General features: G+C 67.6%; 47 protein-coding genes and 2 tRNA genes. 21 read left to right on the top strand and 28 right to left on the bottom strand.

Annotated elements, in window-relative coordinates:
* Positions 1-296: 296 nt before the first annotated feature.
* From NV1_RS18140 to NV1_RS18115, 6 genes are all read left to right on the top strand, one after another.
* Positions 297-367 (top strand) — tRNA-Gln (locus tag NV1_RS18140).
* A gap of 110 nt (positions 368-477) precedes the next feature.
* Positions 478-1,968, top strand: a complete 1,491-nt coding sequence (gene glmU, locus NV1_RS18135) for a bifunctional UDP-N-acetylglucosamine diphosphorylase/glucosamine-1-phosphate N-acetyltransferase GlmU (RefSeq protein WP_067892780.1) — start codon at positions 478-480, stop codon at positions 1,966-1,968.
* The gene (locus tag NV1_RS18130) at positions 1,965-2,945 is read left to right on the top strand and encodes a ribose-phosphate diphosphokinase (RefSeq protein WP_067892778.1); all 981 of its coding nucleotides are present in this window, start codon (positions 1,965-1,967) and stop codon (positions 2,943-2,945) included. The genes glmU and NV1_RS18130 overlap by 4 nt, the downstream gene beginning before the upstream one ends.
* 395 nt (positions 2,946-3,340) lie before the next feature.
* Complete coding sequence (locus NV1_RS18125; protein WP_245713785.1) at positions 3,341-3,661, top strand: hypothetical protein; 321 nt, start codon at positions 3,341-3,343, stop codon at positions 3,659-3,661.
* A gap of 77 nt (positions 3,662-3,738) precedes the next feature.
* Positions 3,739-4,128, top strand: a complete 390-nt coding sequence (locus NV1_RS18120) for a hypothetical protein (protein WP_067892776.1) — start codon at positions 3,739-3,741, stop codon at positions 4,126-4,128.
* 9 nt (positions 4,129-4,137) lie between these two features.
* The gene (locus NV1_RS18115) at positions 4,138-4,770 is read left to right on the top strand and encodes a DUF2461 domain-containing protein (protein ID WP_067892774.1); all 633 of its coding nucleotides are present in this window, start codon (positions 4,138-4,140) and stop codon (positions 4,768-4,770) included.
* A gap of 10 nt (positions 4,771-4,780) precedes the next feature.
* On the opposite strand, the gene NV1_RS18110 is transcribed toward NV1_RS18115, so the two are convergent.
* Both NV1_RS18110 and NV1_RS18105 read right to left on the bottom strand, forming a co-directional pair.
* Positions 4,781-5,650: an ABC transporter permease gene (locus NV1_RS18110; protein WP_067892772.1), complete on the bottom strand. Its 870-nt coding sequence runs from the start codon at positions 5,648-5,650 to the stop codon at positions 4,781-4,783.
* Positions 5,651-5,679: 29 nt separating this feature from the next.
* Entirely contained in the window at positions 5,680-6,702 is a 1,023-nt protein-coding gene (locus NV1_RS18105) for an ABC transporter substrate-binding protein (RefSeq protein ID WP_067892771.1), read from the bottom strand.
* Between the two features lie 54 nt (positions 6,703-6,756).
* Between NV1_RS18105 and NV1_RS43610 the strand changes: the two genes are divergently transcribed.
* Positions 6,757-6,894, top strand: coding sequence for a hypothetical protein (locus NV1_RS43610; protein ID WP_157117090.1), 138 nt, complete (start codon positions 6,757-6,759; stop codon positions 6,892-6,894).
* Positions 6,895-6,901: 7 nt separating this feature from the next.
* On the opposite strand, the gene NV1_RS18100 is transcribed toward NV1_RS43610, so the two are convergent.
* From NV1_RS18100 to NV1_RS18075, 6 genes are all read right to left on the bottom strand, one after another.
* Positions 6,902-7,696, bottom strand: a complete 795-nt coding sequence (locus NV1_RS18100; RefSeq protein WP_245713784.1) for a GntR family transcriptional regulator — start codon at positions 7,694-7,696, stop codon at positions 6,902-6,904.
* 167 nt (positions 7,697-7,863) lie between these two features.
* Positions 7,864-8,895 carry an ABC transporter substrate-binding protein gene (locus NV1_RS18095; protein WP_084525494.1) on the bottom strand — a complete coding sequence of 344 codons (1,032 nt, stop codon included), beginning with the start codon at positions 8,893-8,895 and terminating at the stop codon, positions 7,864-7,866.
* Between the two features lie 36 nt (positions 8,896-8,931).
* Positions 8,932-9,789, bottom strand: coding sequence for an amidohydrolase family protein (locus NV1_RS18090; RefSeq protein WP_067892766.1), 858 nt, complete (start codon positions 9,787-9,789; stop codon positions 8,932-8,934).
* An 8-nt stretch (positions 9,790-9,797) separates the two neighbouring features.
* On the bottom strand, positions 9,798-10,667 hold the full coding sequence (locus tag NV1_RS18085; protein WP_067892764.1) for an ABC transporter permease: 870 nt from the start codon (positions 10,665-10,667) through the stop codon (positions 9,798-9,800).
* A 1-nt stretch (position 10,668) separates the two neighbouring features.
* Positions 10,669-11,487 (bottom strand): ABC transporter ATP-binding protein, encoded by an 819-nt coding sequence (locus NV1_RS18080; RefSeq protein WP_067892762.1) that lies wholly within the window; start codon positions 11,485-11,487, stop codon positions 10,669-10,671.
* Positions 11,484-12,371, bottom strand: a complete 888-nt coding sequence (locus NV1_RS18075) for an ABC transporter substrate-binding protein (protein WP_157117088.1) — start codon at positions 12,369-12,371, stop codon at positions 11,484-11,486. The genes NV1_RS18080 and NV1_RS18075 overlap by 4 nt, the downstream gene beginning before the upstream one ends.
* Positions 12,372-12,731: 360 nt before the next feature.
* On the opposite strand from NV1_RS18075, the gene NV1_RS18070 reads away from it, so the two are divergent.
* The 6 genes from NV1_RS18070 to NV1_RS18045 are packed head-to-tail and all read left to right on the top strand — an operon-like array spanning position 12,732 to position 18,802.
* Positions 12,732-13,292, top strand: coding sequence for an SRPBCC domain-containing protein (locus NV1_RS18070; RefSeq protein ID WP_067892760.1), 561 nt, complete (start codon positions 12,732-12,734; stop codon positions 13,290-13,292).
* Positions 13,289-14,143: an HpcH/HpaI aldolase family protein gene (locus NV1_RS18065; protein WP_067892758.1), complete on the top strand. Its 855-nt coding sequence runs from the start codon at positions 13,289-13,291 to the stop codon at positions 14,141-14,143. The genes NV1_RS18070 and NV1_RS18065 overlap by 4 nt, the downstream gene beginning before the upstream one ends.
* Positions 14,144-14,164: 21 nt before the next feature.
* The gene (locus NV1_RS18060) at positions 14,165-15,220 is read left to right on the top strand and encodes an amidohydrolase family protein (RefSeq protein WP_067892788.1); all 1,056 of its coding nucleotides are present in this window, start codon (positions 14,165-14,167) and stop codon (positions 15,218-15,220) included.
* A complete protein-coding gene (locus NV1_RS18055) occupies positions 15,217-16,866 on the top strand; it encodes a thiamine pyrophosphate-binding protein (protein WP_067892756.1) in 1,650 nt (549 codons plus the stop codon). Before NV1_RS18060 ends, NV1_RS18055 begins: the two co-directional genes overlap by 4 nt.
* A 49-nt stretch (positions 16,867-16,915) precedes the next feature.
* Complete coding sequence (locus tag NV1_RS18050) at positions 16,916-17,899, top strand: substrate-binding domain-containing protein (RefSeq protein ID WP_067892754.1); 984 nt, start codon at positions 16,916-16,918, stop codon at positions 17,897-17,899.
* Positions 17,900-17,944: 45 nt separating this feature from the next.
* On the top strand, positions 17,945-18,802 hold the full coding sequence (locus NV1_RS18045; protein ID WP_067892752.1) for an amidohydrolase family protein: 858 nt from the start codon (positions 17,945-17,947) through the stop codon (positions 18,800-18,802).
* 283 nt (positions 18,803-19,085) lie between these two features.
* Here the strand turns inward: NV1_RS18045 and NV1_RS18040 are convergent, their stop codons facing one another.
* Genes NV1_RS18040 through NV1_RS18025 form a run of 4 tightly spaced genes read right to left on the bottom strand, consistent with a single transcriptional unit; the run spans position 19,086 to position 21,908 of the window.
* A complete protein-coding gene (locus tag NV1_RS18040) occupies positions 19,086-20,312 on the bottom strand; it encodes an NAD(P)/FAD-dependent oxidoreductase (RefSeq protein WP_067892750.1) in 1,227 nt (408 codons plus the stop codon).
* Complete coding sequence (locus tag NV1_RS18035; RefSeq protein WP_067892748.1) at positions 20,309-20,494, bottom strand: rubredoxin; 186 nt, start codon at positions 20,492-20,494, stop codon at positions 20,309-20,311. The genes NV1_RS18040 and NV1_RS18035 overlap by 4 nt, the downstream gene beginning before the upstream one ends.
* Positions 20,491-20,679, bottom strand: coding sequence for a rubredoxin (locus NV1_RS18030; RefSeq protein WP_067892747.1), 189 nt, complete (start codon positions 20,677-20,679; stop codon positions 20,491-20,493). The genes NV1_RS18035 and NV1_RS18030 overlap by 4 nt, the downstream gene beginning before the upstream one ends.
* Positions 20,679-21,908: an alkane 1-monooxygenase gene (locus NV1_RS18025; RefSeq protein ID WP_067892745.1), complete on the bottom strand. Its 1,230-nt coding sequence runs from the start codon at positions 21,906-21,908 to the stop codon at positions 20,679-20,681. Before NV1_RS18025 ends, NV1_RS18030 begins: the two co-directional genes overlap by 1 nt.
* Positions 21,909-22,013: 105 nt before the next feature.
* Here NV1_RS18025 and NV1_RS18020 point away from each other — a divergent pair, with 105 nt between their 5' ends.
* Positions 22,014-22,622, top strand: a complete 609-nt coding sequence (locus tag NV1_RS18020; protein ID WP_067892786.1) for a TetR/AcrR family transcriptional regulator — start codon at positions 22,014-22,016, stop codon at positions 22,620-22,622.
* A 72-nt stretch (positions 22,623-22,694) separates the two neighbouring features.
* Here the strand turns inward: NV1_RS18020 and egtD are convergent, their stop codons facing one another.
* From egtD to egtA, 4 genes are read right to left on the bottom strand one after another with little or no spacing between them, the layout of a single operon-like run.
* Positions 22,695-23,666 (bottom strand): L-histidine N(alpha)-methyltransferase, encoded by a 972-nt coding sequence (gene egtD, locus NV1_RS18015; protein WP_067892744.1) that lies wholly within the window; start codon positions 23,664-23,666, stop codon positions 22,695-22,697.
* Positions 23,663-24,460: an ergothioneine biosynthesis protein EgtC gene (egtC, locus tag NV1_RS18010; protein WP_067892742.1), complete on the bottom strand. Its 798-nt coding sequence runs from the start codon at positions 24,458-24,460 to the stop codon at positions 23,663-23,665. The genes egtD and egtC overlap by 4 nt, the downstream gene beginning before the upstream one ends.
* Positions 24,460-25,800: an ergothioneine biosynthesis protein EgtB gene (gene egtB / locus NV1_RS18005; protein WP_067892740.1), complete on the bottom strand. Its 1,341-nt coding sequence runs from the start codon at positions 25,798-25,800 to the stop codon at positions 24,460-24,462. Before egtB ends, egtC begins: the two co-directional genes overlap by 1 nt.
* Before the next feature lie 55 nt (positions 25,801-25,855).
* Positions 25,856-27,106, bottom strand: coding sequence for an ergothioneine biosynthesis glutamate--cysteine ligase EgtA (gene egtA / locus NV1_RS18000; protein WP_067892737.1), 1,251 nt, complete (start codon positions 27,104-27,106; stop codon positions 25,856-25,858).
* A 340-nt stretch (positions 27,107-27,446) separates the two neighbouring features.
* Here egtA and NV1_RS17995 point away from each other — a divergent pair, with 340 nt between their 5' ends.
* Positions 27,447-28,643 (top strand): aminotransferase class V-fold PLP-dependent enzyme, encoded by a 1,197-nt coding sequence (locus NV1_RS17995; protein WP_067892735.1) that lies wholly within the window; start codon positions 27,447-27,449, stop codon positions 28,641-28,643.
* A gap of 16 nt (positions 28,644-28,659) precedes the next feature.
* Here NV1_RS17995 and NV1_RS17990 read toward each other — a convergent pair whose 3' ends face one another.
* From NV1_RS17990 to NV1_RS17980, 3 genes are all read right to left on the bottom strand, one after another.
* Positions 28,660-29,748: an ADP-ribosylglycohydrolase family protein gene (locus tag NV1_RS17990; RefSeq protein ID WP_218027077.1), complete on the bottom strand. Its 1,089-nt coding sequence runs from the start codon at positions 29,746-29,748 to the stop codon at positions 28,660-28,662.
* 218 nt (positions 29,749-29,966) lie between these two features.
* The gene (gene pth, locus NV1_RS17985) at positions 29,967-30,569 is read right to left on the bottom strand and encodes an aminoacyl-tRNA hydrolase (protein WP_067892731.1); all 603 of its coding nucleotides are present in this window, start codon (positions 30,567-30,569) and stop codon (positions 29,967-29,969) included.
* Between the two features lie 44 nt (positions 30,570-30,613).
* On the bottom strand, positions 30,614-31,210 hold the full coding sequence (locus NV1_RS17980) for a 50S ribosomal protein L25/general stress protein Ctc (RefSeq protein WP_067892728.1): 597 nt from the start codon (positions 31,208-31,210) through the stop codon (positions 30,614-30,616).
* Positions 31,211-31,671: 461 nt separating this feature from the next.
* On the opposite strand from NV1_RS17980, the gene NV1_RS17975 reads away from it, so the two are divergent.
* Positions 31,672-33,291, top strand: coding sequence for a peptide chain release factor 3 (locus NV1_RS17975; RefSeq protein ID WP_067892784.1), 1,620 nt, complete (start codon positions 31,672-31,674; stop codon positions 33,289-33,291).
* A 3-nt stretch (positions 33,292-33,294) separates the two neighbouring features.
* On the opposite strand, the gene NV1_RS17970 is transcribed toward NV1_RS17975, so the two are convergent.
* Positions 33,295-33,828: a nuclear transport factor 2 family protein gene (locus tag NV1_RS17970; RefSeq protein ID WP_067892726.1), complete on the bottom strand. Its 534-nt coding sequence runs from the start codon at positions 33,826-33,828 to the stop codon at positions 33,295-33,297.
* A gap of 85 nt (positions 33,829-33,913) precedes the next feature.
* On the bottom strand, positions 33,914-34,816 hold the full coding sequence (locus NV1_RS45735; protein WP_084525492.1) for an Abi-alpha family protein: 903 nt from the start codon (positions 34,814-34,816) through the stop codon (positions 33,914-33,916).
* A gap of 274 nt (positions 34,817-35,090) precedes the next feature.
* Between NV1_RS45735 and NV1_RS17960 the strand changes: the two genes are divergently transcribed.
* Entirely contained in the window at positions 35,091-36,413 is a 1,323-nt protein-coding gene (locus NV1_RS17960) for a DUF445 domain-containing protein (RefSeq protein WP_067892721.1), read from the top strand.
* A complete protein-coding gene (locus NV1_RS17955) occupies positions 36,404-37,144 on the top strand; it encodes an Abi-alpha family protein (protein ID WP_067892719.1) in 741 nt (246 codons plus the stop codon). Before NV1_RS17960 ends, NV1_RS17955 begins: the two co-directional genes overlap by 10 nt.
* A 50-nt stretch (positions 37,145-37,194) precedes the next feature.
* Here the strand turns inward: NV1_RS17955 and NV1_RS17950 are convergent, their stop codons facing one another.
* The 3 genes from NV1_RS17950 to NV1_RS17940 form a co-directional block, all read right to left on the bottom strand.
* A complete protein-coding gene (locus NV1_RS17950; protein ID WP_067892717.1) occupies positions 37,195-39,015 on the bottom strand; it encodes an ABC-F family ATP-binding cassette domain-containing protein in 1,821 nt (606 codons plus the stop codon).
* Positions 39,016-39,251: 236 nt separating this feature from the next.
* A tRNA-Met gene (locus tag NV1_RS17945) sits at positions 39,252-39,325 on the bottom strand.
* Positions 39,326-39,508: 183 nt separating this feature from the next.
* Positions 39,509-40,429, bottom strand: coding sequence for a 4-(cytidine 5'-diphospho)-2-C-methyl-D-erythritol kinase (locus NV1_RS17940; RefSeq protein WP_067892715.1), 921 nt, complete (start codon positions 40,427-40,429; stop codon positions 39,509-39,511).
* Between the two features lie 171 nt (positions 40,430-40,600).
* Here NV1_RS17940 and NV1_RS17935 point away from each other — a divergent pair, with 171 nt between their 5' ends.
* The gene (locus tag NV1_RS17935; RefSeq protein WP_067892713.1) at positions 40,601-40,807 is read left to right on the top strand and encodes a heavy-metal-associated domain-containing protein; all 207 of its coding nucleotides are present in this window, start codon (positions 40,601-40,603) and stop codon (positions 40,805-40,807) included.
* Between the two features lie 85 nt (positions 40,808-40,892).
* Complete coding sequence (locus tag NV1_RS17930; protein WP_067892711.1) at positions 40,893-43,148, top strand: heavy metal translocating P-type ATPase; 2,256 nt, start codon at positions 40,893-40,895, stop codon at positions 43,146-43,148.
* Between the two features lie 188 nt (positions 43,149-43,336).
* On the opposite strand, the gene rsmA is transcribed toward NV1_RS17930, so the two are convergent.
* The gene (gene rsmA / locus NV1_RS17925) at positions 43,337-44,218 is read right to left on the bottom strand and encodes a 16S rRNA (adenine(1518)-N(6)/adenine(1519)-N(6))-dimethyltransferase RsmA (protein WP_067892708.1); all 882 of its coding nucleotides are present in this window, start codon (positions 44,216-44,218) and stop codon (positions 43,337-43,339) included.
* 161 nt (positions 44,219-44,379) lie between these two features.
* Entirely contained in the window at positions 44,380-45,537 is a 1,158-nt protein-coding gene (locus tag NV1_RS17920; RefSeq protein WP_067892706.1) for an alpha/beta fold hydrolase, read from the bottom strand.
* Positions 45,538-45,721: 184 nt separating this feature from the next.
* Between NV1_RS17920 and NV1_RS17915 the strand changes: the two genes are divergently transcribed.
* Positions 45,722-46,489 carry an SDR family NAD(P)-dependent oxidoreductase gene (locus NV1_RS17915; protein WP_067892704.1) on the top strand — a complete coding sequence of 256 codons (768 nt, stop codon included), beginning with the start codon at positions 45,722-45,724 and terminating at the stop codon, positions 46,487-46,489.
* Here the strand turns inward: NV1_RS17915 and NV1_RS17910 are convergent, their stop codons facing one another.
* Both NV1_RS17910 and NV1_RS17905 read right to left on the bottom strand, forming a co-directional pair.
* Complete coding sequence (locus tag NV1_RS17910) at positions 46,490-47,617, bottom strand: resuscitation-promoting factor (protein WP_067892702.1); 1,128 nt, start codon at positions 47,615-47,617, stop codon at positions 46,490-46,492.
* 204 nt (positions 47,618-47,821) lie between these two features.
* Positions 47,822-48,655 (bottom strand): TatD family hydrolase, encoded by an 834-nt coding sequence (locus tag NV1_RS17905; RefSeq protein ID WP_067892782.1) that lies wholly within the window; start codon positions 48,653-48,655, stop codon positions 47,822-47,824.
* Positions 48,656-48,659 lie beyond the last annotated feature (4 nt).

Raw genomic sequence — 48,659 nt, 5'->3', positions numbered from 1 at the left:
CCCCGCAACACAAATCTCGCCGCACCGACCGATCCGCTCGGCGCAACGACTGATTTCGCACGCACATGGGTAACTCCCCGGGCACCCCCGAAACCCGACCCGCTCCCAACCGCCGGCCCGACGCCCGAGCCGCCGACCACCCAACGACACGCTGAAATCGCGGGGAGACGGGGGTGCAATCGCGGGGAGACGGGGGTGCGAGGCGGTACAGAGTGGCGGATTGCGGGCCTTGCATGCGAGGATCTACGCGCATGCCGTGGCGCAGCGGCGGGTTCGTGGATCCGCCGGTGTGGCAATCCGCCGTAGTGTAATGGCAGCACCACTGATTTTGGTTCAGTTAGTCCAGGTTCGAGTCCTGGCGGCGGAGCTCGGGAGCGCGGTGACTATGGTGATCCGCGCCCGACACATCACGGTGCGCTACCGATGAGACATCCGATACTGACGACGACACCCGACGACGCCAGCCGAGGGAGATCCATGCCACAGCAGACCGCCGTCGTCGTTCTCGCTGCCGGAGCCGGAACTCGAATGCGGTCCAAGACACCCAAGGTGCTGCACTCGATGGCCGGACGCAGCATGCTCGCACACGCGCTGCATGCCGCCGACGAGATCGACCCGACCTACCTCGTCGCCGTCATCGGCCACGACCGTGAGCAGGTCGGCGCCGCGGTGAATGCCGTTGCGGCGGAACTGAATCGGAAAATCGTCCCGGCAATCCAGGAACAGCAGCTCGGCACCGGGCACGCCGTGCAGTGCGCACTGGAGACGCTGCCGGAGGACTTCACCGGTGATCTGCTCGTCACCTCCGCCGACGTGCCGCTGCTGGACGGGCACACCCTCTCGGCCCTGCTCGACGAACATCGCAGCTACACCGAACGCTCCGCGGTCACCGTGCTGACGTTCGAGCCCGAGGATCCGAACGGATACGGCCGCATCGTCCGCGACGAGAAGGGCCGGGTGCTCGGGATCGTCGAGCATGCCGACGCTACTCCGGAACAGGCCGCGATCAGCGAGGTCAACTCGGGCGTGTACGTCTTCGACGCCAGCGTGCTCCGGGTCATGATCGGTCGGCTCACCACCGCCAACGCCCAGCACGAGCTGTACCTGACCGATGTGCTCGAGCTCGCCCGCGAGGCCGGACATCCGGTGCACGGCGCGCGGTTGATCGATGCGCACAAGGTGACCGGCGTCAACGACCGGGTGCAGATGGCCGCGGCGGCCCGGACTCTGAACCGCTACATCCTCGAACGGCATATGCGCGCCGGCGTCACCATCATCGATCCGGCCACCACCTGGGTCGACGCCGGCGTGCGGATCGGCCGCGACGCGGTGCTACGGCCCGGGGTGCAGTTGATGGGCAACACCGTCGTCGGCGAGGACGCCGAGGTCGGCCCGGACAGCACGCTCACCGATGTGATCGTCGGCGACGGCGCGCGCGTGGTGCGCACGCACGGCGAGGGGGCGACCATCGGCCCCTCGGCCACCATCGGCCCCTTCGCCTATCTGCGGCCCGGCACCATCGTCGGGATTTCCGGCAAGCTCGGCGCATTCGTGGAGACCAAGAACGCCTCGATCGGCGCCTACAGCAAGGTGCCGCATCTGACCTACGTCGGCGACGCGACGATCGGCGAGTACAGCAACATCGGCGCGTCCAGCGTGTTCGTCAACTACGACGGCGTCGACAAACATCACACCACCATCGGCTCACACGTCCGGACCGGCAGCGACACCATGTTCATCGCCCCGGTCACGGTGGGTGACGGAGCCTATTCGGCGGCGGGTACTGTGCTGCGTAGAAACGTTCCGCCCGGCGCTCTGGCCGTGTCTGGCGGTGCGCAGCGCAATATCGAGGGCTGGGTGCAGCGGAAACGTCCAGGGACCGCATCAGCACAGGCCGCGGCCGAGGCGATCGAGGCCGCAGACACAGCGAGTCAAGCAACCGAGCAAAAGGATGGCAACAGAGAGTGACCGCGTTCTCGACCGATAACCAGAAGAACCTGATGCTGTTCTCGGGGCGCGCTCACCCCGAGCTGGCCGAGCAGGTCGCGAAGGAGCTGGACGTCTCCATCACCCCGCAAACGGCTCGCGACTTCGCCAACGGCGAGATCTTCGTCCGGTTCGAGGAATCCGTGCGCGGCTCGGACGCCTTTGTGCTGCAAAGCTTTCCGGCCCCTCTGAACGAGTGGCTGATGGAGCACCTGATCATGATCGACGCGCTCAAGCGCGGGTCGGCCAAGCGGATCACCTCGGTGCTGCCGTTCTACCCGTACGCGCGGCAGGACAAGAAGCACCGCGGCCGCGAGCCCATCTCCGCGCGCCTGGTCGCGGATATGCTCAAGACCGCCGGTGCGGACCGCATCATCACCGTCGATCTGCACACCGATCAGATCCAGGGCTTCTTCGACGGCCCGGTGGACCACATGCACGCGCTGGTGCAGCTGTCGGAGTACGTGCGCACCCACTACTCCACCGAGAACGTCACCGTCGTCTCCCCCGACGCGGGCCGGGTCAAGGTCGCCGAGAAGTGGGCCGACTCGCTCAGCGGCGCGCCGGTCGCATTCATCCACAAGACCCGCGACCCGCTGGTTCCCAACCAGGTCAAGTCGCACCGGCCGGTGGGTGAGGTCGAGGGCCGCACCTGCATCCTGATCGACGACATGATCGACACGGGTGGCACCATCGCCGAGGCCGTACGCGTCCTGCGCGAGGCCGGTGCGGGCGATGTCGTCATCGCCGCCACCCACGGGGTGCTGTCCCACCCGGCTGCCGAGCGGTTGTCCTCCTGCGGCGCGAAGGAAGTGATCGTCACCAATACGCTGCCGATCACCGAGGACAAGAAGTTCCCGTCATTGACGGTGTTGTCGATTGCTCCATTGCTGGCGCGGACCATTCGCGAGGTTTTCGAGAATGGGTCGGTAACCGGGCTGTTCAACGGGAACGCTTGAGCTGTGTTTTTGGCCTCCGCTTCGCTACGGCTGTTTTCGGCGCGCTTCATGGCTCGTCGTTCACCCCTCGAGACTCGGCCTTCGGCCATGCGCTTCGAGAGCTGAACGACGAGCCCGCGCCGAAAACCTCGGAGCTGGCGTGCTGAACCTTTCGCTTCGCGGGCGGCTCCCAGCGAAACGGAGATGCTTCGCCGCTGGGCACGTTACGAAGTGGCCCGGCTGAGGAGTGGCCTCACCTCTTCGGCGGGGTCGCCTGCGGCATCGTGGGTCATACTCCGCGGGCCGGGCCTGCTTGTTGTTGGTAAGGGATGCTGTCTCGGCGTTCTATCCGAGGGCGATCGGCGGTAGCGTTGGGCTATCAGCCATGGTGGCTTGCGGTGGAGAGGCGGTGTGCCATGACCACGGCATCGGGACCGGATCAGGAGCGGGATGCGCTGGTCGAGGAGGTGCTGGACATGAACGAGGACGAAGTGGACCTCGACTACGACCTCGGGGACGACGAGCAGGCCGACGAGGTGCGCGATTACCAGCGGTACATCGCCGATCCGCCGGCCAATCTGATCATCGACTATCACGAGGACGGCGGACGGCAAGGGATCTCCCGCGATCTCGATCAGTCCTGGACCCGGCGGCGGCACCGGGACGAGGAACGCGCCGAGGACGATCGACCGGCCGAACTCGCGGCGATGGAAGTGGTCGAAGAACCAGGTGACTGAGCCGGTCACCGCGCGCGGATGGTCCTGTCGTGGTAACCACTACGTACAGACGATCACCGATAGCGAGGGGATGCGGCGTGGGAACGGAATCCGACAATCCCGACGCCAGCTGGCAGTACCCGGGCGGCCACCGGCCCGAGCGCCCCGGCTCCCCCGAGGACGAAGCGGTCGGAACCTGGAAACGCCTCGGCCCTGATCCCGTTCCGCCACACCGTGTTCCGACCTCATCGCCGATGCACCCGGTCGCCGGGCTGTTCTCCGCGATCGCCTTCGTCTGCGCCGGGCTCACCCTGCTGTCCTGCCTCTGGCTGCTCGGTCCGATCGGTGCGATCCTGGGCGCGGTGGGGCATGTGCGCGGCGAACGTCTCGGAAAATGGGCCGGTATGGCCTCGATCCTGGCCACGGTGGTGAGCCTGGCCGTGTACCACTTCGCCCCGCGAGATCTGACCCTCGACGGGTCGCGCTAAGTTGACACCATGAGCCGATTCATCGGGTTCCCGCTGGCCGGACTCGACTTCTACGAGGATCTGGAAGCCGACAATTCGAAGGCGTTCTGGACCGCGCACAAGCACATCTACGATTCAGCGGTCCGCGAGCCGATGGCCGCGCTGGTGGCCGAATTGGAGAAAGACTTCGGCCCGGCCAAGATCTTCCGGCCCTACCGCGACGTGCGCTTCGCCAAGGACAAGACGCCCTACAAGAACCACCAGGGCGCGGTGGCGCACGTCGCCCCGGGCGCGGGGTGGTACGTACAGATCGGCGCCCCGGGACTTTTCGTCGCGGGCGGTTTGTATTCCGCGTCCCCGGAACAACTTTCGCGGCTGCGCGGCACCATCGACGACGAGGTTCGCGGGCCCGAACTCGAAGGCATCCTCGCCGCGCTGACCGCCGCCGGGTACACCGTCGGCGGCGACCGCCTCAAAACCCGTCCCAAGGGCTATCCGGCCGACCACCCCCGCATCGACCTGCTGCGACACAGATCCCTCGTCGTCAGCCGCGAGTTCGGCGCACCCTCCTGGCTGGAGACGCCACGCGCCGCCAAACATATCCGCGGTTCCTGGGAGGCGATGCGCCCGGTCGTGGAATGGCTTGCGGCCGTGGTCGGTTGAGCGTGCGAGGTCACGCCCGGGTGCGTTGCGCGGGACGACGGACGCCCAGGCCCAGACGTTTCAGGGCGTAGGAATCCAGTTCGCTCAGCATCCCGTTCAGGATCAGGGTCATCACCACCAGGATGATCAGCCCGGCGAACTCCCCGGCGGCATCCAGTGCCATCGCGGAATTGAACAATTCGTGGCCCACACCCTTGGACGAGGCGATGAACTCCCCGCCGATGACGCCGAGAATGGCCAGCGGGCCACCCGCCTTCAGCGCGGCGAAGAACGGCGAGGCGAGCGTCGGAATCGTCACATGGAAGAGCACATGGTATTTGCGCCCGCCCATCATCTGAATTCCCTGTACGAGTTCGTGATCGGTCTGCCGCAGCCCCAGATAGAGGTTGTAGAACATCACGAAAGCCACACCCATGGCGGCGATGGTGATCTTCGACCAGGCGCCGATTCCGAAGAACAGCATGAACAGCGGGGCAAGCGCGATCTTGGGAATGCCGTTGATCGCCGCCATCAGCGGTTCGAGCACCCGGCCGGCCGTCTTGAAAGAGCCGAGCACCAAACCCAGCACGGTGCCGAGTGCGATTCCGAGACCGAAACCCACCACCACCTCGACGGTGGTCGCCCAGATATCGGTCCATCCCTTCGAGGAGATCAGGAGATTCCACAGCGATACCGCCACCTGGGTCGGCCGGCTGATCGCGTAATCCGGAATCAGCCGCCCACTCACCAACTGCCACACCGCCAGGAATGCGGCGATCACCACGATGCGCGTGGCCACGACCGTGCCATTGCTCCATCCCGCGCCTTTCGTCCGCTTTCGCGCCGGTACGACGGTTTCGGCTTTTCTCGTCTTCTGTTCGATATTCTCCGCGGTTACCATTTCGGTTCCTTCCGGGTCCACCCTGAACGTCATTGCGGCAGATACTCGTTCGTCCAGTTGGAGTGGGTGATCTTCGTTCCCTCGGGAAGCGCACTCTCGGCATCGAGGAATGCCATGGTGGTTTTCCATCCGGAATCGTTCATGGTGTTGCTCTCGGGCCAATCGACCTGCCGCAGACTGCGTAGCAGCACCGCGTCGGGGATGCCGGTCAGAACTTTCTTCGCGACACCCAGCGACTCGTTCTCGTGCGCATGCATGTACTGCGTGGCCTGCTGGATGGCGCCGACGAACTTCCGCACGATGTCGGTGTGCGACTGGACGTAGCTCTGCCGGGCCACCACGATCTGGCCGTATCCGGTCTTCGGAATCGACCACGCCGGAACGGTTTCCGGACTCGCCACGACGACGCCGTCACCGGCTGCCTGGACCGCCAGCGGAATCGGCTCGGAGGTGACGAACCAGTCGATCTGGTTGTTGTTCAGCGCCGCCTTGTCCGCGGCCGGACTGGGCAACATCACATAGCGAGCGCTGGACGGCTGAACACCATAGGCGCGCATGAAGATTCCGGCCTGCCCCTTGGTCGTGGCCGAACTCGCCCCGCCGGTCGAACCGATCAGCGCCTTGGCCACCGTCGCGGGCGGAGTCCGCTCGGTCAACCCGTGCGCCTGGGCGAACTTCTTGCTCACGATGAGACCGATCGGGTTGCCCACCGCGTTCATCGACACCCCGACCTCGGGGATCTTGCGGCCGACGGCGGTCAGGAAGTCGGTCGGGCTGTCGTTGTAGAACTGCACCGAATCCGATTCCAGCGCCGCCGCGCCGATCGAGGCCGTCAACGTCACGAATTCGACGTCGAGACCGGCGGCGCGGAAGTAGCCGTTGGCATCGGCCACATGCAGCTGCGTGTCGAAGATGCTTCCCCCGACACCGACGGATACCGTTGTGCGCCCGTCGGAATCGTCGCCGCACGCGGTCACCAGCGCCGCGCCGAGGACCAGAACCGCCGCGAGCACACCGAGCCGAATGCACCGCGCCACTGTCGAATTGCGCATCACACTCAGCCACCGAGGCGCGAGGGCGGCGACTTCTGGGGCTGGATCGGCGGGGTGGACATGAACCTGCTGGGCTACAGCATCGCCGGACTGTTCGTCCTGACCTGGGTTGCCTCCGCGCTGATCTGGCGCTTCGCCGGTATCGAGCAGAAGTGTTCCGCCCCAACCGATTACGCCGCAACGTCGGACTGATGCCGAACTAGCAGCTGTCGGCGTGCGAGGAATCGCCCGGCACCGCGAAATTCAGCTGCAGCGCCCGCCGGACCGCGGACAGATGGTGCCGCATGGCCGCCGCGGCCGCCTCGGGGTTGTGCGTGACGATCGAGGCGAGGATCGCCTCGTGCTCCTTGACGGACTCGAGCCGCGGATTCGTGCGGTCGGCATTGCTGTACTGGCGCAGTACGAGCGGATACAGCAGGCTGTCCACGAATCTGGTGAGAGTGGACTGCCGCGCCGCCTGCCGGATCTGTTCGTGGAACCTGTGATTGAGTCGCACGTATTCGTCACGCCCGCCGGGCTTCTGGTGATCCCACATGCGTCGGCAGGTTTCGGTCATCGCGGCGATGTCGGCGTCGGTCGCACGTTCTGCGGCCTTGGCCGCCAGGGCCGCTTCGAGCACCGCACGCGTCTCCAGGATCTCGACGGCCTCGTCCACCGTGAACGAGCGGGTCCGGGCACCGCGGTTCACCTCGGTGGTGACGTACCCCTCCTGCGCGAGCCGCGCGATCACCGACCGGACCGTACCGCGCGAAACCCCGAGCTGCGTGGTGAGTTCCGATTCGGTGAGGCGGGAGTCCGGCGCGTAGTGTCCGGACAGGATCAGCGTGCGCAGATCCTGATACGCCTGCGCGGTCCGGTTGGCGACCGAATCCGCGCCGACCTCGTTACCCACGGTCACCACCATGGCGTAATACCTCCCCGGGTTCGGGGACAACGCCCACAGCATCATGTTGTTCAACAACACCGGAACGTTGCCCTGCGATTGCTCGATCATCATCCAGCACGATTCGAACTGGCCGGATACTTGTGTTCAGTATTGTTGCACAATATGTCGGACTTTCGCGATCGCGGACATGCCTCGACGCCCGGCGTCCGATCGAGCGGGCCGAAACGCGCACGCCACCGGGGGTTCCGGCCGCCCCGATCGCGTGCGCGCCGCGGTTATTTCCGAGCCAGAGCCAGAGCCAGCGCCTCGGCACGCAGTGACAGATCGGTGTAACTGTTGTACGCCATCACCTTTTTCTGGCTGCCACTGGCGACGTTCTGCCGCTGGATGAATTCCGCCTTGTTCGCCGGGAACTCGAGCGTCGGCGAGTAGGCCGCGTTCCGGCTGACGAACTGCCACTCCAGCTCGCCCTCGGCCTGGGACCCCCCGGCGCCCACATATGCCCGCACATACGGGTCCTCGGACTCGGGAGTGCACAGGTAGCTGAACAACTGCGCGTAGGCGGCCAGCACCTTCACCATCGCGGGGCGCTTCGCGGAGATCGCCTGGGTCGAGGCCACCGCCGCGTTGTTCATCCACAGTGGAAGTTCCTCGTTCACCGTGGCGATCATCCGGGTGTTCCGCTTCTTCGCGAGCACCTGATTGCCGACCTGCCCGTACCCGCAGTCGACCTGTCCGGCCAGGGCCGCCTTCAGCGAATCCGCGCTACTGCCGACATTGCGGAAGGTGGCGCTCTCCTTGGGTATCCCGTATTTGGCCAGCAGCGCGGCGAATACGGCGTACAGCTCCGATCCGACCGCCCCCACGCCGAGCGTCTTGCCGCCGAGGTCGCGGGCGGAGGTGATCCGCGGGTCACTGCTGAACAGGGCGCTGGTCGACACGACCTGCGTGCCGCCCACGACCTTGAGCCGCATCCCCTTCTCGATGCCGGGGAGGATGCCGATCAGTCCGCTGGTCATGGTGAGGTCGGACGACCCCGACGCGACCGCGGCCAGAACCTGATTGCCGGAGCTGACGTTGGAGATCTTCGCCTGCACCCCGAATTTCTCGAAATACTTTCCGTCACTGAGCAATTGGTTGAGCGCGACAGCCGCGGTGGCGGAGGTGTTGATGATCCGGACGGTGTTGGGGTCGCTGCCGCAGGCCGCCAGTAGCCCCGCCGCGCCCACTCCGGCGGTCAGACCGAGAAAGCCGCGACGAGACAAGCGTCCGGGTGAACGCTGGACATGCGTCGTTGCATGGTTCATTACTGTCTCCGAGTCCAGGATGAGAAGGGGCCGGGGCTAGCCGGCGTGCCCGGGATAGAGCCGGGTCGCCGTGCCGCCGAGAATGTCGGCGCGCTGCTCGGGGGCGAGTTCGGCGAGGGCGTTCTCGACGAAGGCGCGCAGTTCGGCGAGCGAACCCGCGGACGCGGGGAAGTTGGAACCCCAGGCGATCCGCTCCGCGCCGAATCCCTCGACCAGCCGGGCGATCAGCTTCGCCGGATCGCCGTCCGGTTCGGCCGCGGCCCGGCGGATCGTGATCGGGGTGATCTTCAGGAATACGTTCGGGAAGGCGGTCAGCTCGAACAACTCGCTCAGCCCCGAATACGGCGGTCCGCCGGCAAGATTCGGCCGGGCGCCGTGATCGAGCGCGACGACCAGTCCGGGATGCCGGCGCAGCACCGAGGCCAGCACCGGCGCGTGGTGGGAGTGCATCTGGATGCAGACCGGAATCCGGTCCGCCGCCAGGCGGGACCACGCCGGCTCCAGTCGCGGATCGTCCAGGCTCGCCGCATTGGCGACCGGCGTGGTGCCGTCGGCCGCCCGGACTCGCACCCCGGAGAACCCCCGGTCGCCGATCCACTCGTCGATCCGCTCCAGGGCGTCGTCGGCGACCAGGTCGACCGAACAGACGCCGATCAGCCGATCCCGATGCGCGCCAAGGGAATCGGCGACATAGCTGTTGTCGAATCCGTACATCGTCGCCGCCTGCACGACCGCCGCCCGTTCGATCCCGGCCTCGTCGAGCGACCGCAGCAACTGATCGAGCGAGGCGGGCCGCTCCGAGGACCAGGTCGACCGATTGCCGCCCAGCGGACGGGCCGGATATCGCCCGGTGTCCGGGGAAATGATGTGCGTATGCAAATCGAAGAGTGCCATTCTCGTCCTCACCTCGTTTGTTCGCGCCACGGCGCGGCGATCTTCTCCAGCCGGCGGGCCACACCGGTGAGCGCGACACCGATCAGCATCAGGGTCAGCACCGGGACCAGCATGGAGTCGGTCTGATAGGCCGCGCCGTAGGTCTGGATCCGCCCGCCGAGTCCGGAGATACCGGTGAAGAATTCGGCGGCGACCGTACCGATCAGGGCCCGGCCGATCGAGATGCGCAGACCGGTCATGATGAAAGGCACCGCGCTCGGCAGGATGATCTTGCGGAAGACCTGTCCCTCCGAGGCCATGTACGCCCGGCTGACGTCGAGCACGTGCTGATCGACCTCGTGCACGCCGGCGGCGGTGTTGAACAGCATCGAGAACACGGTCAGCATGAACACCGTGATCACCTTGGACTCGATGCCCAGGCCGAACCACACGATCACCAGCGGGATGATCGCCAGCAGCGGTGTCGCGTTCAGCGCGCTCATGATCCACTCCACCGACGACGCGACCAGCGCGTAGCGCCCGATGATCAGCCCGACCACGACGCCGGCCACCACACCGAGCACCAGTCCCATGGCCAGGATCTGGAAACTCTGCCCGATGGCGACGAACAGCGTTCCGGAGGTGATCTGCTCCCAGGCCGCCTCGGCCACGGCCGTCGGATAGGAGGTGAACAGCGGGTTGCTCTGCCCGACGATCTGCCAGGTGATGAGCAGCACCGCGGCCACGGCCAGCCGCAGCGACCACACCAGCCCCAGGCGGCGCAGGCGCGCCCGGCGCTGCTGTAGGGCCCACTCGCGTTCCTCCGCGGTGGGTTGATCCGAGGGCTGGGATCCCCGCGCTGTCGCGGATCCGCGAACCAGGTTCTGGATCGTCGTCATATCAATCGCCTCCCGCTCGGATTTCGTGGGCTACGGTGTCGCGTGCGACGAGGAATGCGGGATCGGACTTCACTTCGTCGACCGAGCCGCGCGGACCGGGCAGGTTCACGTCGATGATCTTGTGCACGCGTCCGGGATGCGGGAGCAGGACCAGAATCCGGTTGCTGAGGTAGACCGCCTCGTCCAGGTCGTGCGTGACGAACATGATCGTCTTGCGGGTGGTCGCCTGCAGTTGCAGCAGTTCGGCCTGCAACCCTTCGCGAGTCTGGGCGTCCAGGGCCGAGAAGGGCTCGTCCATCAACAGGATCTGCGGATCCACGGCCAGCGCCCGCGCGAGTCCGACGCGCTGCTGCATACCGCCGGAGAGCTGTTTTGGGTAGTACCGCTCGTAATCCCTCAGGCCGACCAGTTCCAGCGCCTCGCGCGATCGCGCCAGGCTCACATCCTTGGCGGTCCGCTTGAGTTCCAGGCCGAACTGCACGTTGCGCAGCGCGGTGCGCCAGGGCAGCAGCGAGGCCTGCTGGAAGACGATGGCCCGGTCGAGGCCGGGGCCGCTGACCTCCCGGCCGTCGACTCGGACCGTCCCGGCGTCGGGGTCGAGCAGTCCGCCGATGATGCGCAGCAATGTCGTCTTACCGCATCCGCTCAGGCCGACGACCGAGACGATCTCACCCTCGTACATCTCGAAGGAGATGTTCTTCAGGACCTGGACGAATTTCGCGCGCTTGCGGTCGGCCATCGAGCGGAAGCTGCGCGATACGCCGTCGACCGCCAGCTTGGCCGGTTGGACCGCCGTCCGCGGTGTCGCCGCGGCCGTCATCGCTCACCCAGGTAACGGTCGTAGTCGGAGAACAGGTCGTCCACACTCGGCTTGCCGCTGATCAGATGTTGTTGTGCCGCATAGTCGATGGCCAGTCGCAGCGATTCGCGGATGCTCTCGGTGCGGCCGTGGCCGAATCCGCGTGGGCCCGCCTCGGACTTCGCGGTCCACGCGTCGATCTCGGCGGCGAAGGCCTCGCAAACGCCGCGCACGGCTTCGGGGTCCTCGCGCAACACGTCGGTGCGCACGGTCAGCAGATGGTTGATCGGCACCGTCGCGTGCCGCTCGTACCAGGCGTTCTCGACCTCGCGGAAGTTCTGGATCAGCGGTTCGAGCGGGGCGCCGGCGGGCACGGCCTTCGGGCCCATCACGACCGCGGCGATATCACCCGATCGGGCCAGATCGACCAGTGCGCCGGAGGTTCGTTCGACATTGGCCGGTTCGACATATTCGGCCACATGCGGTCCCTCGGTGGTGACCCAGGTGATGTCGTCGGGGTCGACCCCGTAGTCCTCGGCCAGCGCTCCGCGCACCCACATCCCGGTGGTCTGGGTATAGGCCCGGACGCCGACGCGCTTGCCCGCCAAGTCTTTCGGATTCTCGACCGAACCGCCGGCCAACCGGCAGATCGACCGGTGATGGAAGTTGCCGTGCAGGGACAGGGGCAGCAGGCTGAGTTCCTTACCGGCCTCACGGGCCTGTAGATAGGTGGCCAGCGCCAGTTCGGAGAAGTCGAACTCCAGCTCTCGCACCATCGGGGCGAACGCCCGGTGGATCGGTTCGATCTCCGCGAATTCGACCCGGCAGTTCCGCGGTGCGCGCTCGCCGGATTTCACCGGTGTCGTGTACAGGTAGTCGCGAACCGCCGCTGTGTAGGTCTTCACTGTCCACCAGCCTCCCAATGCATTTCGCGCGTGGCCCGGCCGTCGTCCGCGATCGCGCCGCACGGGGTGACCGCTCGGGGCGTGACATTTTTTCGATGCGATTCGAGGGGCGGGCGAGGTCGAACCATCGCTCTCAACGCAGATTGTCTAACAAGATGTGGGATCAAGCTAACACCGTTGCGGTATCACGGCAAGTATCTTGCCCGATCTGACGACCCGCTGCTAACGTGCCTTGGAAAGTTGTTAAACAATCTAGGCGATTGAAGACAGCTTTCCCGCAGTCACAGCACCAACTCCGGCGTCCGCCCGCAGCCGAGCTCGGCCCGTCCGACGCCACCGAGCCAAGCGAGGTCCCTTGCCTTGATCACGATCACAGAAGACATCGACGTCCCCTGCCCGCCCGGCCGGGTCTGGGAGGTGGTCTCGGACCCCTCGCAGGTCGTGGGCTGCATCCGCGGCGCGGAACTCGGAGCATCCCATGACGACGGCTCGTTCGACGGCGCCCTGGTGGTGAAATTCGGTGCGGTGCGGGTGAAATTCGGCGCCCGCATCGCCCTGGATCTCGACCCGGAGAGCCAGGAAGGACACCTGACCGCCCGCGGTAACGACGGACAGGGCGCGACGCGGTATCGGGCCAACGCCACCTTCGGCGTCTCCCATGGCCCGGCGGCCGGGACGTCGCGAGTGGGCGTCCGGGGCGATATCACCCTCACCGGCAAGCTCGTACCGCTGATCGAAGCCGGCGCCGGAGCGGTCATCTCCCGCATGACCAAGGACTTCGCCGACGAACTCGTCCGCCGCTGCGCGGGCGATGAGGAGGTCACCGTGGTCCCGGCGCGGCGGTCCTGGTGGGTTCGCCTGGGCGAGTTGTGGCGACGCCTCACGCAGAAGTCGCAGAGCCGACGGGAGGCCCTTCGATGACGAGGCTGAACAGTGTGATCGGCGCTCTCGAATCGGGTGGGCACGCCTTCGCGGCGTTCGCCGCACCCGAACCCGCCGTCGCCCTGGACTTCGCCACCAGCGATTACGACGGCCTGGTCTTCGAGTCCGAGCACAAGCCTTGGGACGCAACGACTTTGCGGGACAGCCTGCAATATCTGCTGAACCGGCGGCAGATCTTCGAGGCCGAGACGCTCGCACCCTCCCCGACCCCGCTGGTCCGGGTTCCGGTCAACGGCGCGGAATTCGGTCAGTGGCATGCGAAGCAGGCTCTCGACCTCGGCGCCTACGGCATCGTCTGGCCGCACATCTCCCGCGTCGAGGAGGCGCGCAACGCCGTCGCCGCATGCCGGTATCCGCGACTGCCCGGTGTGGACAGCTTCGAACCGGCCGGTCTGCGCGGCGACGCGCCGGCGGCCGCCGCCCGCTATTGGGGAATCTCCAACGCCGAGTACTACGCGAAAGCCGATGTGTGGCCGCTGGATCCGGACGGCGAGATCCTCGTCGTGATCCAGATCGAGGATCAGCTCGGCATCGAGAACCTCCCGGCGATCCTCGAGCAGGTGCCCGGAATCGGTCTGATCCTCATCGGCGAGGGCGACCTGAGCCAGGAATTGGGCGTGCCGCGCCAACTCGACCATCCGTTGATGGTCGAGGCCCGGCAGCGGATCGTGCGGATCTGCCACGAATACGGCGTCGTGGTCGGGCACCCGCACGTCACCACGGCCAATGTCGAACAGGTTCTCGACGAGGGCTACCGCTTCCTGATGTCCGCGCCGGTGCGCAGCCACCCCGGTCTCGAACTCGGGCGAACACTCACCGGCCGCTCCTGATCAGCACTTTTGGAGAATTTCATGATCATCGACTGTCACGGTCACTTCACCACGGCCCCACCCGCACTCGGAAAATGGCGTGCGCGCCAGATCGAGTCGTTCGAGGGTTCGGGCGCGCGCGTCGCGTCGAGCGAACTGGAGATCAGCGACGAGGAGATCCGCGCCGCCATCGAGCAGGGACAGCTGAAACTCCAGGTCGAGCGCGGCACCGATCTCACGATCTTCTCGCCGGGTGCGGGAAAGATGGCGCACCACTACGGCGATGCGCAGACCAGCCTGGCGTGGTCGCAGGTCAGCAACAACCTCATCGCGCGGGTGTGCGGGCTGTTCCCCGGCCGGTTCGTCGGCGCGTGCCAGCTTCCGCAGTCGCCCGGTGACGCGCTGGCCGAATCCGTGCTCGCCTCGGCGGCGGAGCTGGAACGCTGCGTCACCGAACTCGGCTTCGTCGGCTGCCTGCTCAATCCCGATCCGTCCGACGGATATTGGCAGGCACCGCCGTTGACCGACCGGATCTACTACCCGCTCTACGAGAAGTTGGTGGAACTCGACGTGCCCGCGATGGTGCACGTCGCGATGTCCCGCAACGCGGCGATCCAGGGCACCTGTGCGCACTACCTCAACGGCGACACCGCGGTGTTCATGCAGTTGTGCCAGTCGGACCTGTTCGAGGACTTCCCGACGTTGCGGTTCATCCTGCCGCACGGCGGCGGCGCGGTGCCGTATCACTGGGGCCGCTATCGCGGGGTGATGCTGGATCAGGGCCGCCCGCCGCTGGAAGAAGCGTTGCTGCACAACGTCTTCTTCGACACCTGCGTCTACCACAAGCGGGGTCTGGAACTGCTCACCGACATCATTCCCGCGCGCAACGTGCTGTTCGCGTCGGAGATGATCGGCGCGGTCCGCAGCGTGGACCCGGAGACCGGACGCCGCTTCGACGACACCAAGGCGATTCTGGATTCCATCGATTCGATCACCGACCAGGATCGCGCGGACATCTACGGCGACAACGCATTACGCGTCTTTCCGCGTCTGGCGGCGGCATTGCAGAACACGAAGCAGCAGGAGGTTGCGCAGTGAAGGTCTACGAAGCGCTCGCGAACGCGTTCGCCGCCGAGGGCGCGACCCACGTCTTCGGCATGATGGGCGATGCCAACATGCACTGGATGAACGCCCTGGCAGGGCACGGAACGCGTCTGTACGAGGTGCGTCACGAGGGGGCCGGGCTGAGTATGGCGCACGGATTCGCCCGTGCCACAGGACGTCCCGGCGTGGTGACCACGACCAGCGGCCCCGGCACCGCGCAACTGGCCACCTCGATGATCGTGGCGAGCCGGGCCCGGATTCCACTGGTCGCCTTCTGCGGGGAGACGAGCCTGGGTGACACCTCGGCCGTGCAGTACCTCGATCAGCGCCGGTTCGCCGCCGCGATCGAAGCCGAATTCCTCCAGGTGACCAAGGCGGACTCGGCCGAAGACATTGTCCAGCAGGCGTTCTACCGCGCCCGGACCGAATCCCGGCCGGTGCTGATCAGCGCACCCTTCGACGTGCAGTTGCAGGAGTTCGAGAGTTTCGACGACTACGCCCCGTCCACCGATCTGATCCGGATACCGACGCTGCTGCCGAATCCGGAAGGGATCGAACGGGCATGTGAGCTGATCGCGGCGGCCAAGCGGCCGGTCATCATCGGCGGGCGCGGGGCACGGCGGGCCGACGCCGGAGCGCAAATCCTTGCGCTGCAACGTAGGACGGGCGCGCTGCTGGCCACGACCCTACAGGCCAAGAACTGGTTGTACGGGGAGACCGACTATCACGTCGGGATCGCGGGCCTGTTCGGCAGCAAGGTCGCGATGGAACTGCTACAGGAGGCCGACTGCGTCATCGCGGTGGGCGCGAGCCTCAACCACTACACGATCGAAAGCGGATATCTGTTCACCGAAGCCAGTTTCGTGCAGATCGATACCGCACCGCACCTCGTGATGGGCAACGGCCGGGTGGCCGACTGCTACGTCCAGGCCGACGCGATCAGCGGCCTGGACGGGCTGACCGCCGCGCTGGACGCCCGCGGCATCGAGTTGGAGGGTTTCCACACCGTCGAGGTGCACCGTCGCCTGACCGCTCCGCTGATCGATCCGGCCGAATACCGCGGCGGCAACGGCCTTCTCGACCCGCGCGAGGCGATCGCGGTGATCGATGCCGAACTGCCCGGGGAGATCGGCCTGGTCCTGGGCAGCGGGCATCAGACGGATTTCGGCACGATGCTGTTCCAGCGCTCGCGCGAGATCACCTCGAACTACGGCATGTTCGGCGCCATCGGCCAGGCCCCGCTGCTCACCATCGGCATCGCGGTCGCCACCGGGGAACCGACGTTCGTGGTCGAGGGCGACGCGAGTTTCCTGATGCACCTCGCCGAATTCGAAACCGCCTGCCGCTACCGGCTTCCCGTACTCGTTGTGGTCATGAACGACGAGGGGCTGGGTGCTGAGTACCACAAGTCCAAGGCCAAGGGATTGGACGCGGAACTCGCGCTGATCCCCACCCCGGAGCTGGGCGCGGTGGCGAAATCGCTCGGCGGGAACGGCGCCACGGTGCGCAGCACCGAGGAATTGCGCTCCGCGCTGGCCGAATACGTCCGCGCACCGGGGCCCACGGTGATCGACGTCCGGATCACCCGCGACGTGCTGAGTGTGCCCTACCGGCGCATCCAGTACGGCGAGGACGTCTGAGCCGCCCGGTCCGATCGGCCACATTCACATCCGAACGAAAAGGCAAGACATGAACAAGCTTTCGGTGGTCCTGGGGAAATACGCGCACGCGCAGCCGCTGCTGGACGGTGACGTCGCGATCGACGGGTATGCCGTGGAACCGGTCACGGTCGAACCGGTCATCGGCGCGTACCGGCGGATGATCCGCGATCTCGAATTCGACGTGTGCGAACTCGCCCCGACCTCCTACCTGATGGCGTTGCAGGCCGAGGTGGCGCTCACCGCGATCCCGGTCTTCCTCAACCGCCGCTTCCACCACGGCGATGTGCAGTGCAGTGCGGAATCCGGCATTCGCGTCCCGAAGAACCTGGAGGGCAAGCGGATCGGCGTGCGCGCCTACACCGTGACCACCGGGGTGTGGGTGCGCGGCATCCTGCGCGACGAATACGGCGTCGACACCGATTCGATCACCTGGGTCGTGGACGACGACGACCACATCGAGGGCCGCGCGCCCGCGAACGTGGAGCGGGTCTCCGACGGCCGATCGCTCGGAGAATTGCTGCGCGCCGGCGATATCGACGCCGCACTCACCGGTAATGCCGGAACCGGGCGCGCGGGCGCACCGCGAACCGGCTGGCAGGCCACCGCCGCGCAGCAGCCCGCCGGCGACGAGGGGCCGTACCCGCTGTTCTCCGAGCCCAACGTGCTCGCCACCGATTGGTATCTGCGCACCGGGATCTACCCGCTGCACTCGGTGATCGCGATCCGGAGCGAACTCGTCCGGCGCGATCCCGAATTGCCGACCGCGCTGTACGCCGCATTCGCCGAGAGCAAGCGCCGCCAGGTCGCGGCGGACCCGCAGTGGTCGGCGCTGCCGCGACTGGGTCGGCAGGCCGAACGGATCGGCGGCGATCCGATCCCCTACGGCCTGCACGCCAATGACGCCGGCCTGCGCGCGCTGGTGAAGTTCTCCCGGGACCAGGGCCTGCTCGACCCCGATTTCCCCGGTGAGCCCGCGAGCCTGTTCGACGACGGCGACTATCCCGACGCCTGAGCTCGTCCGCCGGAAAAGACTGTCCTACAACGGAAAAGATCAGCAATGGACATCATCGACACGCACTGTCACATCATCTCCGACGATACGAACCGTTACCCCCGCGCACCGCTGGGCGGCAAGCAGTCCGGTTGGGCGTCCACCCGCCCGGTCACCGCGGACGGCATGATCGCGGCCATGGACGAGGCCGGGATCGCCCGGTCGGTGCTGGTCCAGGCCACCACCGCGTACGGCTACGACAACTCCTACGTGCTGGACAGCCGGGCGCGGCGGCCCGATCGGTTCATCGCGGTGGGGACGGTGGACCCGTTGCGGCCCGATGCCGCGGACAACCTCGCCGCGGTCGTGGGCGAGGGCAGCCTGTCCGGGGTTCGGCTGTTCACCAGCGGCAGTACGGTACCCATCCAGGGCGAGTGGTTCGCGGCGCCGGAGACCTATCCGTTCTGGGAGAAGGCCACCGATCTGGGCGTCACCGTCTGCCTGCAGATGCGGCTGGGCCCCGCGACCGCCCAACTCGAGGAACTGCTGCGCCGATTCCCCTCGGTCTACGTCCTGCTCGACCACATGGGCTACCCCGATATCACCGCATCGCCCACGGCCGCGGGCAAGGAAGTGGCGAGCCTGGCCCAGCACCCCGGTCTGCACCTCAAACTGACCCACCGCAACCTCGAACCCCTCCGCGACGTCGGCAGGGAAGCCGCGGGCTTCCTCGACCCGGTCCTGAGCGCATTCGGCGCACACCGCATCGCGTGGGGCTCCAACCTCCCGGCCGCCGAACAGTGCCTCCCCGAACTGCTGGCTCTCGCCCAGGCGGTGCTGACCGGCGTGCCCCAGGCCGATCGCGAGGAGATCTTCGCCGGGACCGCACGTCGCCTGTACCACGGCCTCGCCGGACAAGGGTGACGTCGGTCGTACGGCGGTCATCGCCCAGCACACCGCACTGCCGGGTCGAGCAGCACCTCGGCGAATGCGTTGCGTACCCGGCTGATCAGCCCGGTCGGCCGCGGACTGCGGCGCGGCCGAAGCGATACTGTTCGCGCTCGGGCGGCATTCTCCGGTCCCGGCCGCGCCCGGAAACGAACGGCCGGGACCGGCACCACTTCTCGGGGACGGTTGGGCGCGAAACAGATTGCGGCCGTGGCGGTTCGAGTGCCCGAGAGCGTTGCGGGCACGGGTAGGCGAAGGCTCAGCGCGCTGCCGGCACCGGCACAGCGTCGGCGAGATCCGTGGATTCGTCGGCCCAGGCCGCGGTGGTGCGGACGACGCCGGTAGCGATGAGGTCGCGGGCCGCTCTGATGTCTCGGGGGCGGCCGATGGCTACCGCGCCGACGAGCGCCCCTTGTTCCAGGGCCAGTGCGGTGAAGTCGCGGGATTCGATCGATCCGCGGACGACCAGTTCGTCGTATGCCGCGGGCCGACCGGTGAACTGGATGCTCACACCGTACTGCGTGGACCAGCCCCACGGGATATCGATATCGGTGATCTCCTGTCCCAGCATGGATTTCGCGACGGCTTTACCGTCGGCCAGTGCGCTGTTCCAGTGTTCGCCGCGTTCGTGGCGGCCGAGCAGGGGGTTGAAGCGGCTGGCCACGTCGCCGGCGGCGTAGATGCCCGAAGCCGAGGTGCGATACCGCTCGTCCACGAGAATGCCGTCGTCCACGGCGATCCCGGCTGTTCTCGCGAGTGCGGTGTCGGGGAGCGCGCCGATCGCGACCAGGGCGGAGCAGGCCGCCCAGGTGCGCCCGTCGGTTGCGGTCGCGACGATCCCACCGCGGTCGATCTGGTCGAGTTCGGCGAGGCGGACGTCGTTCTCGATCCGCACACCGTGTTCCGCGTGCAGATCTCGGACCAGAGCCGAAACCTCCGGTGGCACAGCGCGATCCATGGGTGTGGTGCCGGCGTGCAGAATCATCACCTCCGCGCCGAGGCCTCGCGCGGTGGCAGCGACCTCGAGGCCGACCAGGCCGGCGCCGATGATCAGCAGCGGGCCGCTCTCGATCGCCGCACGCAGCGGTGCGATATCGGCAACGCCACGCAGCGAGCGAACCCGCATGGGCGGATGCTGTTCCAGGCGTCGCGCCCGCGCACCGGTGGCCAGCAGTAGCGCGTCGTAATCCAGCGGTTCGCCGGTGCTCAGCCACAGTCGGCGACGGTCGATATCGATATCGGCGACCCTGGTCGCCACGCGCAGTTCGATATCGCTTTCGGCCCAGAACTTTTCGGGCTCGAGTAGGCAGCGGTCGATCTCACGCGTGCCGGCAAGCAGATCCTTCGACACCATCGGGCGGCGATAAGGGCCGTGGTGTTCCGCGCCGACGAGCACGATCCTGCCGGTGTATCCCTCGGCGCGCAGGGTCCGGGCCGCGGTCGCTCCGGCCGGTCCGGCGCCCGCGATCACGATCCGGTTCGTCATGCGCGGCTGACCTCGACCATCTCGAAATCGATCTTCGCCGCACCGCAATCCGGGCAAGACCAGTCCTCGGGGATGTCGGCCCAGCGGGTACCGGGCGCGATACCGTCCTCTGGCCAGCCCAGCGCCTCGTCGTACTCGAAACCGCATTGCAGACAACGGTAAAGCCTGTAATCGGTGGTCATCGGGTATTCCTTCCGGACGTATCGGTGACGGCGTCGAAATCGACCTTCTCCCGGACGCCGCAGTCGGGACAGCACCAGTCGTCGGGCACCTCGGACCAGGGTGTTCCGGGCGGGAATCCCTCGCGCGCGGCACCTTCGGCCTCGTCGTAGACGTAATCGCAGACCGGACAGCGAAATGCGGCCATCACCGCGCCCCGTACTTCGCCAGGACCCGTTCCCGTTGCGCGGGTTGAATATTCACGCGGGTGATGTCGCCCTGGTAATGCTCCAGTACCCGATGGTCCATCACCCTGCGCCACAGCGGCGGGAAATAGGCCAGCGTGATCATGCTGGCGTACCCGCTGGGCAGATTCGGCGCACCGTCCATACTGCGCAGGATCTGGTATCGCCGAGTGGGATTCGCGTGATGATCGCTGTGCCGCTGCAGGTGGTACAGGAAGATGTTGGTCACGATGTGATCGGAATTCCAGCTGTGTTCCGGGGTGCAGCGCTCGTAGCGTCCGGTCGCGGTCCGCTGCCGCAGCAGTCCGTAGTGCTCCAGATAGTTCACCGTCTCCAGCAGCGAGAAACCGTAGACGGCCTGCAGGACCAGATAGGGCAGGATCGCCGGCCCGAAGATCGCGGTCAGCACGCCCCACAGGACGAGCGTCATCAGCCAGGCATTGAGGATGTCGTTGCGGATCGTCCACGGGCCCTTGCCCATTCGACCGAGCCGGGCCTTCTCCAGCTCCCACGACGAGCGCAGGCTCCCCCAGACACTGCGTGGCAGGAAGGTCCAGAAATTCTCGCCGAAGCGAGCGCTGGCGGGGTCCTCCGGAGTGGCGACACGGACATGATGGCCGCGATTGTGTTCGATGTAGAAGTGGCCGTAAGCGGTCTGCGCCAACGTGATCTTCGACAGCCAGCGTTCGAGTTCGTCCTTCTTGTGCCCTAGTTCGTGGGCGGTGTTGATGCCCACCCCGCCCACCGTGCCGATGCTCAGGGCCAGGCCGATCTTGGACACCACGCTCAGACCGCCCTCGACGCCCAGCCAGGACAGATTCGACGCGGTCCACAGATAACTCGCGAAGACCAGGCTGATCAGCTGGAACGGGATATACGCGTAGGTGCAGTACCGGTAGTACCGATCGTTCTCGAGCTGCTCCATCACCTCATCCGGCGGGTTCTGCCCGTCGGGGCCGAAGAACCGATCCAGAATCGGCAGCAGCACGTAGACCAGGATCGGGCCGATCCACCACCAGACGGGGCTGACCGCCTGCCAGCCGAACCAGTTGAATACCCAGACCAGCGCCGCCGCGACCAGCAGCGCGGTCGGCGCGACCAGGCCCAGCAGCCACAGGTATCGCTTGCGATCGCGCCATTGCCGGGGCACGGCCGCGCTGGGCCCCGATTCGCCGATCCGAGATGTCGTCATATCGCGCTCCGTTTACACAATTGCAGAATGTGTATCTAGTGAATACAACTTAAGACCAGTTGTCAACGACAGAGTCAATCGAGGTTCTGCTGTACGATGATCGCCGTGGCTGATGCGCCGAATTTTCAGAGCGAGATGCGCCTTCTCCTGCGCGAACGGGCCCTGGACGCCGCCCGCGACGTGGTGTGCACCGAGGGCTGGGGTGCGGTGAACATGTCCCGCATCGCGAAGGATGTGGGAATAAGCCGCCCGGTGCTCTACAAGGAGCTCGGCACCCGGCAGGCCCTGGCCGACGCGCTGATCGAACGCGAACTCGGCGCCTTCCTGCGCGGCATCGTCGACACCCTGGCCGAGCACCCCGCCGACCCGATCACCGGCATGACCCGCGCAGCCGAATACACCCTGCGCACCGGCGCGGACAACACCTTGCTGAAGGCCGTCCTATCCGGTCGGCACAGCGGCGATACCACCCTGCTCCCCGCGCTGGTCACCGAGCCCGAACCGGTGCTCGGCCGCGCCCTCACAGCCCTCATCGCCGCCATGCGCGAACGCTACGACCTGCCCGCACTCTCCGACGACGACCTGACCACCCTCATCGAAATCCTGGTCCGGCTGACCCTGAGCCACCTGTTCCAGCCGATCGGCCCGATCGACCACGCGGTTTCCCAGGTCGCCCTCGTGATAACCCAGGTGTTCACCGGCATGTCGGCTTAGCGCGGCACCACGCCTCGACCGAGCACCGTAGCCCGGATCGTTGGCGGTCCGGGCTACGTACGGAGCCGTTCGTCAGCGACGGGCGGCCAGGACCAGGGCGAAGCGGTCGTCCGGGTCGGTCCAGATGTGTTCGGTGTCGAATCCGGCGGCCGACAGTTCGGCGCTGATGCCGCCGGGGTGGAATTTGGCGGAGATTTCGGTGCGCATCTGCTCGCCGCGGGTGAAATGGACGGTGAGGCCCAGGTCGGGGACGGTGACGGTCATGTCGCGGGTGGCTTCCAGGCGCATCTCGATCCACTCGTTCTGCGCGTCCCACCGGGCGATGTGGCCGAAAGCCTCGGTGTCGAAATCGGCGTGTAGACGGGAATTCAAGACGTGCAACACATTCCGGTTGAACTCGGCGGTCACTCCGGCGGCGTCGTCATAGGCGGGGACGAGGACGGCCGGGTCGATGACCAGGCCCGCGCCGATCAGCAACTGCTCCCCCGACTCGAGCACCGCGGCCACACCGGCGAGGAATTCCGCGCGTTCGGCGGGGATCAGATTGCCGATGGTGCCGCCGAGGAAGGCGATCATCCGGCGGCCGCCGCGGGGCAGATTGTGCAGCGTATCGGTGAAGTCGCTGACCACGCCGTGCACGGCCAGGCCGGGAAAGTCCGCGCTGATCTCCGCGGCCGCGCCGCGTAGCGCGGATTCCGAGACATCCTGGGGTACATAGGTTTTCAGTGGCCCGGCCGATAGGAGCGCGGACAGCAGCAGGCGGGTCTTGGCCGCCGATCCGGCGCCGAGTTCGACCAGGACCTCGGCCTGCGCGATCCGGGCGATCTCGCCGACGACGCGTTCGAGCAACGCCCGCTCGGTGCGGGTCGGATAGTACTCGGGCAGCCCGGTGATCTCCTCGAACAGTTCGCTGCCGCGAGCATCGTAGAACCACTTGGGCGGCAGCGTTTTCGGGTCCGAGGTCAGCCCGTGCCGCGCGTCCGAGCGCAACGCCTCGGTGAGGTCGGCATCGGTCAGGTGGATTTCCAGCGTCGGTGCGGTCATCGCAGCGCCCTTTCGGCATCTTCGGTATCGAGCGGGACGATCGAGAGGTGGCCGGGCCGCAGCGTCACCAGCTGCCGGTCCGCTACCGTCCGCCAGCGCGGATCGTCGTCGTACGGTTCGGAGGCCACCACCGCGATCTCCTCGGTGACCAGCACCGACAGCGCGTGGTGAACGGTTGTGGCCCAGAGTGTTTCGCCATCACCGAGCAGCAGGTTCAGGCGCGATTCGGGCGACAGGTCCAGCACGGCCCGGATCACCCGTGGCAGGACCGTGGCCGGGTCCGCGACCGACGAGCCGAATTCGCCCGCATCGCCGGACTTCTCCAGCAGATCACGCACGATCACCCACAATGTCGCCGCATCCGTGCGCGATTCGGCCTCGATCAGCGACGGCGAGCCGAATTCCGCCGCCAGCCGGGTGAGTACCGGCTGCCAGTCCGGTATCCGCCCGTTGTGGCTGAACGCCCAGCGCCCGCCGAGGAACGGCGCGCACGCATTGCGTTCCACCGACAGCGAGTTGGTGGCCGAACGCACCGCGCCCAGCACGGCGGTCGAACGCAATTGCGGCAGCACCTCCTCCACCGCCGGATCGGTCCAGATCGCCGCGGCGTTGCGATACCGGCTCACCTCGCCGTCGCCCAACCACCAGGCGACCCCGAAACCGTCGGCGTTGATGGTGCCGCCGCCGCGCATATCGCGCGGGGCCCACGCCTGTTCGTACAGTGAATGCGTACCGCGCGTGAGGATCTCGCCGACCGCCGCGACAGGACCGAGATATCCGATATGACGGCACATCAGCGCTCGTCCGATCGCAGATCGCGAGCGAGCCGGAATCCCGAGAAGATCTGTCGCCGGATCGGGTGATCCCAGTTGCGGAACGTACCGCGGCACGCGACCTCGTCGGTACCGAAGCTGCCGCCCCGCAGCACCCGGTAGTCCCCGCCGAAGAACACCTCGGAGTACTCCCGGTACGGGAACGCCTCGAACCCCGGATACAGCTCGAAACCCGAGGACGTCCACTCCCACACGTCCCCGATCAGCTGATGCACCCCGGCCGGTGACGCCCCCGCCGGATACGCGCCCACATCGGCCGGTTCGAGGTGGCGCTGACCGAGATTGGCGGTGGTCTCGTCGGGATCGGCATCACCCCACGGATACCTGCGCGAGCGGCCGGTGACCGGATCGAAGCGGGCGGCCTTCTCCCATTCCGCCTCGGTGGGCAGCCGCTTACCGGCCCAGGTGGCGTACGCCTGCGCCTCGAACCAGCACACGTGCACCACCGGCTGCCATGGACGCAACGGCGTCATCGTGCCGAAAACCCTTCGCCACCAAGTATTTCCACCATCGCGCTGCCAGAACTGCGGCGCGGTGAGATCCGCCTCGACCCGATGCGCCCAGCCGCGCCCGGACCATAGTTCCGGACGCCGGTAACCGCCGTCCTCGATGAACTCCAGATATTGCGCATTGGTCACCGGCGCGGCATCTATCGCGAATCCGGGCAGGCGCACCGGATGGGCGGGCCGCTCGTTGTCCAACGCCCACGGATCGGTCGAGGTGCCCATCATGAATTCCCCTGCGGGAACGATGATCTCGCCCGATACCGGCACGTCCGCGGCGGGCGCGGGCGCCGCCGAGAGCACCGCGGAGCCGGTGCGCAACTGATGGGTGGCCAGCATCGTCTCGTCGTGCTGTTGTTCGTGCTGGGCGATCATGCCGAAGACGAAACCGCCGGAGGTCAGCCGATCACCGCGAAGATCGCTGTCCGCCAGCACATCCCACACCTTCCCGCGCACGGTACCGGTGTAGTCGCGGGCCTGGTCGGGATTCAGCAGCGGCAGGGCGGGCCGGTCCGCACGCGGATGCTGGAACGCGTCGTAGAGCCGATCGATATCGGCGCGCACCGGCTCCCTCCCGCCGACCTCGCGCACGAGCCACAATTCCTCCTGATTGCCGATATGCGCCAGGTCCCACACCAGCGGGCTCATCAGCCGCGAATGCTGCGCCACCAACTCGGCCTCGTCGACGCAATCGGTGAGCCCGGCGGTACGCTCGCGCGCCCTGGTGAGCACCCGGGCGATCCGCTCGCGTAATCGCTCGGCATCGGCGTGGTCGGTTCCGGAAAGATGAACGGTCATCGAAGAACTCCGAGGGTGAGGTGTGGGTGAAGCGATATCGGCGCGCGAGGGGAGTTCAGCGCGCGGTGGGCACGAGTCCGGCACGACATCGGCGCACCGCGGCGTGCACCGTGTCGACCGCCTCCGGCACCGCGGCGGCCGCGGCGATTTCCATCAGATCGACGGCGGCGGAACGGATTTCGGGATCGGACAGACCGTAACGGGCCGCCTCGAGCCAGCGGTCCGCGACCGGGGCCGCCGCGCGGGTGGCCTCGGCGACCACCTCCGGCGCGGACATCAGCGCCTCGATCACGTGGATCGGCACCGACCAGTCCTGGCCGGGCTGTGCGTCGATATAACGCACCTCGAGATATCCCGCGGCACGCACCGGCGGGAACATCGTGGTCAGGTGATAGTCCAGGTCGGCGGCATCGGGGCGGCGGCCGATCTCATCGTCGAGAGCGCCGCACAGCCAGTCGGCGAAGGTGGCTTCGGGCGGGGCCGCCCAGTCGGCATTCTGTTCCGGCTGCCGCACACACAGCAGCGGAACGTCCAGCACCCAGCGAGCGTAGGCGGTGATCGGATCGGGCCAGTCCAGCACCGGCGGTCTGGTCCGGGCGTGGTCCAGACGCAGCCAGGTGCGCATCCGCTGGGACGCCCACGAACCGGCCGGGGCGTCGTGCAGGTCCGGCGAACAGGCGAAGGCCGCCAGCAGGGCCGGGCCGACGCTGTTGAGCGCGGTCCATCGGGCCGCGATCTCGGTCCGGTCGGCCCCGGCGTCGACGCTGACCTGCGTCGCCGCGGTATTGCACATCATGAGTTTGCCGAACGGGCCGATTCCGGCGAAGGAACGTTCCATGGCCCGATAACGCGGGGACTGCAACACTCGCCGCGGCGGGCGAAGGCCGTCGGCCGCGGCGGAGAACGTTCGGATGGAACGGGATTCGAGCAATCGTTCGAGATGGCGGGCATCGGACCGCAGGCTCGCACAGAGTTCGGCGGCGGATTCGAACGGGGCACTGGAGAGTTCGACCTGCCCGCCGGGTTCGACGGTGACCCGGCTGCCTCCTGGCAGGGGTAGAGCGGGAGATTCGGGCGATAGCGTCGACGGCGCATAGGGGCCCAGTGCCTCCGCGAGCGCCGTCGGCTCGGGACGCGGGGCGGGCGCCGGACACTCACCGGATTCGGTGAGCCACTCGAGTTCGGCGCCGATCAGACAGGGTGGGCCTTGTTTGAAACAGACGCCGCCGATATATGCCTCGGCCGCGGCGCGTGAGGACAAATCCGCCCCCGCTCCGACCGCGGCCCGAACCGCTGTGACTGCCATGTCAACCTCCGCTCCGCCGCGGGCTGTGCTCGCGCCGCGGCAGCCGTGCTGCTCTCAGCTGTGTCGCCGGGTGCCTCATCCGGCCGGGCGAACCTCGGCGGATGCCCGGGTGACTCGTTTCCACCGACCCGAACCAGAGTAGCGGCGGGCACCGACAAGAAATCTGACGAAACGATAACGGGTGCGCGACCACCACGTCCGACCAGCGGAAATCGCCCGGAACCGAACCGGAGAACAATCGCGGATTCGCCCTGCGGCGTGCGCGACGCCCGCGTGCGCCGCGCCGCAATCGGCGAGTTGGCCGCACCTCCGGCGCCCGGCATCTTCTATCGTCGATTGGGTGCTCGATCTGACTCGCCTTCGCGCCGACATCCCGGCCTACGACAACGTCACCTGGCCGACACCGGTCTTCCTGGACAGTGCCGGATCGTCGCTGCCGCCCAGACCGGTGCTCGACGCGGTGACCGGACATCTGCGCCGGGAGACCGAGATCGGCGGATACCGCGCCGCGAACGAGCGGCTGGACGATCTGGAATCGGTCAAGGCCGCGATCGGCACGCTCATCAACGCCGACCCGGCCGGTATCGCGTTGAGCGACAGCGCGACCCGGGCCTGGTCCGATTTCTTCTACGCGGTACCGCTCGCGCCCGGCGACCGCATCCTGATCTCCGAGGCCGACTACGCGAGCAACGCCATCGCGACCCTGCAACGCGCACAGGCCTCGGGCGCGGTCGTCGAGCAGATCCCCAGCGACGAATCCGGTCAGCTCGACCTCGACGCCCTGGCCGCGATGCTCGACGAGCGGGTGAAACTGGTGTCGCTGGTGCACGCGCCGACCAACGGCGGCCTGGTCAACCCGGTCGGAGAGGCGGCCCGGATCGCACACCGGGTGGATGCGCTCGTCCTGCTGGACGCCTGCCAGTCCGCCGGTCAGCTCCCGCTCGACGTGGCCGAACTGGACGTGGACGCGATGTCGGCGACCGGCCGCAAATGGCTGCGCGGACCGCGCGGCACCGGATTCCTGTACGTGCGACCGGAATTGGCCGCGACGATGGAACCGACCCGGCTGGACCTGCACAGCGCCGCGTGGGTGGGCCCGCGCGAATACCGCTTGGCCGCCGACGCCAGTCGCTTCGAATTCTGGGAGTGCGACGTCGCCGCCCGGCTGGGCCTGGGCGCGGCGGTGCGCTACCTGCTCGACCACGGACCCGACGAGGTCTACGCCGCGATCTCGGCCAACGCCGAGCAATTGCGCAAGACCCTCGCGCAGATTCCCGAGGTGACCGTCCGCGACCTCGGCGCCCGGCACAGCGGCATCGTCTCGTTCACCATCGACGGCTGGATCCCGGTGGACATCCGCGATCGGCTGCTCGCCCAGGACATCACGGTCACCGTGAGCCATCGCGGATCCACGCTCCTGGACATGTCCGCCCGCCGGCTGGACTCGGTGGTGCGCGCCTCGCCGCACTGCTTCGTCAGTGCCGACGAACTGGAGCGTTTCACCGAGGCCGTCACCGGGTTGGCCACCGGGCGCTGAGCCGGGCCGGGCCCGGTCAGCGCACCGGTGCGTCGAGCGGGTAGCGAGCGGGCAGGTGCCCGCGATCGCCGACGTGGAAGGCCAGGATCAGATCGTCGGCGACCTGGACCAGCTCATCCCGTCCCTCCACCCGGCCGACCCAGTCCAGCGGCAACGCGGACAGCCCGTGCGCCGCACCGATCAGATTGCCCGCGACCGCTCCGGTGGAATCCGAATCGCCGGAGTGGTTCACCGAAAGTAGCAGCGCCGCACGGGGATCCGCGGTCCGGTCGGCCACCAGGGCGCAGTACACCGCGATCGCGAGACATTCCTCCGCGATCCACCCCGCGCCCACCTTTTCGACGAGTTCGGCGGTGGGCTCACCCTCCTGCGCCACGCCGACCGCGCGTTGCAGCGCCGCCACCGTCTCCTCGGCGCCGGGGCCACCGGTGATCTGAGCGATGCTCTGCTGCACCGCATCTCGCAACGGAATGCCCGCCACCACCCGATCGATCAAGGCGGCGAAGATGCCCGCCGAAAGATAGCCCGTCGGATGGCCGTGCGTGAGCTGAGCGCAGCGCGCGGCCATGGTGAACGCCAGATCGGGACCCAGGCGGGCCAGACCGAACGGTGCGGACCGCATCACCGTCCCACAGCCTTTGGAATCGGCGTTGACCGGCCCCGGCGCGCCCAGCGGACGCGGTTCGCAGTACTCCCGCTCCTGCCGATCCAGCCCGCTCATGCACGCGTTCCCGGGCGAGCGCCGGGCATAGAGGAACGGCTGACTCGCCAGCCAGCCGTCCGGCGCGAGTCCGGGCCCCTCCTGCCGCTGCGTCCGCAGCCAGCGCAGATAGGCGCGCGCCAGCACCGGGGCCGGATCGGCGCCCGGCGGCAGCCGCAACAGCCCCTCCGCGGTGAACAACGTCATCTGGGTGTCGTCGGTGATCTGCTGTGGCGCATCGGGATCGCGCCCGATCGGCAGAAAACCGGTCACCCCCTCCGGCCCGTGGAATTCCCGGATCGCGTCCAGCTCATAGAACTCGATCGGCCACCCCAGCGCGTCACCGACAGCCCCGCCGAGCAGTGACCCACGGACTCGATCCACAAGTTTCGTGTACTCCTGCACGCATCCGATCATGGCAGCCCACCGGCGATCTCACCCGATCAGTCCACAATTCGGTTCTCGCACAACGCAATCGACACAGGTACGCCATACTTCCGCGGTCGTGCGCCCGCGGGCGGCAACTCCGCGGATGAGCGACGTCCGGCACCGGACTCGAATACGAATGTCGCCGAGGGGACTCGACCGGTGACCTCGCGATCGCGATGAGTGCGACCGCCCGGTCAATGCAACTGATTCTGAGCGGCTTCCAGGCCCACGCGCAGGAGGAGTTCGACCGTGTCTGCGGCCTGCTCGACGATGACGGGGAGCTCCTTGCGCTCGGCGCTCGCGAAGGGTTTGAGGACGTAGTCGGCCGGGTCCTGACGGCCCGGCGGGCGGCCGATGCCGAATCGGACGCGCAGGTAGTCCTTGGTGGTCAGGGCGTTGGAGATCGAGCGCAGACCGTTGTGGCCGCCCTCACCACCGCCGCGTTTGAGACGGATGGTGCCGAACGCCAGATCGAGTTCGTCGTGGACGACGATCACCTCGGTCGGCGGAATGGAGAAGAAGCGGGCCAGCGCGGCGACCGGGCGGCCGGAGACGTTCATGAACGAACGCGGCTTGGCCACCAGCACCTTGCGCCCGTCCAGGCGCGCCTCCAGCAGGTCCGCGCCGGACTTCTTGTGCACGGTGAAACGGCCGCCGACGCGCCCGGCGAGCACGTCGGCGACCAGGAAACCCGCATTGTGCCTGGTGCGCTCGTATTCGGGTCCGGGATTACCCAGACCGACCACGAGCGCGGGTCCCGTCGCAGGCTCCGTGGCGGACGTCGGATTCCCGGGCATCTCAGGCGTTCATTTTCGGTCAGGAAAACCGTTGGGGGACAGCCTTACTCGGCGGTCTCGCCCTCTTCCGCGGCCGCTTCCTCGGTGGCCTCGGCGGCCGGGGCGACGATGATGTTCACGATCAGCGCATCGGCCTCGCCGGCCAGCGTGACGCCCTTGGGCAGCGCGATGGAGCCCGCGGTGATCTGGGTGCCCGCCTCGGCGCCCTCGACCGAGACCTCGATCTGCTCCGGAATGTTCAGCGCGTCGGCCTCGACCGACAGGGTGGTGGCCTCCTGGGTGACCAGGGTGCCCGCGGCGGCATCTCCGACCAGCGCGACCAGCACGTCGGTGACGACCTTCTCGCCACGCTTGACGATCAGCAGGTCGGCGTGCTCGATGTAGCGGCGGATCGGGTGCACGACGACCGACTTGGTCAGCGCGAACTGCTTGGTGCCCTCGATCTCCAGGTTCACCACGGCGTTGGTGCCGTGCTCGCGCAGGATGGCGGCGAACGCCTGAGCGTTGATGGCCAGATGTTTGGGAGCCTCACCGTGGCCGTACAGCACGGCCGGGACGTTACCGTCACGGCGGGTGCGGCGTGCGGCGCCCTTGCCGAATTCGGTGCGTACGGTGGCTTCGAGAAGGCTGGTGTCGGACATTGGGGGGACTTCTCCTACGGCTTTCCGGGGCGGGTTTACCTAACTGGCCAGGGGCTGCCCTGGCAAAGGGTCTGCTCGTCGGGCGAAAGACCGAACGAGAACGGCGGAAAAGCCGAGCCGCGTCGATCACGGTGTGTGCACATCTGTGCCTCACACCCTCGCCGAGACAACCCGAAGAGAATAACACGCACGCCGAACACCCCCGAACCGGACCCCGTGCCGTGAACGGTCAACACATCCGCGCGCCGAACGGCGCGTCGTGCACCCGTCACATTACCGTCCCGAGCGCCGATGCACAGGGGTTCGAACCCTCGAATCGAATCCCCGGAACGCCACGCCCGCACATCCGCGCGCCGAAGAGTCGGTGCGCTCCGCCACAGCCCGGCACCTCGCCTGAGAATCGACATACCCGGCCGAGTAATCTGGAGAGGTTGACCACCGCCGAAACAGGAGCCGTCCCGTTGAATTCCCCTTCCCCGAACGCGACCACGTCCGGGCGGTTGGTACAGGAAGTCGCGCGGCGGCGCACCTTCGCGGTGATCTCCCATCCGGACGCGGGTAAATCGACCCTCACCGAGGCGCTCGCCCTGCACGCCAAGGTGATCGCCGAGGCCGGTGCGATCCACGGCAAATCCGGGCGTAAATCCACCGTCTCGGACTGGATGGAGATGGAGAAGGCGCGCGGTATCTCGGTCAGTTCGACCGCGCTGCAATTCGAATACGGCGACTGCGTGATCAACCTCGTCGACACCCCCGGCCACTCGGATTTCTCCGAGGACACCTATCGCGTGCTGACCGCCGTCGACGCCGCGGTCATGCTCATCGACGCCGCCAAAGGCCTCGAGCCGCAGACGCTCAAGCTGTTCCAGGTGTGCCGCCACCGCGGTATTCCGGTGATCACCGTCATCAACAAGTGGGACCGGCCCGGCCGCGCACCGCTGGAACTGCTCGACGAGATCAGCGAGCGGATCGGCCTCACCCCGACCCCGCTGTTCCTCCCGGTCGGCATCGCGGGCGATTTCCGCGGTCTGCTGCGTCGGGGCGAAGAGGGTGCGGCCACCGAATACATCCACTTCACCCGCACGGCCGGTGGTGCGACGATCGCGCCGGAGGAGTCCTACGACGTCGCGCAGGCGAGCGAGCGCGAAGGCGAGGCGTGGACCACCGCGGCCGAGGAGAGCGAACTGCTCTCCGCCACCGGCCAGGACCACGATCAGGAACTGTTCCTGGCCGGGCAGACCTCACCGGTCATCTACGCCTCGGCGATGCTGAACTTCGGGGTGCGCCAGCTCCTGGAAACCCTTGTGTCCCTTGCTCCCCCGCCCGGCCCGCGCGATGACGTGCAGGGCTCGCCCCGGGAGACCACCGATCCGTTCAGCGCGGTGGTGTTCAAGGTGCAGGCCGGCATGGACACCGCGCACCGCGACCGGCTGGCCTTCATGCGCATCGTGTCCGGGGAGTTCGAGCGCGGCATGGTGGTCACGCACGCCCAGACCGGACGCCCGTTCGCGACGAAATACGCGCTGACCGTCTTCGGCCGCGAACGTTCCACGGTGGATACCGCCTATCCGGGCGATGTGGTCGGCCTGGTGAACGCGACCGCGCTCGCACCCGGGCACACGCTGTTCGTGGACAAGAAGGTCGAATTCCCGCCGATCCCGTCCTTCGCGCCGGAACATTTCGCCACATTGCGCGCCCGCAGCGCGGGTAAGTACAAGCAGTTCCGCAAGGCCATCGATCAGCTCGACTCCGAGGGCGTGGTGCAGGTGCTGCGCAACGACACCCGCGGCGACGCCTCCCCGGTGCTGGCCGCGGTCGGTCCCATGCAGTTCGAGGTAGTCACCGCCCGCATGCAGGCCGAATTCACCGTCGAGACGCAACTGGACTTCCTGCCCTACCAGCTGGCCCGCCGCACCGACGCCCAATCCGCGCCCGAACTCGACCGCCAGCGCGGCGTCGAGGTCTTCACCCGCACCGACGGCGCGATCCTGGCGCTGTTCAGCGACAAGTGGCGCCTGCAGTACATCCAGAAGGAAATGCCGGAACTGACCCTGGATCCGCTCGTCGCCACCGCGGATTGATCCTCATCCCATCGTTTCCTCGGGGGCAGCGGAGGATTTCCCGTCGCCGCCCGCGATGCCGCCGGCCTGCGGCTCGTTGCCGATCAGGCCCCAACGGCTCGAGGTGAGGCGGAGGCTGGGCAGGTCCGACAGGGACAGCACCACCTCGTAGGTGCGTTCGTAACCGGTGTGGGCGATGCGCCAGCGGCCGTCCTCACAGCGGACGTAGCGGTCCGAATAGAACGCCGCCCCGCGCAGCAGCATGTTGTGCCCGGGGATGAGCACCGTATCGGCCAGATACCAGGTGCCGGTGGCCTCGTCTCCGTCGACGTCGATCTCCGGATGATCGCAGCGATGTTCGGTGATCACGTGCGGGCCGAGCGTATTGCGCATGAACGCCAGGAACGCGTCACGCGATTCGAACTGCAGGTACTCGCTGTAGGTCGCGGTCGCGTCCGGGACCATGGTGTCGGCGAAATCGTCCCAGGCCTTGGTGTCGAGTGCCCGCAGGTAGCGGAACTTCAGCCGACTGATTGCGGAGACGGCATCGGAGTCCATACCTCAACAATCCCATCCGGACACGGACTTCTGCGTGATTTGGCAGATCTGTACCGAATCGCTATCACGTGTCGGGTGCGAGAGGCTACTTGTCGGTGCGCTGGGTGGGGGTGACCTCTACCGGGAGGGTGAAGCAGGTGCGGCAGAAGTCCTCGCCGAATTCGGTGAGGCGCAAGCTCTTTCGCACGATCTTGGGGACGCGTCCGGCCGCTTTGAGGGCGGTCTCGACGATCGGCTGGACCTCGAGCACCATGTAGCGGCTCAGCAGGACCGGGTCGTCGGAGTTCATCAGCAGGCCGAGGCGGTTGAGGTTGATCAGATAGTGCCGGGAGCGGTCCGGGTAGCGCACGCCGGCCTGTTCGGGCACCGAGGTCAGATCACCGGCCACGAGTTCCGAGCCGATGCCGAGCGGGCGGTTGGTGCGCACGTCCACCGAGGGCTGCGGGCCGTTCTGCGCCATGAAGCGCAGGATCCGGGCCTCGTCGGGGGCGAGCTGATCGAGGATCCGGTCGTAGGCCGGATGGACCTCCTCGGTGAAGTACACATCGGCCGAGCGGGCCAGCAGCGCATCACCGCGACGGCGCAGATCGTCCATGGTGGTGGACCGGACGTAGCCGCCGGCAATGGCCTGCGGCGTATGCCCGTTCGCGGTCGGCACATAGCTGACGATCTCGCGCACCGACCCCTCGGTAACGCCCAGCACGCTGCGGGCGACCGACTGCAGCGCCTGCCCGGCGCGCTCGGCGATCTCGGTGGAGGATTCCCCGTCCAGGGCCGCCTGGGTGATCTGCCGGGTCACCTCGTAGGTGGTGCCAACCGCCCACTGTCCGCCGCGCACCGCCGACCCGGCGGCGAGCCCGGCCGCGCGGAACACTCCGCGGATGAGCCGGGCCTCATTGCTGATCTGTCGCTGCTCCACGTCCGAGGTGCGTTCCACGGAACGGGGGCCCGGGCGGACAACGTCGCGTCCGCTCCTGTCGTCTGCCACGTCCTTCTCCGAAACTCGCCAGGTGAACGAAATCGCTCACAGATTATCGCCGCCACCCGGTCACCGGGTGCCTCGGCCCGGCGGGCCGTGCGAAGAGTACCGGGCAACCACGACGACCGGCTACCCGAAAGTCTCCCACTTCGGACGCCACGGACCACATCCGGCCGCAAATTCGACCATCTCGGTAATTCCGCAGTAAGGTCCCCCATGCCGACGGGTACCTTCGAGTACCGGTGAGGCGGCGATCACCGGTACGGTTCTGCAGGAGGGTGTCGTGCTAGGCAGCTATTTTCATATCCACCCATCCATTCTGCTGGAACTGATCACGATCCCGTTGTTCACGGGAATCATCGGTTACATCACCAACTGGACCGGCGTCCTGATGTTGTTCAAGCCGATCTACTTCCACGGTATTTCGGTGCCGGGCCTCAAATGGCTGTTCCACTTCCTGCCCAAGCGGATTCAGGTTCTGCCGCTCCTGCGCTACGACGGGCGGATGGGCTGGCAGGGCATCGTCCCCTCGCGCGCGGACAAGATGGCGTCCATCGCCGTCGACAAGGGTCTGTCGAAACTGGGCAGCGTCAGCGATTTCTATCGCGAGCTCGAACCCGACGCCCTGGCCGAACACCTGACCACGTTGGCGCAGGAACAGATCCGCGACATCGTCGAGGAAATCGCGATCCGCGAACATCCCCAGCTCTGGTACAACCTGCCCACCCAGGTCCGGGAGGTGGTGCACGAACGGGTGCGGCAGCAATTGCCCGAGGTGCTGCGCGACCTCACCGTCGAACTGGGCGACAATATCGAGCAGCTGCTCGACGTCAAGCAGATGGTGATCCGGTATTTCCAGTCCCGGCCCCAGCTGCTCAACACGGTCTTTCAGGTACTGGGGGCCAAAGAGCTGCGATTCATGCAGAATTTCGGCTTCTACTTCGGCGCTCCCATGGGTGTGGTGCTGGTGGCCATCCTGCATCTGACCGACTGGTCCGCCCTGGTGGTGCTGCCGGTCGGCGGGGTGGTGATCGGCTGGGTGGTGAACTGGATCGGCCTGAACATGATCTTCGCCCCCGCCTATCCGAAGTGGTGGTGCCCGTGGCGGCAGGGTCTGCTGATCAAGCGGCAGTCCGAGATCACCGAGGGTTATGCGGAACTGGTTGCCACCCAGATCATCACGGTCGCCAACGTCGGCGACGAACTGCTGAACGGGCCGCGCGCGGATCGCACCATGCAGGTCCTGGAGGACACCCTGCGCCCGGCCACCGACAAAGCCCTCGGTCCCGCGCGCGGGCCGGTGAAGTTCATGATAGGCAATCGCGACTACGCGACGTTGCAGGACTCCTTCGCCGACAAGGCCAAGAGCCTGGCCCCGGCCGCATTCGCCGATCCGGCCTTCAACGCACAGCAGAGCACCCAGGTCAGCCGGTATATCGCCAAGCAGATGGCGGCACTGTCCCCGCCGAGTTTCGTGGATATGCTGCGGGCGGCGATCAAGCAGGACGAATGGCTTTTGTTCGTCCATGGCGGGGCGCTGGGGCTGCTGGCCGGTTACGCTCATCTTCTGATCTTCGGAACGGAAGTGGCGAGAACATGGCTTTGAGCGACCCCGTGCGCGCCGCGGCCGGGTTGGTACAGGTGGCCGCATCGGCTGCGGCGGAAGCGACCTCGTGGAGCGTGGACACCGCCCGGGACATCACCGGGACCGTCGTGCGCGGCAGCATGGCCGGCCGCCCGCCGCGCGAGCTGCTCAGCGAGGCCGGCGAGCAGATGCGCGAATCGGTCCGGCAGGCGTTGGGCATCTCGGCGCCGCAAGCGGATTCCGGCGCCGGATCGGCCCCGAATCTGCGCGAACGAGGTGCGGAACTGCTCCGGCACTCGGCCCGGGTGCACGGCGGCGAGGGCGACCACCCGGCGTATGCGCGCATCCTGTCCGAGCTCGCGCCCGACGAGGCGCGCATTCTGCGATTCCTCTACCTGGACGGCCCGCAGCCCGCACTGGATGTGCGCACCGGCCGCGCGCTGAGCCCCGGAGCTCAACGGATCGAGATGGGGCTCAACCTGATCGGCGAGGAGGCGGCATTGAACTCCCCCGACCGGACCGCGCACTATCTGACCAATCTGAGTCGTCTGGGCCTGATCGACTTCACCACCGAACCACTCGACAACCCGGCCCGCTACCAGCTGCTCGAGGCCCAGCCGCGAACCCGTACGCTGCTCTCCCGCAGCCGCCCGCGTGCCAAGATCCGTTACTGCAGCATCGTCCTCACCGGATTCGGCGCGGATTTCGTCGGGTGCTGTCTACCCGTGCCGCCGGTGGACAAGGCGCTGTAGCCGCCGGCTGCTCGGGGCGCTGTTGTTCGCGGGGCGCCGGCGGGGACTGCTCAGCCGACTTCGTCGGCGAGTTCGAGCCAGCGCTCCTCGGTCGACTCCTTGTCCGCCTGAACCTGTTTCAGCTCGACGCCGAGGGTGACCAGCTTCTCCGGATCGGTGGCGGCCTCGGCGAGGGCGCCGTGCAGGCGCTGTTCGCGTTCGGTGAGTTTCTCCAGAGCTCGTTCCAGGCGACCGAATTCCTTGCGCGCGGCTCGGTAGGCGGCCGAATCCGTAGCGGGCGCAGGGGAATTCGACGACCCTCCGGTGGAGCCGCTCTGTCCGGGCGCGGGTCGGCCGACCGCGGCGAGCGCCGCACGGCGGCGGAGGTATTCCTCGATGCCGCCGGGCAGGTTGGTGAGTTTTCCGTCACCGAACAGCGCCCAGGTCGAATCGCAGATCCGCTCGATCAGGTAGCGGTCGTGACTGATCACCACCAGCGTGCCCGCCCAGCCGTCGAGCAGATCCTCGAGCTGCTGCAGGGTGTCGATGTCCAGATCGTTGGTGGGCTCGTCGAGCAGCAGCACGTTCGGCTCACCCATCAGGATGCGGGTCAGTTGTAGCCGCCGGCGTTCACCGCCGGACAGATCGCCGACCGGGGTGCGCTGCTTGGCCGGGGTGAAGCCGAGCCGCTCGGCCAGCTGCCCCGCGCTGACCTCCTTGTCGCCCAGCATGATTCGCTCGGCGACCTCGGATACCGCTTCCAGCACACGCATATTCGTCGGCAGGTCGTCGAGTTCCTGACGCAGCCAGCCGATTCGAATGGTCTGCCCCTGGATTCGGCGCCCGGTCGCCGGTTCGGTGTCACCGGCGAGCGCGCGCAACAGCGTGGTCTTGCCCGAACCGTTCACCCCGACCAGGCCGACCCGCTCGCCCGGGGCCAGCCGCCAGGTCAGATCGTGGACCAGTTCGCGGCCGTCGGGCGTGGTCAACGTGGCGTCCTCGAGTTCGATCACCACGCGCCCCAACCGCTTTCGGGCGAACGCGGCCAACTGGACGTTATCGCGCGGTGCGGGCACGTCGGCGATCAACGCCTCCGCGGCCTCCACCCGGTAGCGCGGTTTCGAGGTGCGCGCCTGCGGCCCGCGACGCAACCAGGCCAGTTCCTTGCGGGCCAGGTTGCGACGGCGCGCTTCGGTGGCGTCGGCCTGACGGGCGCGTTCGGCGCGGGCGAAGATCCAGTCGTTGTAGCCGCCCTCGTAGCTTTCCACCTTGCCGCCCACCACTTCCCAGGTGCGGGTGGCGACGGTGTCCAGGAACCAGCGATCGTGTGTGACCACCACGAGCGCGCTGCGCCGGGCGAGCAGATGCTCGGCCAGCCACTGCACACCCTCGACGTCGAGGTGGTTGGTGGGCTCGTCCAGCACCAGCAGATCCAGGTCGCGCACGAGAGCCGCGGCCAGCGCCACGCGACGGCGCTCACCGCCGGAGAGATTGGTGACCGAGGCGTCCATGCCGAGCCCGGCGATGCCGATCCCCTCGATGACGTTGCGGATACGTGGATCGGCGGCCCATTCATGTTCCGCCACAACGGGTTCGCCGTCGGCCGCATCGTCGGCGAGGCCGGCCAGCACCACCTCGCCGACCGTGGCGTCCTCGGGCAGGACCCCGCGTTGGGTGACCACCGCCATCCGCAGCCCGTTCATCCGGCTCACCCGCCCGCTGTCGGGCTGCTCGATGCCGGTCATCACCTCGAGCAACGTCGTCTTACCGCCGCCGTTGAGACCGACGACCCCGATCCGCTCGCCCTCCTGCACACCGAGGGAGACCTGATCCAGCAGCGGCGTGATCCCGAAACTCTTGCCGACCTGTTCCAGGTTGACCAAGTTCACCATGGGCTCGTCCGCCTCTCCGTATTCAGGCCAAACAGTGTGAGTGGCGTGTGATCGATATCGGATCGCCTGCCGCGGTGGCAGCCCGTCCCGGGGCGCTCGGCAAGCTCCTCATGTTCTCACGCCGCCGCGCACGTTCCCGATCTCCCCCCGAACGGTCCGGGGCACCGCGTGCGCGGTCCGAGTGACGCAGATACGAAAGTGGCCCGGAGACAATGCCTCCGAGCCACTTTCACCAGTAGCGGGAACAGGATTTGAACCTGCGACCTCTGGGTTATGAGCCCAGCGAGCTACCGAGCTGCTCCATCCCGCGTCGTGTCTCCAACAGTACACGAGCACGCACGCAAATACCGAATCGCGCGTGGACCAGCACGTATTCACCCGCACCGGATACCGTAGGCGCGCCCATGAGCCATTCGGCGTACGGATCGCACGAGTGCGATCCGTCGCGGGTGAACGAGGCTCGCGCCGGAGAACGGCGCGCGCGAACATGCGCTCAATGCTCCCCGATGATGCGGGCCCCCGGAACCGGGCCGCTCGCGGTGCGCACGCTGCGGCAGACTCCGGCTCCCGACAGTTCGGCGGCCACCTCGATGGCGGCTTCCTCGCTCGCGCACAGGAATGCGCAGGTGGGGCCCGAGCCGGAGACCAGGCCGGCGAGGGCGCCCGCACCCGTGCCCGCGCGGAGGGTGCGGCGCAGGTCGGGTTTCAGGGAGAGCGCGGGGGCCTGCAGATCGTTTCCGAGCAGCGGCGCCAGTTGAGCCGGATCACCGGAGGCCAAGGCCTGCAACAACGCCTGTGGCTCACCCAGGCGGGGCGGATCGCCCTGTTCCCGCAGGCGGTCCAGTTCGCGGAATACCGTCGGCGTGGACAGGCCGTCCCGAGACAGTGCCAACACCCAGTGAAAAGCGCTGCGCGACAACACCGGAAGCAACTTCTCCCCACGACCGCGACCCAGTGCCGTTCCGCCGTACAGGGCGAACGGGACGTCGCTGCCCAATTCGGCGGCCAGCGTCGCCAATTCGTCCCGGGTGAGGCCGACATCCCAGAGTTCGTTCAACCCGACCAGCGCCGCGGCCGCGTCGGCACTGCCGCCCGCCATACCGCCCGCCACCGGGATTCCCTTGCGGATCGCGATCTCCACCAGTGGCGCGCGCCCGGCGCGATGGGCCAGCCGCACCGCGGCCTGCCACACCAGATTCCTCCGATCGGTCGGCACCTGCTCGGCGCCCTCACCGCTCACCCGCACCGAGAGCGACGCGGCTGGAGTGATCTCGATATCGTCACTCAGCGACAGCGCCTGGAAGACGGTCGTGAGCTCGTGATACCCATCGGCACGCAGGTCACCCACCCCGAGGTGCAGGTTCACCTTCGAGGGCGCCCGCACGACCACGGGGCTGGGTACAACAGAAAGCACGAGCCCCAAGCGTAATAGGCGAGGCCGACATGTGCGGTCACAGCGCGGCCGCCAGCGTGCCGCCGCGCCGGTCACACAGCTCGAACCACTTGCATGCAATACCCATAGGGGGTATCTTCGGGAACGTCCGGGTATACCCCCTCACCGTATAATTTCGAAGGAGTCGAGACCATGGCGAGCAGCACCTACACCGTCACCGGGATGACCTGCGGCCACTGCGTGGCGTCGGTACAGAAGGAAATCGGCCGGATCGACGGCGTCACCGGCGTCGAGGTGGACCTGGCCAGCGGACGGGTCCGGGTGGAATCGGCGAATCCGGTCGACCAGGCCGCCGTGGCCGCCGCGGTCGACGAGGCCGGATATCAACTCGCGAGCTGACCGTGTCCCCGGCGGAGCCAGCGGGAAGCAGCACGCGGTGAGAACAATCACGACAGGAGAGCACGACCATGAACGAGGCGCGGCGATGAGCGCACCGGTGTCCGAGCGGTCGATCGAACTGGAGATCGGCGGGATGACGTGCGCCTCCTGCGCGGCCCGGATCGAGAAGAAGCTCAACCGGATCGAGGGCGTCACCGCCTCGGTGAACTACGCCACCGAGAAGGCCATGGTCAGCTTCCCGGACTCGGTGAGCCCGGCGCAACTCATCGAGCGAGTGGTCGACACCGGGTACACCGCCCAGGTGCACGCATCGGTCGATACCGCTGTGCCACAGCAGGATTCGCCACTCTCCCCGGCCGCTCAGCTGCGGAGCCGGCTGCTGCTCACCCTCGCGCCGGCGGTGCCGATCATCGTGCTGGCAATGGTCCCGGCGTTGCAGTTCCGCAACTGGCAATGGCTCTCCCTGGCGCTGGCCGTGCCGGTGGTGTTCTGGGGCGGCGCGGGCTTCCACCGCGCGGCCTGGACGAACGCCCGGCACGGCGCGGCCACCATGGATACGCTGATCTCGCTGGGCACCCTGGCCGCCTTCGGCTGGTCGGTCTACGCCCTGTTCTTCGGCGACGCCGGAATGCCAGGGATGCGGCACGGTTTCAGCCTGGCGGTCGAGCGTGGCGACGCGGCCTCGAACATCTACTTCGAGGTGGCAGCCGGGGTCATCGTATTCCTCTTGGCCGGAAGGTATTTCGAGACCCGCGCCAAGGAGCGCGCCGGGTCCGCGCTGCGGGCGCTGCTGGAGATGGGCGCAAAGGAGGTGTCCGTCCTGCGTCCGGGCGATGCGGGCGGATCAGGCGCCGAAATCCGCGTTCCGGTGGGCGAATTGCGGTCCGGCGAGGTGTTCCTCGTCCGCCCCGGCGAGAAGGTCGCCACCGACGGCGTTGTGGTGGAAGGTAATTCGGCCATCGATATGAGCATACTCACCGGCGAGTCGGTGCCGGTGGAGGTCGCGCCCGGCGATCACGTGGTCGGCGCGACGGTGAACGCGGGCGGCATGCTGACCGTGCGCGCGACCCGCGTCGGCGCGGACACCCAGCTGGCGCAGATGGCCGCGCTGGTCGAGCAGGCACAGACCGGTAAGGCTCCCGTGCAGCGGCTCGCCGACCGCGTCGCCGGGATCTTCGTGCCGATCGTGCTCGCGATCGCCGCGGCCACGCTGATCGCCTGGCTGGTCACCGGCGCACCGGTCGCGGTGGCCTTCGGGGCCGCGGTCGCGGTGTTGATCATCGCCTGCCCGTGTGCGCTCGGACTGGCCACACCCACCGCACTGCTGGTCGGCACCGGCCGGGGCGCGCAGCTGGGTGTGCTGATCAAGGGTCCGCAGGTGCTCGAATCCACGCGGCGGATCGACACCGTCGTACTGGATAAAACCGGCACCGTGACCACCGGCACGATGACGCTCGCCGAGGTGATCGCGGCCGAGGGGACCGATCCCGACGAGCTGCTGACGGTGGCCGCGTCGGTGGAGCACGGCTCCGAACATCCCGTGGCGCGGGCGGTCGTGGCCGGTGCCGCCGATCGTGGGCTGCGCCCTGATCCGGTGCGGCAGTTCGTCGGTCACGGCGGTAAGGGTGTGCAGGGCCTGGTCGGTGAGCGTGCGGTGGTGATCGGTCGCACCGAACTGCTGGACGACTGGTCGATCGCGCTGCCCGAAGCGTTGGCCGACGCCAAGTCCGAGGCCGAAGCGGCCGGGCGGACCGCGATCGTGGTCGCCTGGGACGGCGCGGCCCGCGGCGTACTGGTCATCGCCGACGCGATCAAACCGACCAGCGCCGATGCCATCGCGGATATGCGCGCCCTCGGCCTGACCCCGGTCCTGCTGACCGGCGACAATGCCGCCGCGGCGCGCACGGTCGCCGATCGGGTGGGCATCGAGGAGGTCATCGCCGAGGTCCTGCCCAGCGACAAACTCGATGTGGTGAAGCGGCTGCAGGACAGCGGCAAAGTCGTGGCCATGGTCGGCGACGGCGTCAACGACGCGGCCGCTCTCGCCCAGGCCGATCTGGGCCTGGCCATGGGCACCGGCACCGACGTCGCGATCGAGGCGGGCGATATCACCCTGGTGCGCGGTGACCTGCGGGCCGTCGGCACCGCCATCCGGCTCTCGCGCAGCACCCTGCGCACCATCAAGGGAAACTTGTTCTGGGCCTTCGGTTACAACGTCGCCGCCATCCCGCTGGCCGCCGCCGGTCTGCTCAACCCCATGCTCGCGGGCGCGGCCATGGCGTTGTCCAGCGTCTTCGTGGTCAGCAACAGCCTGCGGCTGCGTCGTTGGCCCCGTGTTTGACGGCCTCCGCCACGCTCCGGCGGGTGCCGTGTTCGATGGCCTCCGCCGCGCTCCGGCGGGTTCGCGGCCCCGAAGGCTCGCTTCGTGCGGGGCCGGGAGACAGCGCACATCACGACTCTCCTGACTGACACGGCAAGAGGGCGGCCGATACTCCGCCCGGCAGTACTCGCCGTTCGATTGCCGAGTGATCAGCTCTGATCAGCGAGGCGGACGAAGGCTGCGGTGTCGAGGGTTTCGCCGCGGGCCGTGGGGGCGATGCCCGCGGCGATCAGACGACGTTCGGCCTCCGCGGGCGAGCCTGCCCAGCCGCCGAGTGCGGCGCGTAACGTCTTGCGCCGCTGGGCGAATGCCGCGTCGACGACCTCGAAGACCCGGGTGCGATGGTCCGCGTCCAGAGACCACGGCGGTTGCGCGAAACGATCGATCCGGACCAGCCCGGACTCGACCTGCGGAACCGGCCAGAACACCTGCCGCCCAACCGATCCCGCCCGGCGGACGGTACCGAAGAAACCGGCCTTCACGCTCGGCACACCGTAGATCCGTGAGCCCGGCTCGGCGGCGAGCCGGTCGGCGACCTCGGCCTGCACCATCACCAGAGCCGTGGTGACACCCGGTAATTCGGCCAGCAGATGCAGCAGGACGGGCACCGCGACGTTGTACGGCAGATTCGCGACCAGCGCGGTCGGCCGCGCGGGCAGGTCCTGTGCGCGCACCCGCAGCGCATCCGCCCGCACCACCGAGAGCCGATCGACCAGCTTCGCTGCCCGATCGGCGACGGTCTCCGGAAGATGTTGCGCCAGAACCGGATCGATCTCCACCGCGACCACGCGGTCCACCACGTCCAGCAGCGCCAGCGTCAGCGAGCCCAGCCCCGGCCCGACCTCGAGTACCACGTCATCGCGCCCGACCCCGGCGGCCGCCACGATCCGCCGCACGGTATTCGCATCGTGCACGAAGTTCTGTCCGAGCTGTTTGGTCGGCCGCACCCCGAACCGCTCCGCCAGCACCCGCACCTCGGCCGGACCGAGCAATCCGGCCTGACCACGAGCGACGACCTCTGATTCGGACACGCCCGTCAACCTATCAAGCCACCCGCCCCACACCCCGCATCCGCCCCGCTCACCGCCGCGGACACGCCACCGCCCACGATGCCCGGCTGCCCACGGCTCCGGGCCCACCGACGACGCTCGGGCAGGGTCGCCCGTAGCCCGACGAGCGATCCGCGAATCAGTTACCGCCGAGCGCGGGTTGATTCGATGTGGGTCGCGAAATCGTTTATCGCGGACCACATCTCGGGGTCGAGCTGGCAATGGCTGCCGCGGCCGACGACCGTCCGGAAGTCGATGCCCCCGGCGGCGAACTGGGCGGCGAGGGTGGCGTGCAGCGGGGCGGGGACCGTGGTGTCGTTCGCGTTGGTCAGCAGCAGGATCGGGGCGTCGTATCCGCTGGTGGGTACGGCCATATAGGAGGCGAGTGCGGTGCGCAGGGCGTCGGTGCTCAACTGGCGGGAGAACAGATCGCCGACCGATACGCCGTCCGCGCGACGCATGATGGCGCCCAGGCACAGATCACCGATACCGTCGACGAGGGTGCGGCCGCGTGGGCTCAGATAGCTGTTCAGGTCGACCTCGGGATGCGTCGCACGCAGCCCGACCAGGATCATGGCGATGAACGCGGTCGTTCCGCTGTCGCTCACCCCCATGACGTTCGAGACCCACGGACCGGCCACGGGCAGCACGGCCTCGAGATCGGATTCCGGATCGAGGGTGATCGTGCCGCGGAAATCCAGCTCGGGCGCATAGGAATGCTGTAGGTGCGCCGCCCCGAGGGCCGCTTGGCCGCCCTGCGATCCGCCGATGACGGCCCAGGTCCGGGACAGCGCCGGATGCGTCGCACGGGCCGCCCGCACCAGATCGATGGTGGCGGTGGCCTCGGTGTTCAGTTGGAGGTACGGGTGCGGACCGGTACGAAAGCGGCCCAGGCCCAGATAATCCGGCGCCACGACCGCGAACCCCCTGGCCAGGAAGTACCGCACGACCCGGTTGTCGTCCTGCTGTCCGGAAGTGCTCGTCACGGTGCTCTGCCCGCCGCAGCCCGGCCCCAGTCCGGAGGTGCCGTGGTCGTAGGCCATGATCGGCCAGCCGCCCGCCGGTGCGCGGCCGGGCGGGACGAACAGCGCACCGCTGGCCCGCCGCGACGTCCCGTCCGACCCGGTCATCCAGTAGTCGACGACCGAACCGCCGGGAATGCCGCGCCAGTCCGCGGCCTGCGGAAGAACGTCGATGACGCTGCCCGGCACGGCGGCGGCCGCGGGTGCGGCCATCGTCCACACGGCACTCACCGCGACCGCGCCCGCCACAACCAGCCGTACCCAACGCCGCCACCGCATCCGAATCCCTCACCGTCGCACCGGATAAAGTCCGGGCGATCGTAGCGATCGCCGGTACGAAGCCATCGGGAAAGTCGCGGCGTGTCGTTTCGGTGCATTGACTCAGACTGATACGGGTTCTAGTTTTCTGACTGATCGCATCGAAAACGATGCGGCTCACCCGTGGTCGAGAGGTTGGCACACAATGCAGCGCAGGCATGAGGGACGTCGGATTCTCGTCACGGGTGCGGGTTCGGGTATCGGACGGGGCGTCGCACTGCGACTGCTCGCCGAGGGCGCCACGCTGGTGGCGGCCGACATCGCCGAGACCGGTCTGAAGGAAACCGCGGAGGGGGCTGCGGCCGCCGATCGCGATCGGCTGCACACCATCCGCATCGACATCGCCGATCCCGAATCGGTCCGCGCGGGCTGCGCATCGGCGCTGGACATCCTCGACGGGATCGACGTGCTGGTCAACGCCGCGGGCATCATGCGCAGCGCACACACCCACGAGATGCCGCTCGAGGAGTGGAATCGGGTCATCGGCGTGAACCTCACCGGCACCTTCCTGATGTGCCGGGCGGTGCTGCCGCGGCTGATCGAGGCCGACCACCCGGTGATCGTGAACTTCTCCTCCACCGCGGCCTTCGGCTCGAATCCCTACATGGCCGCCTATTCCGCCTCGAAGGGCGGCGTCAACGCGCTGACCCACTCGCTGGCACTGGAGTACGTCAAACACGGCCTGCGCGCGGTGAACATCGTCCCCGGCGGCATCAACACCGGCATCACCTCGGGCCTGCAACTGCCCCCCGACGCCGACTGGAACCTGATGGCCCGCCTCACCGGCTGGCTCAACAACGGCGCCCTCGGCGACCCGAAGGACATCGCGGGCGTCGTCGCCATGGTCGCCTCCGAAGAAGGCCGCTACATCACCGGCAGCGAGATCCGCGTCGACGGAGGAGCTTTGATGTAATCACCCGATTCCCAGGCGGCTGGTGCAGGTGGGCCAGGCGCCCCAGCCCTGACGGGCGCGGGTCTTCTCGGCGATGGCGATCTGCTCGTTGCGGGTCGCCAGGTCGGGGCGGGGGGCGTATTTCAGGCCGCCCTGGCGTGCCCAGGTGTTCTGATCGAATTGCACGCCGCCGAAGTAGCCGTTGCCGGTATTGATCGCCCAGTTGCCGCCGGATTCGCATTTGGCCAGCGCGTCCCAGATCGCGCCGTCGCGGACCGGCGGGACCTCGGTGCCGGGTTTGGCGCCCTTGCGGACGGTCTTGGGCTGCGCCGGGACGACGACCGTGCTGGAAACCTGATTCTTCCCCGCGACGACGCCGTTCACGATGGACACCGCATACGTCACGTCCTGCACACCGGGCTTGCCGGGATTCTCCACGACCTTGCGATCCATATTCATGGTCACGTCGTCGACGTCCTTCTCCGTCGGCGGCAACGGCACCCGTTCGACGCGGTTCACGACCCGCTTGCGGGTGACGGTGATGTTCATCCCGTCGGTCAGCGGGGTGCTCGCGGCCGGCTGCACCGAATCCTGATCGACCAGCGGCACACCCTGGACCTGCAGCAACTGACCGACCGTCGGAGCGGCGAGCCGCACATACTTCGCCTTGCGGCCGTTGTCGGCGAGCAGCACGGTGTGCGGGCTGGTGATCGAGAGCGTCCCACCGGTCAGCGGTAGCGAGCTCGGGCGGGATGGCGAGACGAATACGTCGTTCGGAATCTTCAGCTGGGACAACGCATCGGAGACGGTGTTGGCGGTGGTCCACGCGGTCTGCGGGGTGCCGTCGACCACCATGTCGACCTGACGTCCGCGATCGAAGGTGATGGTGGCGCCATTCGCGACGGTGGCGGCGGCGGCCGGGGTCACCACATCGTGGCCACCGATCCGGTAGCCCGCGGATTTCAGCACACCACGCACGCTGCCCGCCATGGTCGTCAACGTCGTCGCCTGTCCGTCGACGACGATGGTGATCGTCTTACGGTCGATGATGGCCAGAGCCGCACCCAGGATCAACGTGATCAACAGCGCGGCGATCGCCGTGTAGAGCATCGGCGATCGTGACGAGTTGATCCGCGCTAGTGCGGACATCCGAAGCTCCGGCATGGTCACAATACGATAACGAGCAGGTCAGGGCCGGGCCACCACAAGTGGCGGACCAGGCGATTTCCAGATCACGAAGCAATATCGACAACGCTGGGATGTAACAGGTGTCGCAATCGTAGTGACACCGGACACAATCGCGCATCTCGAGGCGTGTCGGTGTGACAAATCCCACTGGTCGTGCTGTAGCGATCAGGCCCCGATGCGATAGAGGCGTTCGGCGTTCGCCGTGGTCTGCCGGGCCAGCTCGATCGGATCCTGCCCGCGCGCCTCGGCCAGCGCGCGCACGGTGTAGGGCAGGCAATAGGGCTCGTTCGGAGCGCCGCGGAACGGGTGCGGAGTCAGGTACGGCGCATCGGTCTCGACCAGGATCTGCTCATCGGGCACGAGCTTGGCGGCCTCGCGCAACTCGCGCGCGTTCTTGAAGCTGACCGTGCCGGAGAAGGACAGTACATACCCCTCCTCCACGCAGGCCAAGGCCATATTCGCGTCCGAGGAGAAGCAGTGGAAGATCACCGTCTCGGGAGCGCCCTCGTCCAGCAGCACCGCCAGCAGGTCGTGATCGGCCTCGCGATTGTGGATCATGAGCGGTTTGCCGAGCCGTTTGGCCAGGTCGATATGCCAGCGGAAACCCTCGACCTGCTCCTCGATCCCGGCGCAGCCGTCGAGTTTGCCGGGCCAGTAGTAGTCCAGGCCGGTCTCCCCGACCGCGACGACGCGAGGATCGGCGGCCAGCGTCTCGAGTTCGCGCCTGGCCGCGTCGTCCAGGGCGTTCGCGCGGGTCGGATGCAGCGCCACCGCCGCGTACACCCGTGGATCCCAGTGCGCGGCACGTACCGCGAAGCGCGCGGCATCGAGGTCGTCGGCGATCGTGACGACCCGCCCGACGCCGACCGCGGCGGCCCGATCCACCATGGCGGCAACCGATTCCGCATCGGTCGCACCGCACGCGTCGAGATGGGTGTGCGCGTCCACCAGCGGGGAGAGCGGTTCGGGTGGTTCGGGTGCGGGGCGGCGGCTAGGCATGAGC

The organism is Nocardia vaccinii NBRC 15922, assembly GCF_001613305.1.
Classification (GTDB): domain Bacteria; phylum Actinomycetota; class Actinomycetes; order Mycobacteriales; family Mycobacteriaceae; genus Nocardia; species Nocardia vaccinii.
This window is presented reverse-complemented; position numbering and strand designations above follow the sequence as displayed.

Bases quoted from the DNA above. Each gene is read 5' to 3' on its own strand.
- glmU (WP_067892780.1), top strand. From the start codon at position 478: ATGCCACAGCAGACCGCCGTCGTCGTTCTCGCTGCCGGAGCCGGAACT.
- NV1_RS18125 (WP_245713785.1), top strand. From the start codon at position 3,341: ATGACCACGGCATCGGGACCGGATCAGGAGCGGGATGCGCTGGTCGAG.
- NV1_RS18115 (WP_067892774.1), top strand. From the start codon at position 4,138: ATGAGCCGATTCATCGGGTTCCCGCTGGCCGGACTCGACTTCTACGAG.
- NV1_RS18110 (WP_067892772.1), bottom strand. From the start codon at position 5,650: ATGGTAACCGCGGAGAATATCGAACAGAAGACGAGAAAAGCCGAAACC.
- NV1_RS18105 (WP_067892771.1), bottom strand. From the start codon at position 6,702: ATGCGCAATTCGACAGTGGCGCGGTGCATTCGGCTCGGTGTGCTCGCG.
- NV1_RS18100 (WP_245713784.1), bottom strand. From the start codon at position 7,696: ATGATCGAGCAATCGCAGGGCAACGTTCCGGTGTTGTTGAACAACATG.
- NV1_RS18095 (WP_084525494.1), bottom strand. From the start codon at position 8,895: ATGAACCATGCAACGACGCATGTCCAGCGTTCACCCGGACGCTTGTCT.
- NV1_RS18090 (WP_067892766.1), bottom strand. From the start codon at position 9,789: ATGGCACTCTTCGATTTGCATACGCACATCATTTCCCCGGACACCGGG.
- NV1_RS18085 (WP_067892764.1), bottom strand. From the start codon at position 10,667: ATGACGACGATCCAGAACCTGGTTCGCGGATCCGCGACAGCGCGGGGA.
- NV1_RS18080 (WP_067892762.1), bottom strand. From the start codon at position 11,487: ATGACGGCCGCGGCGACACCGCGGACGGCGGTCCAACCGGCCAAGCTG.
- NV1_RS18065 (WP_067892758.1), top strand. From the start codon at position 13,289: ATGACGAGGCTGAACAGTGTGATCGGCGCTCTCGAATCGGGTGGGCAC.
- NV1_RS18060 (WP_067892788.1), top strand. From the start codon at position 14,165: ATGATCATCGACTGTCACGGTCACTTCACCACGGCCCCACCCGCACTC.
- NV1_RS18050 (WP_067892754.1), top strand. From the start codon at position 16,916: ATGAACAAGCTTTCGGTGGTCCTGGGGAAATACGCGCACGCGCAGCCG.
- NV1_RS18045 (WP_067892752.1), top strand. From the start codon at position 17,945: ATGGACATCATCGACACGCACTGTCACATCATCTCCGACGATACGAAC.
- NV1_RS18040 (WP_067892750.1), bottom strand. From the start codon at position 20,312: ATGACGAACCGGATCGTGATCGCGGGCGCCGGACCGGCCGGAGCGACC.
- NV1_RS18035 (WP_067892748.1), bottom strand. From the start codon at position 20,494: ATGACCACCGATTACAGGCTTTACCGTTGTCTGCAATGCGGTTTCGAG.
- NV1_RS18030 (WP_067892747.1), bottom strand. From the start codon at position 20,679: ATGGCCGCATTTCGCTGTCCGGTCTGCGATTACGTCTACGACGAGGCC.
- NV1_RS18025 (WP_067892745.1), bottom strand. From the start codon at position 21,908: ATGACGACATCTCGGATCGGCGAATCGGGGCCCAGCGCGGCCGTGCCC.
- egtD (WP_067892744.1), bottom strand. From the start codon at position 23,666: ATGACCGCACCGACGCTGGAAATCCACCTGACCGATGCCGACCTCACC.
- egtC (WP_067892742.1), bottom strand. From the start codon at position 24,460: ATGTGCCGTCATATCGGATATCTCGGTCCTGTCGCGGCGGTCGGCGAG.
- egtB (WP_067892740.1), bottom strand. From the start codon at position 25,800: ATGACCGTTCATCTTTCCGGAACCGACCACGCCGATGCCGAGCGATTA.
- egtA (WP_067892737.1), bottom strand. From the start codon at position 27,106: ATGGCAGTCACAGCGGTTCGGGCCGCGGTCGGAGCGGGGGCGGATTTG.
- pth (WP_067892731.1), bottom strand. From the start codon at position 30,569: ATGCCCGGGAATCCGACGTCCGCCACGGAGCCTGCGACGGGACCCGCG.
- NV1_RS17980 (WP_067892728.1), bottom strand. From the start codon at position 31,210: ATGTCCGACACCAGCCTTCTCGAAGCCACCGTACGCACCGAATTCGGC.
- NV1_RS17970 (WP_067892726.1), bottom strand. From the start codon at position 33,828: ATGGACTCCGATGCCGTCTCCGCAATCAGTCGGCTGAAGTTCCGCTAC.
- NV1_RS17955 (WP_067892719.1), top strand. From the start codon at position 36,404: ATGGCTTTGAGCGACCCCGTGCGCGCCGCGGCCGGGTTGGTACAGGTG.
- NV1_RS17950 (WP_067892717.1), bottom strand. From the start codon at position 39,015: ATGGTGAACTTGGTCAACCTGGAACAGGTCGGCAAGAGTTTCGGGATC.
- NV1_RS17935 (WP_067892713.1), top strand. From the start codon at position 40,601: ATGGCGAGCAGCACCTACACCGTCACCGGGATGACCTGCGGCCACTGC.
- NV1_RS17930 (WP_067892711.1), top strand. From the start codon at position 40,893: ATGAGCGCACCGGTGTCCGAGCGGTCGATCGAACTGGAGATCGGCGGG.
- NV1_RS17920 (WP_067892706.1), bottom strand. From the start codon at position 45,537: ATGCGGTGGCGGCGTTGGGTACGGCTGGTTGTGGCGGGCGCGGTCGCG.
- NV1_RS17915 (WP_067892704.1), top strand. From the start codon at position 45,722: ATGCAGCGCAGGCATGAGGGACGTCGGATTCTCGTCACGGGTGCGGGT.
- NV1_RS17910 (WP_067892702.1), bottom strand. From the start codon at position 47,617: ATGTCCGCACTAGCGCGGATCAACTCGTCACGATCGCCGATGCTCTAC.
- NV1_RS17905 (WP_067892782.1), bottom strand. From the start codon at position 48,655: ATGCCTAGCCGCCGCCCCGCACCCGAACCACCCGAACCGCTCTCCCCG.